The following is a 57,671-nucleotide window of genomic DNA, read 5'->3' on the forward strand; positions in this document are numbered from 1 at the left end:
CTCGCCGGCATCTACCTGCCGCCCCTGCAGACCCTGCTCGGCACCCAGCCGTTGGCGATCACCGACCTGCTCATCGTCACCGCCGTCGCCGGACTCGGCTACGCCGCGATCCGCCTCGACCGCCGACTACACACCACAAAACGACCGTCACCCACACCCTGACCCCGACCCGCACGGCCGACCCGGCCGTGTTCCCTGAACGAAGCACAGGAGGCAGCCATGGCCGGCCCACCGATCCTCGTCGGCGTCGACGGATCCGCACCCAGTCTCGACGCCGTCGACCTCGCGATCCGCGAAGCGGCCTTACGCGACCGGGCGGTCCGCCTCGTGTTCGGCGATACCTGGGCTGATCACCCCGCGTGGGCGGGCAACGACCCTGCCGCTGATCTCGCCGCCGGGCTCTTGTCCGAACCACAACAGGCCATCCGGGACGCCTCCGACCGGGCGGCCGCCGCACAGGTCCCGGTGACCGGGGAGATACTGGCCGGTGACCCCGCTACGGTCCTCATCCGCGAATCAGCCCACACCGACCTGCTCGTCCTCGGACACCGCGGCCGGGGAGGCTTCGCCGAACTGCTGCTGGGCTCCGTCGCGATCAAGGTCTCCGCGCACGCTGCCTGTCCCGTCATGATCACCAGAGGCGCGGCGCCGGACAACGGCGACGTTCTCGTCGGTGTGGACGGCTCTCCCTCCGACGACGCCCCACTCGGCTTCGCCTTCCACGAGGCAGCCCTACACGGCGCCGCCGTACGAGCGCTACACGCGTGGGACCGGCCCCATCTGAGTAACCCCGCGTTGCTGCTTCAGTACGAGACCGGGCCGGAGAGCGCCGCACACGCCCAGCTACTGACCGACGCCGTGCAGGGCTGGTCCCGTAAGTACCCCAACGTCACGCTGCACCGGGAACTGACCACCGGCCGCCCCGCCGACGCCCTCGTCGACGCCAGCCGGCACGCCCAACTCGTCGTCCTCGGCGCCCGCGGACACGCACAGCTGCCCGGCCGGCGCCTCGGATCGGTCAGCCACACCGTGCTGCACCACACCGCCTGCCCCGTCGCCATCGTCCGGTGATCCATCACCGACCCGCGATGTCGCATACCACCAGACGGGGCCGGCGGCCGACCTCGTGTACCACCACACCGATCAGGAGACCGACATGACAGACGAAAACATCGACCCCGCCCACCGCATCGTCGTCGGAGTCGACGGTTCGCCGGGTTCGAAGAAGGCACTGACGTGGGCCATGAACCAGGCCCACCTGACCGGCGCCACCATCGAAGCCATCACTGCCTGGCAAGACCCCGCCCAATTGGGAACGGCCTACGGATGGACGTCCGTCGCGTTCGAAGGTGACACCTACGCCACCACGATGGTCAAGGCCCTCGACGACACCATCGCCGAGGTCACCGCCCAGATGACGCATCCCGTCACGGTGCTCGCCCACGTCGTCGAAGGCCACCCCGCCGAAGCCCTGGTGCAAGCTGCCACGGGCGCAGAGCTACTCGTGGTCGGCAGCCGCGGACACGGCACCTTCGCCGGCCTCCTGCTCGGCTCGGTCAGCCACCGGTGCGTCCAGCACGCGCCGTGCCCGGTCATCGTCGTCCGGTAACCGCATCGAGCAGAGTCGCCGCCACACGTGCGGGTACGCCGCAGGTCACCGGCCGCCTGCCGGCGCGACCCGCCGAACCCTCCCCACCACAGCCACCTCGAAAGGTCAGCGATGAACACCGAAGCTGGAGCCGCGGTCGTCGTAGGCGCGGACGGATCCGCAAGCAGCCTTGCCGCCATCCGGGCGGCCGCAGTTGACGCCGTCGAACGGGGACGACCGCTGCGTATCGTGCACGCCTTCATCTGGGCAGAGCTCAGCGGCCCTGACGGCGGCATCGTCTACGGACCGCATGACACGCGCATGCGAGCCGACGCCGAACGCATCCTGGCCGCCTCCCTCGTCGAAGCCGAGAAGGCCGCACCCGGTGTTCACGCGACCACAGCTCTGGTCGACGGGAACCCGGCACCTGTGCTGCTGGGCGAGTCCCGCCACGCCGTGCTCCTGGTGATCGGCGACCGGGGACTGGACGGATTCCGCAGCCTGCTGCTGGGCTCCGTCGCTCTGCACCTCACGACCCACGCCGCCTGCCCCGTTCTGGTGGTCCGTGGCCGGGACAACGCCACCGGGCCCATCGTCGTCGGTGTCGACGGTTCAGCAGGATCCGCATCCGCCGTCGGATTCGCCATCGAGCAAGCGGCACGGCGGAAAACAGGCCTTACCGCTGTTCGAGCGTGGGACGCCTTGGACGTCTGGGGCCAGAGGGACACCATGCCTCTCGTATCCGATCCGGGCGACCTCGAGGCTGAGGAGCACCGCGTCCTGAGCGAATCGCTGGCCGGCTGGGGGCAGCGATATCCCGAGGTAACCATTCAGCAGGAGATTGTTCGCGGCCGGCCCGCGGCGGTTCTGATCGAACAATCACAGCATGCTCAACTCCTGGTGACCGGCGACCGAGGGCGGGGCGGCTTCGCCGGACTGCTCCTGGGATCCGTCACCCAGGCTGTGCTGCACCATGCCGACTGCCCCGTAGCCGTCGTGCGGTCGTCTCGGGCCACCGTTTGACGTCGGTCTACGTCTGCGGGAGCACCGTCGTGGTCATGACCTGGTGGAACAGGTCGGGCCGTTCGAACAGACTCCGGTGACCGGCCGTGTCGAACACGATCATCTGCTTACTCGGCGCCTTGAGCTGCTGGAACCATTGCTCGGCGAGGCTCGCCCGGCCGGGTTGTTCATGTCGTCCCTGCACCAGATAGACCGGCACGTCCAACACCGGGACCTGGGTACGGAAATCGATGTCCTGCAGGTGGGGATACAGCACCGCGAACACGTCCAGCCATGCCGGCAGGTTGTGGACCTGCTCCATCAGGCTGTACTCCGGGACGAACAGGTTCTCGGCGAAGCCGCCGGCGCCTTCGGCGTTGGGTGTGTGGTCGTAGGGGTGCACGGCGTCGATGCGGGTGAGGGCGGGCTCGTAGTCGAGGATGTCGGCGTACGGCGGGGGTCCGCTGGCGGTCAACGTCTCGGCGAGGGTGGTGTCACCGGTGCGGCGGGCCCAGGCCAGGGTGTCGGCGTAGAACAGTCGGTCGGTCTCGCGAGGATCGACCATCTGCCCGGTGCCGACGAACGCGCGGTACAGCTCAGGATGGCGCTGCACGGCCAGGACTCCGAGGATCGTGCCCCACGAGTTACCGACCACGTAGATCTTGTCCTGGCCGAAACGCTGTCGCAGATATTTGGTGACCTCGATCGCGTCGCTGACCGCCCGGTCCAGGGTCAGCGTCGCGGTGGGTTCGAGGTTGTCGGCGGACTTACCGGCGCCACGCTGGTCGAAGGTCGCGACAGTGAAATCCTCTTCCAGTAGTTGCCCGTGGCGGCGCATCGCTCCGATGTCGGACCCACCCGGACCACCGGCCAGATACAGCAGCACCGGGTTCCCTATGTCGGCGCCGCGGATCATCATCGCCAGGTCGTGGCCGCCGACCGGGACCCGGATCAGCTCCGCGACGCTGCTGCCACGGGGCTTGCCGTCAGGGCCCAGGATCTGTTCGGTGCCTGCCGGCCGAAGGATCGCAACGGTCAGACCCAGCAGCCCCACGACGAGCAACGCAGTGACAACGCGGCGCGTCCAGAGTCCGGATTTGGACCAGCCGCCCCGGACCAGGGCATCCCCGGCGAGGCGACGGGCTGCGGCGGCACCGAGGACCCCGCCCAGCAGCATGGGCACCAGCGCCAGGACGGCGTGCAGACCCCGGCCGAGCACCAACGCGACAAGGCCGTACGTGCTGCCGGGATGGATCCCGTCCACCATCGGACCGACAGTGCCCATTCTGGCGACCTCGAAGACCACCATGAATGCGACCGGGCCCAGCAGCATCGCCCACCGCGACCGCAGCACCACCCCCGCGACAGCGCCGACCAGCACACCGGCGACGATCGCCGCCACTGCCTGCGAATTGGTCACGGGACCACGTGGGGTCCACCAGGCAGCCAGCAGGCCGTACCCGCCGGCCGCCAGCACGGCGACGGCGACGGCGATGCGCCGGTCTCGCCATGCCGGTCTCACCACGGCCCGCAGGCGGCCGGCGCCTGTCGCCTGCGCACGGATCCCGGTGTGTGGGTGGTGAGCCGGCTGGGCTGCGGCCGAGGCGGGCGGGGTTGCGCCGCGGTCAGCAGTGGCGTCGTTCTTCACGCGGGGCGCCATGGCATTCACGTTCCTCAGCAGGTCGTGGAGCATGTTTCACGGCTGAAACGCCCGCGAACTGACATCGGTCGGCGCCGTCGGATTTCAGGCCGGCGGGTGGCTGACGGTCACGCGGCTGGTCACCGTTTGGCCACCGTGAGCAGGACGGCGCTGTCCTCGAGCGCCTCGAGGGCGTGCCGGGCGTCCGGGATGATCAGCAGGTCGCCGGCCTCCCCTTCCTCCGCAGCGTCGCCGGCGGTGAGGCGGACCCGGCCGTGCAGGACGTGCAGGGTCGCCTCACCCGGGCTCTCGTGATCGTCGAGTCGCCGGCCACCGGTAATCGCGATGAGGGTTTGCCGGAGAGTGCGGGCATGCCCTCCGTACACGGTGTGGGCGCTGCGGCCACTGGCAGCGTCCCGGGCCATTGAGAGCTGTTGCTGGATCAGTACGGTCAACGACGTGCGGTCCATGAGTGAGGGCCTTCCGGTAGGTCAGCGACGATCCGGCGGCCGCGTATCGAACACACCGGTTCAATGCCTTCAGCTGCGGTCGTTCGACCCTTCGGGTATGGCTCCACCGGTGCTGGGGCACGGTATATGCCCCGGTCCTCGATGGCGTTTCCCCGGGCGACGCAGCGCCCACAACCACATTGAGCCCCATGTTGGACAGATGCCAGCCAGTAGCCGCGTCGTGGTTGTCGCAGCAGATCAGGAAGCACGGAGCGTCGCCCCGACACAGTGAAGACATCGACGGCGACGGGCTGACAGCCACCGGGGTCCAGAGCGACAACCTCACCGTACGCGCATTTCGCCGGGGCCGGCACTTCGGTCGCGTGACGATGAGGTGACCACGCGACGCGCTGCCGGCGTCGTCGGGCAGGCGTAGGCTCGGGGTGTCCCCCTGGACCCCGGCGACGGGCATTCTGCCGCTGTGGGTACCTCGACGCCGCAGCAAACCGGACCCCGATGCGGCGACTCACCGAGGCCGCGACCAGCACCGAACCTCCGTCGCGCCGCGGCAGACACCAGGACCGACACCGAGAGGACGCCTCTCATGGACATCGACGCGCTGACCCACCCCACCGACCCGCAACTCGCCACCCACGCACTGACCGAAGCGGCAGCCGCCGCCGGGTATGCACCATCGATCCACAACACTCAACCGTGGTGGTGGCGGCTCACCGGCAACACTCTGGAGCTACGGCTCTCACCGACCCGGATCCTGCAGGTCACCGACCCCGACGGACGCCTGGCGACCATCAGCTGCGGCGTCGCCCTGCACCACGCCCGCATCGCCCTCAGCGCCCAAGGCTGGCACGCGACCGTGACCCGCATGCCCGACCGCACCGACTCTGAGCTGCTCGCCCGGCTCCACCTCGACGGCCGGGCACCGGTCGACCCCGCCTCCGTAGTCCATCTGCGGACCATCCCGTTGCGGCACACCGACCGCCGCCCGGTCACCAGCACACCCGTCGACCCGGCCGGCCTCGCCGCCATCACCGCCGCCGTCGAGACACAGGACACACACCTGCACACGCTGCGACCCGACCAGGTCCTCGAACTGGCCGCCGCCACCGAACACGCGCAGCGCAGCGAGGCCGCGGACCCCGCCTGGCAGGCCGAACTCGCCTACTGGACCGGCCCCGCCCGCCCGGCCGGCACCGGGATCCCCGACGCCGCCATCCCCCAGCGCGCCACCCGCACCACCGTGCCGAGCCGCGACTTCGGCCACCACGGTGACCTGCCGGTCAGCGCCGGACACGACAGGATGGCCGTGTTCGTCATGCTCTACGGCACCGCCGACGAACCCCTTGCCTGGTTACGGGCCGGTGAAACGCTGTCCGCCGGCTGGCTCACCGCCACCGAACACGACATCTCCGTGGTACCGCACAGCGCCCCGATCGAAGTGATCGCCACCCGCCAGGCGATGCGCGCGATGATCGCCAGCATCGGCTACCCCTACCTGGTCCTGCGCCTCGGCAGCACCGACCCGGCCGACACCGGCGCGGCGCACACCACCCGGCTCCCCACCGAACAGATCATCGACCACGCCTGAAACCCACCGACATCATGGCTGTCCCGAAGGTGGGCGGACGTCGACCGTTGCCTCCGGGATCAGCCGCGAGGCCTCGTCCAGCAGCGGCGACGTCCGGCCACGCAACACCTGGTCGAAGAACGCCACCGTGTACGCGTTGACGACCGCGAACCCACGCCGGCCACCGATCGGCCCGGTCAGGCCGAGCTGTTCCGACGCGGGCAGCCAGTACGGCAGGTCGGTGAAGTTGACGTGGAACAGATCCGGTATCTCCACGTAGTACCCGCCACCGGACAGCTTCGCGTACGCGGCGCGCATGGTGTCGAGCGTCGTCGCGATGTCATGCTCGGTCCAGCCGCCGGACTTCCGGCGCTCCAGCCGCATGGTCTCCGCATCCCGCGTGAGGAACATCGTCGGTTGACGCAGGCCCGCCGCGACGACGTCGGACGGCACGGGATCGTCCATCACCAGGCACGCCTTGAGCCGGGCGTCACGCAGGCACGACTCGGCCGCGACCCGGCCACCGAGCGACACGCCGAACACCCCGGCCCGGCCGAGATCCAGGCGACCCGTGAGGATGCCGTACGGATCGCGTGTGTCAACGCGGGTGAGCTCGTCGAGGGCGAGTCGCACGTCCTCGACGAAGTACGGGACGAGGCCGTCGGGCTGTGGCACACCGTTGAGGGCCGGCGTGGCCGGCTGGGGCTCGATGCTCTGGTCGACGAGCGGGCCGATCTCGTCGATCGGTAGGTTCTCGATCCGCCGGCCGTCCGGGAGCCGGACCGTCGCGACGACGCCCGGCTGGTCGAGCCCGACCACCACGTACCCGTGCGAGACCAGTTCCTCGATCTGGAACGTGCTCACCGACCGGAACCCGTACAAGCCGGAAAGGAACACGAGCACCGGGTATCTGTCCTCGTCCGCGGCGACCGGCGCGGCGGCGACGGCGTTCGTGGTGACGTACCGGAAGTGGCTGAACAGGAACGGTGGCAGATCGGCCAGTCGTGCGGCCGCGGAGGTCACCGCGCCGGCGTCCGCGATGTACGGGGCGCGCTCGGCCCCTGGCGCCGGCGTCGCCGGGTACCAGACCTGCGCCATCACCTCGCGACGGTCGGCCGGATCAGCGGTGAGCAACTCCGGCCGGCTCCGGTCCACCCAGTGGTACGTCACGGTGCCGATGCCGTAGCGGCCGGTCGGGGCCGGGAAGTGAAACACCGGCACGACCACCGGCAACGCCACCGACGGGACCAGGACGATCACGCACCCCGCCAAGCCGGCGATCCTCGCAGTGCGGGCGATCCACCCGCGTAGGTGCAACCGCCCCGCCGTCGCCCGACGCAGGAGCCAGGCTCCCGGTAACGCCAGTGCCAGCGCGTACCCGGGGACCACCTGCCACCGGAACCCCTCGGCGAGGACCTGCACCACGGCGACGATGGCCGGAACAGCCAGCAGGTAACCCGTCTGCCGGCGTCGGCGCATCCTCGGCAGGGCAGTCACGAGGAATCCGATCAGATTCGCCGCCGCCAGCATCGCTTCGACCGGTCGCATGAGCTCACCCCCTCTACCGGCCCTGCTCGCCGACCCCGGGTCCGGCCCCTCGTGCGGCTAACCAACCGGAGGGTCCGCGTGCGGCTCAGTGCTCGCGGTCAGACGGTCAGCTTGTTCGGATCGGCGAGCATGTCCTGGGCGGCATCGGTCAGCTTGCGGTTGGTGCGCCGAGCGAACCCGCGCAGCACGATGAACGCCTCGTCGACCGACAGCCCGCGGGCCTGCGCAATCGCCCCCTTGGCCTGCTCGATGACAATCCGGCTGTTGAGGGCGCCTTGCAACTGCTCGGTAAGCACCTCGCCACGCCGGATCGCCCGCTCCTGCAACAGCCCGATCGCGGCCACATCGGTGAGCGCCTGCACGACCTGCACATCGGCTTCCTCGAAAGTGCCGCCGGCAGTGTCGCCGAAGACGTTCAACGCACCGATGACCTCACGGCGCACCCGCATCGGAAACGCATGCACCGAGCCGAAACCGGCAGCGAGGGCGTGCCGGGTGAAGTCGGGCCAACGCTCCCCCGCACCCTGCAGATCTTCGTTGACGACCGGCGCTCCGGTACTGAACGCGTCGAAGCAGGGCCCTTCTCTGCCCTGTACCTGGAAGATCTCCAGAATCCGGGCCCGCTCGTCGGAGGCCGCCATGAACTGCAACCGGCCGCGCTGGTCGGCCAGCAACAGACCGACCGCGGACGCGCCGACCAGGTCCGCGGTGCGCACCGTGAGCATGTGCAAAAAGTCCAGGAGGTCGAAGTCATCCACCAACGTGTCGGCGACCTCGACGAAAATCTTCGAAAGCCGTTCGGCGGATACCGTGCTCATTGGTGCCTCCCAGGCATTCGACATCTAGTTACGCTATTCACTCAGTCCTGGTCCAATCGCACGTTACGCTCGATGGCGTCACGATCGACATCGATCAGACGGCGATCTTCCGTGTACGCGTACGCACGGATCCGGGCCATCGCCTCAGCAAGCGTCCCGCCGATCTGGATCATCACCATGCCCTGCGCGTGGAACAGCTCGACCGGCCCAGCCATCGACTCCCCGGGTGATGGCCCGCCACCGCCCCGCTCCTGACCGTCGAGCAGGATAGAGACGGCCTCGTCGGGCGAGCCCGAACGCACGGCTCAACTCAGCGGCGGACAGCGGGCCCGGCTCGGCCCGGAACCCCGACCCAACCGGCTGACAACCGGATCAGCCGGCCGCGGAACCATCGACACCCAGATCACCGCCGGGCAGCAGACCGGCATCCGGGACACACCCGAGGTAGCCCACGGCGCCACTCATGGCCGCACCCTCCACCAGAAGGAGGCTGCCGGGGTCCGGGGCAGCGGAACACGTCAACGTGCCGCTGACCCGCAAACCGTACCGCAGAACATCTGGAGCTACCTCGCCAGAATCAGGCGACCAATCGAGTGCACGGGCGCCGGCCCGGGTTCGCCATCACCTCCACCAGCGTGATGGCGACCGCCGACGCGCACGCGGCTTCGTCGATGCAGGCCCCGGTCGCCAGCGGCAGCGCGGCCGGTGCCGCAGCGAAGACATTCGGGCTTCCGTGCCTCGCCGGCACACCCCGACTGTTGTAGTAAGAGGTACTTATGAGCAGCGAGCCCGGTCGTGTCGACAAGTTCCAGCGTAAACATGCCTGGGCAAGCTTCCCGCTTGCGGTGTTGTACAAATTCTTCGACGACGAAGGCAACTACCTCGCCGCTCTGATCGCCTATTACGCGTTCGTGTCGATGTTCCCCTTGCTGCTGATCTCCACGACGATCCTGGGTTACGTCCTGTCCGGCAACCCGGACCTGCAGCACCGCATCCTCACCTCCGCGTTGAGTGAGTTCCCGATCGTGGGCAGTCAGTTGCAGGAGCCGTCCCGGATCGGCGGCGGTGCGACGGGTCTGGTGATCGGCGTTCTCGGAGCACTCTATGGCGGTCTCGGGGTGGCTCAAGCCGTGCAATACGCGATGAACACGACCTGGCGAATCCCACGCAACAACCGACCCAACCCGATCAAAGCCCGCGGTCGCAGCCTGCTTCTGCTGGGCACCGCCGGGCTGGCCGCCATCGGGACCACCACGCTTTCCGCCTTCGGCAGCGGCAGCGCTGGATCGCTCGGCGGCGTACTGAAGATCCTCCTGCTCGTAGCGGCGGTCCTCATCAACGCAATGGTTTTCGTCTTCGCGTTCCGGCTCGCGACCGCCCGGCACCTATCCGTGACGGACGTTGCACCCGGCGCGATCGGCGCGGCGATGGTCTGGCAGTTGCTGCAGACCTTCGGAGTGGCCTACGTCGAGCATGTGGTCAAGGGCGCCAGCGCCACCAACGGCGTTTTCGCATTGGTACTCGGCTTGCTCGCCTTCTTCTACATCAGCGCGGTCGCGGTAGTCCTATGCGCCGAGATCAACGTCGTCCGCGTCGAGCGGCTCTATCCCCGCGCACTGCTCACCCCGTTCACCGACAACGTCGAACTCACCAGCGGCGACACCCGCGCCTACACCGACCAAGCCGTCTCCCAACGCAGCAAAGGCTTCGAAAACATCGACGTCACCTTCACCAAGCCCACCCCCACCGTCGAGGACCAGGACATTTCGACCGCTGAAGATGAAGTAGCCATTGATATGTCGCCACCCATGGGCCGACCGGCCCGGCCCACCGAGCACCTACAGCCAGATCGACCGGCCGAGAAGTAGACCGACGCCTGGCTCCGGCTGCCTGTCGTGGTGAACTCGATGCACCGGCTGGTGCGGGTCCACCGAGGGCTGGCCGCAACGGCCCACGAGGCGGTCGGGGCCTTCCGCTCGCTGCCTGCCCTGCCGCCCACCGCGGGCATCTCAGCCGCCCGGTGGGACTACCGCGGACAACCGGGGACAACCGCAGCCAACTTCCGCGCCACGCCACCAACCGCAATCATGAATTCACCGGCCCCGGAAAATGGGCGGATTCCGGCGGTCGTCGCAACACTCCAGGTGAGCAACTACGAGGCTGAGCTTAGCGAGGCCGGTACAACGCCTTCAGCGGGCGGACCGCCGCTGGCCCGCAAGACGCGCGGATCGCGGCAGATCCGGATGTAGGAGCATTGGCTACCGTGCCGGAATGACCACCGACCCCCGCGAAGTAGCTCGAACGCTTGATGACGCACAACGGCAGCGTGCGCGCCTTCTCATCCAACGCCTCAAGGATCCGACGTTGCCAGATGAAGCCGGCGCTGAGCTTCTGGATGAGCTGAAGAAGATACTGCTGTATCCCAGAGTCAGCGATCTTCTGTTCTGGCGCACGCCCGAACTCACCGAGGACGAAGCCATCGACGAGGCGTTGCAGTATCAGCCCTTCGTCGGCTGACCAGCCGGTGAACCACCGGGCACCACGGCCACGCGCTCTTCGGTAGTTGAGTAAGTGTGATCATGCGGCCTCTGCGAGCAGGCGGGTGAACCGCTGAGCGGGGGTGTCCCAGTCGAGGATCTTGCGGGGGCGGTTGTTGAGCTCGGTGGCCACCGCGGTCAGGTCTTCGGCGGTGTGCATGCTGAGGTCGCTGCTCTTGGGGAAGTACTGGCGGAGCAGGCCGTTGGTGTTCTCGTTGGAGCCGCGTTGCCAGGGGCTGGCTGGATCGCAGAAGTAGACCGGTGTGCTGGTGGCTGCGGTGAACTCGGCATGCCGGCCCATCTCGACGCCCTGGTCCCAGGCGAGCGACTGTCGCAGTCCTGCTGGAAGGGCCGAGAACGTGGTGATGAGCCGGTCGCGGAAATGTGCGGCGTTGCGGCCCTGTGGCAGGTGGACGAGGAGGACGTAGCGGGTGGTGCGCTCGACCAGGGTGCCGATGGCGGTCCGGTTGTGTGCACCCATGATCAGGTCGCCCTCCCAATGACCGGGCAAGGCGCGGTCCTCGGCGGTGCCGGGCCGGTCGTGAATGCTCTGCGAGCGGTCGGTGAACCGCGGTGTCCGCTGCTCGCGGCTGCGACGACGCTTGCGATAGGTGCGACCCGTGCGCAGCAGCGGCAAGCGACTACGCGTCAGACCGCCGCGATCGGGCCGATACAACGCCTGGTAGATCGTTTCGGGCGTTAGCCGCAGCTCCGGCCGGTCAGGATACTGCGACGGCAGGGTCCGGCAGATCTGCTCCGGGCTCCACCGCTGATCCAGCAGTTCTTGGACCAGCTCACGCAACTCGGCGCTGGTTCGTAGCTTCGCCGGCTTGGGTCGTGGTCGGCGGGCCGCAGCACGCTGGTGGGCGGCGAAGGGGTGGTAGTCGCCGGTTTCCGGATCGCTGTTGCGATTGATCTCCCGACTGATCGTGGACGGCGCTCGGTCCAGCAGTGCGGCGATCGTCCGGCTCGAGCTGCCAGCCCGGTGCTCATCGGCGATGGTGATCCGCTCGGACTCGGACAGGTAGCGGGTCGAGACGGCCCGCTTCGGCGCAGCGATCGGCGCATAGATCCGTGACTCGCCGTCTGCGCTGGTGATAGTGCGGCCGTATCGCCACCGGGTGCCGGTACGCCGGTTGATCCCGACTTTCCGGCATGCTGCCGAGTTGTTCATGCCCTGCGCCATGAGGCGAAGGTAGTGATCACGTTTTGCTTGCTCCGGGCCGGCACCTGGTGGCTTACGCGGACGACGGGGCTTGGGCACGGCAACTCCTGAACGGGTCAGGTGTTGCGACGACCGTTAGAACCTAAGCCGCCCTGGTGGGGCCAAATACAACCGCCATAGCCATACCCGACCGCACATTTCAAAAGACTTTTGAGTGGGCGTCGCGCCATCCGATTCAAAGACTGTCGCCGTCGCGGTCTTCTGGCGCCAGTGGCGGAACGGTCAGCTGGTCGAGGATTCGTGCAACGACGGCGTCATGCTCTTGATAGACCGGAGGAATGACAGCGGTCCGGTCACTGCCGTGGATTCTGGTGTCGACCCGGGGCAGGGGCGGTGGGTATAGGCGTGCGTGAGCCACGGTCTCTTCGTCCATCGCGATCAGTTGGGCGCCGTAGGTGGCTGCGACCGCTGCGGCGATCTGGCGGCCGGCGGGATCGATGTCGCCTGCGTACCGGAGGGTCACGCCGTGCTTGGCGGCGAGTTGGAACAGCATGTGGTCGACGGCGCGGAGTTGACCGCTGGTGCAGGCGAGAGGTTGCCGGTTTCCGGTGGTGTAGGCGATCTCGATGATGGACGGGTTTTCCACAACGGTCAGGATCTGCGGAGCGAGCCGGGGCGGGTGTTCGACAAGGTCGAGGAGGGTGAGCGCTACCGGCGCCGGTGACTCGCGAAGTCGCCGATCAATGGGGCCGTCGCCGCTGACAGCAACATTGAACAGCAGGACGGTTGCCGAGAGCCGGTCGGCGATGACGCCGTTGGTAGCCAGAAGCGTGCGGATGAGGTCAGGTCGTGTTGGTTCGGGTAGCCCGGCACGTTCAGCAATTGCGGCGACTAGCCGGGCGCCATTGAGGGTGTCGAGGTCGAAGTAGTGCGGGTCGCCGGTGATGTCGTGGGCGAGTTTGGGCAGCGGGAGCGGTGGCCGGGCGGGGAGTCCCTGGAGTGCGGCGGCCAGGGCGGCGATGCTGTGGCGGACCGTGGTGTCGTCTTCGCCGACTCCTGTTGCCCGGATTCTGGCGAGTAGTTGCGGGAGTTCGGGAAGGTGTTCGGAGGCGTACTGCGACAGCTGGTCTCGTCGTGTGGCGGCGGCGAGGGTGGCTGCGCTGCGGTCGATGACCGGGGTGCCGACGGCTTGCTCCACCAGATCGGCCAGCTGTGTTGGTTCAAGTTGAAGTAGGCCGAGCAGTTCGCGTAACGGCACGGTGGCGGTGTCACCGGCGGTGGTGACGGCTGATGTGCCGCGTCGGCGACGGGTGGTCGTGTCGAGCCAACTGCGCAGTTGTGCGATTCCGGCGGGGTTGAGGCCGGTGACGCGGACGGCGTTAATCGTTTCGGGGCTGGTGCCGGCGCACAGGCGGCCGTGGATTGCGCGCCAGAGTGGGAGTAGGTCGGCGTCTTGTGTCAGGTAGGTCAGGTCGGCGGTCAACGGTCATCCGCCGTTGGTGGGAAGGGTCAGTGGGGCAGGCTCGCCGGTGCCGCGCCAGAGCCAGGGCACGGTGATCCGGTGGCGGCCGTCGGTGACTACTTCGTGGACGACGACGTGCTGTGCTTCGCGTTTGATGAGCGGGGCGATGGTTGGTGTAGTCGCCAGGACGTCGAAGTTCCATGTGCGTAGCAGCGCGAGGATTTGGCGTAGGTTCGGTTCGTCGAACGCGGCGTCGATCTCGTCGATGGACAGTAGCCGTGGTCCTTGGAAGGTGGGTCCGGAGTACATCGACCAGGCGGCGGCCAGCAGCGGCAGCATGGTCGCCAGCCGTGACTCGCCGGTCGACAGGCCTTTGAGGGGGTTGGAGCGGGCATTGACGGGTCGGAATTGGTCGGTGCCGAAGCTGCGGTGCGTGACGCTGATTTCCCACTGGTGCCAGGAGCGGTAGTCGAAGGTGTGTGCGACCCGGTCGGTCCAGGGTTCGTCGCCGGCGTTTTCCATTCGTTCTCGCAGGATCGCGTACATCTGGTCGAAGACTTCGTCGGATGGTGGTGCGGCGAGCAGTTTGACCATTTGCTGGGAGTTGTCGTCGTCGCGGACTTTCCAGTCGACCTGTACGCCGACTTGGGCGACGCCGGTGCGGACGTTCTTGAGTGTGGCGCGGATGTGCCGGACGAGGTCGTGGGCTGCTTCGCGGCGGGTTTGGATGTCGCGTCGTAGCTGGGTGAACATCGATGTCTTGAGGGTTGCTTTGATGTCCTGGCGTAGGTCTTTTTCGAGTCCTTCAGCGGTAACCCGGAGGGTGTCCGCGGCTTGGCGCAGGTCTTCGCCGACGGCGGCGTTGGGGGCGGCCAGGGTGATGCGTCGCCATTCGGTGCCTTCGAGGGTGGTGCTGTCGAGTTGCTGGTCGAATTCAGCGAGTGCCCGGTTGACCGAGCGCATGGTGGTTTCCAGCTGTCGTAAAGCGCGTTCCCGGCCCGCTTTAAGGGTTTCCAGGCGTGCGGTGGTTGCTGGTTTGTCGGCGAGGAGTTGCCGTGACCAGGTCAGGGCGGCGGTGATGTTCGCGGGCCGCCCTTGCTCGTCAGCCGTGAGGGTGCTGGGAAGGTCGGCGAATCCGTGTGTTACCAGGAGGCAGACACGCTGGTAGCAGGCGGTGCGGTGTGTGTCGGCGTCTTCACGGCGCGGTGCGATCCCGTCGAGGGTGGCCTGGGCGCTGGCCACAGCCCGGTCGTGGTCGCGGAATTCGGCTTCGAGCTGCTTGTCCTCGGTGTCTTTGGCTTCGAGTTCGTTGGTGAGTGCTTCTCGTTTGTCGCGTAGTTCGGCGTATTCGGCGCCGAACAGGTTGCGGGTCTCCTCGACGCGGGCAGCGAGTTGGTCGGCTTCGAGTTCGGTCTTGCTCGCGTCGTCGTTGGCTTTCTGTAGCCGGGTAGCGAGCCTGGCTGTTGTGCCGTAATCCCGCTGGGCGCTCTTGAGGAGTTCCAGGGTTCGTGAGCTGGCGCTCTGCCAGGCGTCGATTTGCTGCAGGAGGGTGCCGACGGCCGTACGGTGTCGTTGCAGGTTGTCGCGGTCGGTCGGCAGGATCGCCCCGTCCCGCAAGGTCGCCGCGGTGTTGAGGTCGCGTAGTGTCTGCCGGACGCGGTCGCCGGCGGCACGGTGCCGGACGCGGTGTTGGTCCACTTGGGCGCGCGCGCCGGCCTCGTCGCGGGCGGTGTCGTCTTCGTCTCGGCTGGTTCGGCGTAGTTCGTCCAGGTCGGGGAATCGGTTCTGTTCGGCGGTGCATTGCTGTTCGGCGGTTCGGGCGTCGTCGCGTCGTAGGACGGCTTCGGCCAGGTCCTCCCTGGCAGCGAGCAGGTTCGTGTTGGCGTCGTTTTCGGCTTCTTGCGCTCGACGCTGGTCGTCGTCGGCACTGATGGCGGTTTGGCGCGCCTGTTCAACCGTCTGGTCTATGGCCCGGTGAAGGTCCGCGACCCGAGCGAGGGCGCTGGTCAGGCTGGCTGCCGCAGCCGCCAATGCCTGGGTGGTCTGCTGGCGTGCCTCAGCCAGGCCGACCGTCATCGCGGCAACGTAGGCGCGAGCGCGAGAGACGGGTTCGGCCACGGGGAATCGGTCTCGTTCGTGGCCGGCTGCGGCGACGGCATCGTCGAGACCTTCACGATGCCGTTGGGTGGCGCTGAGTTCGTCGTGTGCCTGCGCGAGTCGCTGTTCGAGGTCGGCGACCAGAGCTAGCCGGGCCCGTTCGCGGGCCGTCGCGCCGATGAAAGTGGCCTGGTAGCCGCGGGGTGCGGTCGCGATCACCGCCCCTGTCCGTAGCCGGCCGATGCTCAGGTCGCTGCCGGCAAGGTCGATCGCGACGGCGCGCAGCACCCAGCCGACCAGCCGGGGATCGACATCGGAGTCAGCTTCGACGGTGAGCACGTCGGCCAGGCTGCGGCCTGGCGCCGGGCTGTCGCCGGTGAGCAGGAGGTCACCGTCATTGACCAGGCCCTCAGCGGTGATCAAGGCGTCGAGCAGGCCCGCAGTCAGCAGGGCACCTTCGATCAGGTTCGCTTCATCGGCTGTGACATGGTCGGCGAAGGCGACCGTAGCCCAGAGGGGTACCCCAGCGTGTAGGTCGCGCGGTGACCGCCACGGCGGAGCCTGTGGCACGGGCGGCTGGCGGCGGGCCGCAGCGACGTCGGTCTCGATGGCGGCGACACGGTCCTCGGCTTCGGTGACGGCCCGGTCGGCGTCGGCGATGGCACGGTGCAGGCCGCTGAGGGCAGCGGCATGGGCTCGTTCCAAGTCGACGAACGGCTGCCGCAGGTCGATGGCGTCTGGGTCGTCGGCCAGGATCACTGTCCGACCGGCGAGATGAACCAGTTCGGCTCGCCAGGCTTCGACTTCGCGGCCCCATTGTTGCGCGGCGTGGGTGGCTGCTACGTGGGCTGCATCGAGTGCCTGCTCGGCTGCTGTCGTGATCTGGCGTGCTGCTTCGTCGGCGGTGTCGTGGTCGATGTGGGCCTGCTGACCGTACGCGTCGGCTTCGGCTCGCTCTTGTTCAGCATGCTCGCGGGCGACAGTCAGGTTGTGGTCTGCCTGTTCGGCGGCCTGTTCGGCTTCTTCGCGTGCTGCCGTCGCCCGTTGCACGGCTGCGGCGGCTTTCTGTACCGCGTCGGTGTTGTGCAGGACGTCCTGTTCGCGTGCTGCCAGGGCGATACGGTCGCGGGTGCTGCTCGCCGCCCGGTGTAGCCAGTTCACCAGCAAGGCGGGGTCGATCCGATCCTCGGCGTCGACGCTGAGTTCGGTGGGTACCGCGGGCAGCTGCAGGCGCTGCTCGTCCCAGAGGTGCAGCTGCGTCAAGAAGGCCTGCTCGGCGGCACGCCGGTTGGCAGCGGCGTCGGCGGCGAGGTCAGCGATTCGGTCGTACTCGTTCTCCGCGGTCCGCAGGTGGCCGGCTTCGGTGCGCTGCTGCTCCTGCGCCAGATCATGCTCACGCAGCGTTGTGTCGATGCCGTCCAGACTGGTCAGCCGGGCCTCGATCCAGCCACGCGGTGTCTGTGTGAGCCGTTCCACATCGAGGTCCGGTACGAAGTTCTCCACCGTAGCCAGGGTTGTGACCTGTTCGGTGGCCTCGGCGAGCCGGTCGACGAAGGCTTGCGCGCCGACTTCGGCGGCTGTTGTCCGTAGCAGCGAGTTGATGCCAGTCAGCTGCTGCTGGCCGCTGTGGACCTTGCCCGCCGACTCCAGCGCCCGTTCTGCGGCTTCCTGCGCCTCGGTCTCCAGGTCGTCGCGGGCCTGTTCCTGCTGGGTGTGCCGCAGCCGCAGGTCGTGCAGGCGCTGCTCCAGGTGTGGCAGTTCCGCGCCGGCATGCTCACGCAGGGCGTCGTCGGCGGCTTGCAGCCTGCCCCGCACGTCGGCGGTCTCGGTCCGCAGCTGCTGGCGGCGCTTGCTCACCCGGTCGGCTTCGGCTGCGGCGGTGTCTCGTTGCTGTTCGGCCTGGCGAGCCTGACGGGCGTGGTCGTCGAAGACGGTCTGGGCGTGCGCCAGCTGCCCAGCTTCCTCGGCGATGACTGCGTCGATGTAGCGCTGGTAGTGCTGCTCCGACTGCTCCAGTTGCCGGATTTCGGCTCGAGCGCGTTTGAGTTGCTCTTCCAGATCGGCGATGCGTTCCATGGTGTCGGCGATGAACTGCAAGGCTCGCGGGTCCAACGCCGGAAGGGCATCGGTCAGCACGGCCCGCATCTGGTTCGGAGAGATGGCCTCCGCGGTGCGGACACTTCGCAGGCTGCGCAGCACGCCGACGAGGGCGTCGAACTGAACCGGGTCCAGCGGCGCGAACAGAGTGGTCCGGATTGCGTCCCGGTACTGGTTCTCGTCCGCGACATTGCCGTAGTCGCGGATCTTGGACATGAGCCGTTCGTGGGAGGTGAACACCCGGCCGCCGGCGGCCGCGATCTGCTCGGATAGCCCGTCAATCCCGACCGGTTCTCGCTGGCGTTGCAACTGCAGGTCGGTGCCGACCCGGCCCGGTGACAGGAAGAACGCTTTCTGCAGGCCGCTGCTCTGCGACCGCAGCCACAGCCCGGTGCTCAGATAACGGACCTCGCCGGTCTCCGGGTCGCGGTAGCCGTATTCCAGCCACCATGCCCCGGTTCGGTCTTCCTTGGCGTTGCGGTCGGTGTGCCGGTCGATGAGGGTTCCGGCGGCCTCGCCGGACACCGACAGGGCCTTCTGCGACACCTCGCCGTCGAGTAGGACGGTGACCAGCATCGAGGCGGTCAGCGACTTGCCGGATCCGTTCGGGCCGGCCAGGGCCAGCCAGCCGTCGGCGAACACAAACGTTTCATCGGTCCAGGCCCATGAGTTCACGGCGCCGGCGCGGGTCGGTTGCCATCTGCCGGCCGTGATCGGCCCGTCGGTGCCGTCGGTGACCTGCTCGTCGTCGTCGGCTGTCCAGCGGCCGGGATAGGCGATCAGGCTCATGGCTGGTTCTCCTGTCCGCCGGTAGCGGGGTTGTCGTCGCCGGAGGTGGCGCGGTGCCGTCCTTCCGGCCCGGCTTGGCCCTGGCGGACCCGGATCCGCCACAGGTGTACGCCGGGAAGGATCTGCCATCGGTCCTCGCCGGTCTGGCGCAGTAGTCCGACGGTCACCAGTTCCGTGGCTGCGGCGCGCACCAGCGCGGGTAGCCGCTCGGCGTATCCGGCGGCCCATCGCGGCATGTCCTGGCGGACCTCGTCGAACAGCGTCAGGATCTCGTCGGCGCTGATCTCGATGGCATCGTGATACGGCAGGTGTGACAACAACGCGAGCGCGCCCTGTCGTTCAGTTTTGCGGCCTTGTGGGAAGTCGGCGTCTGATGCTGTCCCGGTCGGGTCGACGACCTCCCACCAGTCCCGGCGGACGGTTGTGACCAGTCCCAGCGACGAGGCGACGTTCAACGCGCGTTCCCGGCCGGTTGACGTGGCCAGGTAGCCGACGGGGTTCGGGTCGTCGCCCGGATCGGCCGCTGGGTCGTCGACGACCCGGCGCAGCGCGGTCAATCGGCGTCCTTCTACGCTGGCCTGCCGCTGCACGACGGCGTCTGGTTCGGTGTCTGGCAGCGACACCGCGGTCAGTGCGGCGACGTGCTGGTCGATCGGCCGGTTGCCGAGCGCCAGCAGGGTCGGCGACAGCGAGGCGAATTTGTTGGCCAGGCTGTCCCGGTCGGCGGTGATGAAAACTTCTGCGTTCTCGTCGGTGACAGCCCGGTCCAGGTCCGCGTCGACGCTGATCTCTCCGTCGGCCTGCAACAGTTTGATCGCGTCGACGATGTCTTCCCGCGCGGCTTGCGCCTGTCGTTTGCCGACGCCCTCGGCGGCGACGATCCGGAACGCCGGAAGCCGGCCGGTGCCGGCTTCCGCGGCGCACACCTGCGCGACCGATTGCAGCAGTTCCCGCAAGCTGATTCGTGGGCGCCGCCACAACTGCTCGCACACCAGTGCGGCCAGTACCAGAACCTGGGCTGGCGCCAGGTCGCCGCGGCCGGTGCGCCGCTGCAGCCGCGGCCCGCGGTCGCCGGGCACGTCGTCGCGGCGTTTGTGTAACCGCACCACCCCGGAGACGTCGTGGATGTGCAGACCCCAGCCCAGTTCCGCACGGAAGAAGTCGGTGAGTTCGCGTCGGCCGCGCAGCACAGCCCGGTACCGCAGCGGGTCCTGTGCCGAGGAGATCCGGCAGGTGAGCAGCAAGTGCCGGGCTGCGTCGGCCAGATCTGGGTCCAGCATGGGTCGTTCGGTCACGCCGCGCCTTCCTGCGACACCGTCACCGGTTCGTGCCCGGCCTCAGCCGGTGTCACCGTGACGAGCAGATCCGGTGCCACGAGAACACCTTCCGGGAATCGGATCGGTGTCCGTGTCCCGGGACGGCCCAGCCGGACACGGACCACGACGCTGGCGCCTTCGGCGTGTGCTTCGCCGTGTCCGGTCGTGGGATCAATGGCGTTGCGGGCGACTTCTACCGCGCCGAGCAGGATCACCAGCGCGCCGGTTTCCAATCCAGCGAAGTATGTCAAGGGCACCTCGCCGTCAGTGACTAGCAGCTCGGCGAACCGCCGCCGGTTATCGGCGGTCGCGGCAGCCTTCTGCAATGCGGCCGCGCGAGCGGCGCCGGAGTCCGGCACTTTGCGGGGACGGCCGCTGACCCGGCCGGCGCGTTCGTGTTCACGCAGTATGACTTCCACTTGATGCCGGCTCGTTCCGCCTCCAGCAACGGTGGCATGCGCGACGTCTTCTTCGGCGGTGCCGACGACCGCGTGGACTGCCGGCCAATGCCCGAACGCCGCCGCGTATACGCGGCGTGCCGCATCGTCGTCGGGCTGGGCGAACAGGCTGTAGGCGAGTTCCCGGAAGTCGGCGGCCAGATCCGAACCGCGCCGCAGCGCCGTGTAGCGGCGGTCGATCGCCACCAGCAGGGTGTGGACAGCGCCGGCCGCCGATGAGATGAGTCGTTGCACCGATCCCGCAGGCGCGAACCACGCAGCGAGGTCAGCCAGCCGTCGCACTCGTTCGTCGATCCAGTCCTGCTGGTCGCGGGCGTCGAGGAGCCCCGCGTGCCCGACGGCGGTCTCGACCAGGGTGCGGTGTCCGGACGACTCCAGATCGGCCAGTGCTGCCTCGACCCGGCGCAAGGCCCGCCCGTACTCGCGTGGGAACTGCCGTAGCGCTTCGATGACGCGATCACGGTTCTCGCCGAACAGCAGATCGTCGGTGACGTCGGACTGCACCATCTGCGCCAGCGCCGCGTAGAAGTCGGCGGTGACCCGCTGCATCTCTTCCAGGCGGGTCCGGACATCGTCCAGGTCCGTCGGCAGGAGCCCGGCATCGGAAGCGGCGTGTTCGGTCAGGTCACGAACGGTTCGTTCGACGCTGTCGAGTAGCCGGCTCGGTAACTGCAACGCCCGCCGCGAGTCAACGACCGCGGTTCGTACGGCTGCGACGACTGCCCGGCCGATCTTGGTCAGCGCCCACGCTTCCTGGCGGCGAACCACTGCGTCCAGGCCCGCGTTCAGGGCCGCATAGTCGCGGAACGGCTCGACCAGCAGAGCACCGGTCAGATAGTCGAGGACGGCGCGCAGCTCGAGGTCGCTGGACTGGTCACGGAAGCCGATCTCGCGCATCTGTGCGGTGATGTCGGCCAGTGTCGACATGGGTGCTCGGGTGGCCAACTCCTCTAGGGCCGCCAGAACCGCGGTGTTGCGTTCCCGTGCGAGGTCTTCGCTCTGGCCGAAGCAGCGCCATACGACCGGGTCGATGTCCTGCCACCACAGTCGTGGCGGGTTCGGCATGGGCTACCTCCCGACGATCTCGCCCACCGCACCATCTTCGCGGCACTATCCGTCGACACGCTCCGCCACTGTCCGAGATCAATCAGTGACGGACTCGGTAACCTTACGGCGGAGAGTCAGCCGCGCGCCACGAGGTAACAGAGATCATCTAGGTGGAGTGCGTCGCCGGACGACGGTCTAGAGCCAGCCGAACGGCTACCAATGTGAGCAACAGAACGCCGGTGTCATGCCGACAGTTCTCGGCAGCATCGAGTTCGAGCATGTTCACCCATTCGGGCGAAGCCGCGGGATTCGCACCTTCACAGCTCCGATGTCACCGGCCACAGCATCTCGAGCCTGACCACCAAAAGGACCAAGTCCTTTCCCTTGACATGGGTGAGCGGCGTTGCGGGTTCCATATGTTCAGCATCAGCCAATCGGCCACCGTGCACCCACGCTCTTGGCCTTCACTTTGATGCCTTGACGTTGCTAGCTTGACCGCATGCAGCGACCGCTTACTCACTCTATGCGATCATTTGTTCGAATGCGATGCCGGACGGTGTGGAGGAGTCAAGGGCGGCCTGGTGAGTGAGGAAGCGGCGGCGCCCGCAGCCCGTGCCGCCCCGGCGGTGGCCGGCTTGGTGCCTCGGCCGCGTTCCGGTGACGATCTGGCTCCCGTATGGATGGTGCCATCGGGGCTGCGCGGATCACCGAATCTCCTGCGGGTCACCTCGTCGCAGCTGAGCGCTTCAGGAAACAGTTGCCCGACGTGCCGAGCAGTCAAAGCCCGACCGGGGCTGCGGGCCATGAACTACATCGATGTGGACGAGCCGCCGATGGTGCTCAGTCTGATCATGGACGTACTCGACCGCGTTGAGTCCGGCGAGCCACTCGACGTTGCGCTCGGCCTTATGGACACAGCTTTTCCGTCGCCGGTGGACGCCGATCCCCGCCGCTATGTCGCCCATGCCGTCGACACCTACCTGACGGCTACCGCCGATCGGCCACCGCTGGTGTTGCATCGGCGGATGTGGGCCATCCAGCATGAGTCCGAGGTGGTCCGGGAACTCTGGTCGTGGGGCCGGCGGTATCAGTCCGCCGACGGCTCGCGGCGGGAACTGCGGTTGCTGCGGTTCAAGAGCGCCGACCCGACGCGACGCACCAAGGAGGAGGTCGCGGTAGCTAGCTACGTCACCGCCTTCGGGTCGACCGCCCGGCAGGGCGAGTACTGGAACGAACCGTTCGAGCTCTTCGACGGACCGAAGCCAGACCAGGTGACGGTTCTGGAAGTCGGGCTGTTCGACGGCTCCCGGGAGATCCTGTTCGACGGCACAGCGACCCAGGCGCGCGATAAGTACAACGCCGAGGGCCGTAAGGAAGTCTCAGTCCTGTTGAACGGCACCGGTGTACGGCCGGGCGGCGACTGCCCGAAGTGCCGACTCAAGGCCGCCTGCCCGGCTGTTGCTCGCACCGGTAATCTGCTCGGCGTCGTGGCCCACCCACGAACACGGCTGCGGAAGGTGTCGGTCAGCGATCTGCGCTATTACGAACGCTGCCCGGCCAGGTACCGACTGCAGTCAATGTCGTTGCCCCGCCTCAACGAGTACGACCGGTATGCGCGGCTGGGCAAGGCCGTCCACAACGTCCTGGAACAGCGACATGCCACCGGCACCCGTCCGTGCTCGGCGGCGGACCTGCCCGACGGCGACGAGTGGGTGAAGGGGTGGGACCTCGACGAGCGCGAGGTGCGGGCGGGCGTGAAAATGCTGGCCAACCATGCACTGGTCTGCCCTCTGCACACCGGTACCGGGCTACTCGTCGAACCCACCTTTGCCTTCCACGACACCTCGGCCCAGGCAATGGTCATCGCCACACCTGACCTGGTCTATCGGGACAGGGGCGCCTGGGTCTGGCGCGAGACCAAGACCACGCAGCGGCCGGCGAGCACCCGTCCGGTCCTGGAGCTGTACCCGCAGCTCGCGTTGGCGACCACCGTCCTTGCAGCCGGGCTGCTGGGCGGCGACGTCAGCCGTGCCCGGGTCGAACTCGAGGTACTGCGGCCGGGGTCCTCCGATCTGGTGCCGTTCGACCCGCATGAGCCTGCGAATCTGGCACAAGCGCGCGAGGTACTGCGTAAACTCGCCCAGCCCTGGCGCGACGACACGGACTTTCCGGCGCGGCCGGGCGAAAACTGTCGTACCTGTCCGGTACGTAGATGGTGTCCATCCACCCTCGCCCCGGAGTAGCCCTGGAGTCCCGTGTGCCCGCAGCCGCCACTGCACCGCCCGACCTGTCCGCGTTCTCCGGCGTGAAACTGTTGCGCCTGGTCGCGACCGCCGTGATCGACCTGTCCCGGCATGCGCGGACCCCGGAGCCGGTGTACTCGGACAACGTGCAGAAGGCCTATAACCACGTCGTGGTGCAGAGCCTGCTGCGCGGCACGGCACCGCCGGCGAGTGTCACCGAGCTGGCCGAGTGGGCCGCCACGAAGCCGCTGGGCCAGTGGCCACTGGAGCTTCCCGACGACGTCGAACCGGTCGAGGAGTACCTCGTCGATGCCGACACCCGAACCCCGACCCAGCTGTGTTACGAGTGGCACGTCCCCGCGCAGGACGCTGCGGCCGAGTTGTTCGAGAACGAGGTCATCCGGGACGTATTCATCCAGTGCGAGGCCGCCGGCGCACCGGCCGCCTACACGGCGTTCCGGCAGCTCCTAGTCGAACATCCGGTGCTCACCGGCGTGCAGATGGCCATACTGCTCGGCGAGGCGCCGGACCTGGGGCTGGTCATGGAGACCGTCAAGCGCTGCTACGAGCCCGCCCCCGCGGCCTTCAGGGCCGGTGATGGCACGTTCACGACCTGTGCCCGCTGCGGCTGCCTGCTCAAACCGTATGGAACCGGCTGGCGGTGCGAACTCGATCGATGCCGCCGCGAACAGCGGCCCACCCCCGGCGGGCAGATCAACCCGGCCGCGACCGGTGGGGTCCTGCAGCTGCGGGCGCCGCTGCGGATGTTCATCACCGGGCCGGGCCTCGCCGAGATCGATCTGCAGAAAGCGCTCGCCCGCCGCGGGCTCCCGGCCGAGATGTGGCCCGGGTGCGACGCCTACGACCTGCGGATCACCCTGCCGAACAAGGCGGTCTGGGCGATCGACGTCAAGGATCGGGCGAATCCCGCCCTGCTCGGGCACACCGCCACCGCGCTGCGCCATCAGCCCCGCTACGACGAGGCGTATCTCGTGGTTCCGGCGTATCGCTTCGCCGACCGGGAGGACTACGCGCGCGTGTTCAAGCACTACTGCCCGCCCGAGGTGGCCTCGCGGCTGCGGCTGATGAGCGACACCCAGTTCCTGCGGCACGTCTCGCGGACCCTGACCCGCCTCGACGGGCAGGCCGCTGATGCGTGACCGGAGCAGCTGGCACAAGGAGCTGATGGCCGAACTGTCCCCGGTGTGGCCGCGTACCAGTAGCGGCCTACAGCTGAGCGACCTGCTGGACGTCGAACTGGGCCTCTACCTGCTACACACTGTGATGCCGCACCGGGCCGCCGGTGACGCGTGGACACTGTTGAGCGGCTACCCCTACGGCGAAGCGTTCGGTGACGTGCGCAGCCCGCGGGATCGGCTGATGATCCGCCGTGCCCGGCACTACCTGTGGGACCGCGCCCGCCGCTACACCTGGCGCAACTCGCTCGCGCTCTACCGTGAGGTCGAGATCCGGCTACGTGGCTTCGACCTCGACGGCCTCGACTCCCCGCCCCGGCGGCAGCAGCCCTCTCGCGCCGCCAGCCGATTCGAGACGTTTCAGCGGCTGCTGAGCTCACCGCCGCCGCTGGAACGCCACCAGCTGAACATCGCCGGCGCGGGCGAGCACGTCTTCCAGGTCCGTGACCAGCGGTACTCCGCTCGGATCCCCGCCGTGCTGGTCGAGCAGAGCACGCCGCTGCGCCACGATCTCGACGCGCTGCCTCCGGGCAAAGGGGCGCCGATTACCGCCAGCTGGGAGCAGCTGAGGGCGGCCGCGGCGGTGATGGACGACATCGAAGAGCGGGGCAGCGGGAAAACCAACCAATGGGCCCGCCGTCTCGACCGGGTGGCGCTGTTCACCCGGGATGAGACCGCCCGGGAATACGTGGTCAGCAGTGACCTGCGTATCGAGCAGCTCATGCATATGGTCGGCATGGTCGGCGCCGGCAAGTCGACCATACGGGACATCCTCACCTACCACCTGGCTACCGACCCGGCCTGCCGGCGTCATGTCACCATCGTCGTCGGTGACGTCGCCGAGATGCTCACCATCACCGCCCAGTTCAACCGGCTCGGCGTGCCCGCCGCTCCCGTGCTCGGGCATTCCACCCTGGAACGCAATATCCAGCGCCTGCACCGCCGTGCCGAAGCCGGTGCGGAAACGATGTTGGCCCACCAGCATCCCGGTTTCGCCTACCTGTCCAGCGCCTGCCCGCTGGATGCGCTGCGCGGCTTCGAAGCCCGCCGCGCGCTGCGCATCGGGGAGGCACCGTGTGACCGCCTCTACGCCGACCCGGAGGCCGACGGCGCGGGTGCCAGCACGTCGGCGGGCGGCGGCAGGTCGCGAGGGCTGGCCCGGCAAGGGTGCCCGCTCTGGTATAGCTGCCCGCGCCACAACGGCGCTCGGGACCTGGTTACCGCCCGGGTGTGGGTCGCCACCCCGGCCTCGCTCGTGCACAGCCGGGTGCCCGCCCACCTGACCAGCAAGACCATCCGCTATGCCGAGCTCGCCTGCCGGCGCAGTGACCTGATCATCGTGGACGAGGCCGACCGGGTCCAGATGCAGCTGGATACCGCGTTCGCGCCGGCCGCGACCCTGGTCGCCCAGGGCAGCGAGTCTTGGCTGGACGAGGTCGGGAAACACAAACTCACCGAGCTGGCACGTCAGGCCCGGCTGCAGCTGTCGCGCTACGACATCGACGACTGGGGCAACGCGCTCAACACCGTCATCGCCGCCACCGATCGCATCTACTCGATGCTGATCACTAACGAGCCGCTGCGTCGCTGGATCACCCAGGACTACTTCTCCGCGATGACCCTTCACCAGTGGCTGCTCAACGAGTGGTTCCCCCAGCTGCGCCGCGACCAGAACAGCGATGAACCCGCCGACGATACCGACCTTGCCGGGCAACGGGCGGCGATGGCCCGCGTCGACCAGGTCCTCGACCGGTTCCGCGACAACCCGCTCTCCCCGGTGCAGCCGTCCGGCCCGGACGACACGGTCACCGTCCTGGTCAACTCGCTGGTCAACACCGCCACCGAGCTGCTGCACGCGCAACGCGGCGAAACCGGCCGCCGCTACCTGCGCGACCGTCTGCGCACCCTCATCGGTGAGCTCGTGCCCGGGGACAGCCCGGTGCTCGGCGCTGGGGAGGCCAACCTCGACCGGTTCGAATTCACCCTGGTGCTGGCCGTGCTGCACAACCGACTCAACTTCGTCACTACCCTGTGGCCGAGGGTCGAGGCCGCTCTGAACCTGGAAGCCACCTCGAACGTGCTCTCCCGGCGGCCGCCCAAGGACTACATGCCGATCGTGCCCGAGTCGCCGATGGGTAACGTGCTGGGCTTCCAGTTCCAGGCCGGGGAACGCAACGCCGACGGGGAGCAGAGCGGCGAGCTGCGGTTCTTCCGCTGCAACGGAGTCGGCCGAGAACTGCTGCTGGAACTGACCGGCATCCCCGCCATCGACGACCGGCCCGGCCCCAACGTGCTGCTCATGTCGGCCACCAGCTGGGCCGGCACCTCCAGCCGCTACCACCTGCACGCCACCGTCGATGCGATCCTGCGCCCGCACGACCACGAGATCGCCGCGATCAAGCAGAGCCGGTTCCGGACCGAATTCCTGTACCGGCCCGACAGCACCGAAGCGTTGCGGCTCTCCGGCGTCGACCCGCAACGACGCCCGCAGCAGCTCGAGCAGATGCTGCACGCCCTGGCTGTCCCCGACCGCACTCTCGCCGGCGCGACCTCCCTTTTGCATCAGGAACTCGACGCCATTCCCGACCCGCAACGACGCCGGATCCTGCTGCTGGTCGGCAGCTACGCCGAAGCCGCGCACGCCGGCACCTACCTCAACAGCCAGCCCGAGTGGGCCGGCAACGTCACTGTGCTGGTCGCTGACGACACCGACCTCGACCACTCCTGGAACACCCTGTCCGCCCAGCACGGGCGCCGCTACCTGCGCCGCGGCGAGATCACCACATTCCCCGACGCTGGCGGGCAACTGCTCATCGCGCCGCTGCTGTCGGTCGAACGCGGCCACAACATCGTCACCCCCGGCGGTAAAGCCGCCATCGGAAGCGTCTACTTCCTGGCCCGCCCGCACCACCGGCCCGACGACATCACACTGGCGACCCAAGCCATCAACGACTGGGCGGTTCGCCAATACCGCGGCGCTGGCCGCCCGTTCCAGCAACTCGTCCTCGCCCAGGGCACCCCGGACGCGGCCGGCGTCCGGTTTAGGCAGGAAGCCAGCCGCCGCTGGCATCGCTACCTGACCCGCCGCCTGTCCTGGACCAGCCTGCCCGCCGACGAGAAATCCTCATTCACCTGGGACCAACTGGTCGTTATCTGGCAGGTCATCGGCCGGCTCGTCCGCGGCGGCGTCGCCGCCCGCGTCTACTTCGTCGACGGCGCGTTCTCTCCCCGCGAGGCCGGTTTCAAAGGCGCCGACACCCCCGAAACCAGCCTGCTGCGCAGCATGATCCACGAGCTCGACCCGTATTTCGATCCGGCCAGCGCCGTCGACCCGCTCGACCGTTCCCTGGTGCGAGCCCTCTACCAGCCCCTTTACGACGCGCTGCGCGCCATGGGCTGACCAGCCTGGCACGCCCCCGAAAGGACCCCGCATGGTCTACGACCGTCAGCAACCCGCTGTGCTGCTTCCACGCCTGCCGATGACCACCACGTTCCAGACACTGGCCTTCCCGGACGAATGGCGTGAGCGCATCGCTGGCCTGCACGCGGCGAACTACCCGGACCGCATGCTGTCCCCGACCCGGCGGATCCCGATCCGCCGGCTCAACGCTCTGCTGCGCGTCGCCGCACCCGACCTGATCTCGGCGGCCACCTATACCAGCGTCCGCGACGGCGACCCCTGGCTGTACGCCAAGACGGCCTGCCCACCGCCGGTGCTGCGCTCCCTGCTCAACGCCTGGCTCTACGACCTGGCCCGCAAGGACATCGCCAGGCCGCTCGTGGTGCCTACGATCAAAGCGCTGGATGCTGCCGAACTCGAGTGGCGGCCAGAAAAGGTCGACCTGCTCGAATGCACCACCTCGGACGGCGGCACGGCCGTACCCAAGGCGCGGCTCTATACGCTGCTGCCCGACGCTATCGCCTGGCAGATCGCGCAGCACTCCGCCCGGCGCCCCTACACCCACGAGGGCGGGCAGCTGCGGTTCCGGCAGGTCGCGGCCAACCCGTCGGCCGACGGCGCCGAACTGGTGTCCTGGCCACCTTTGACCTATCAGACCAAAGGCAAGAATCCGAGTTCCTGGCTCTACAGCGCCTACCTGCGCATCGCCCTGCGAACCGTCCCGTTCGACCCGCGACCCCGCCTGCACGTCAACGTTGGTGTGCGCCGCTGGACCACGAATGCGGTCCGGCCGAAAGGCCGCAACGCGGCCTCTGTCTACCTGCTGTCGGCCAACCCGTTCGCGGCTGGCGCCAGCGTGCCCGACAAGTTCGCGGTAGCCCGCGTCCAATGGAACCCCAAGATCGACGCGCTGAGCTGGGTGAACTCCGGCCCCGAGCAGATGCTGTCGCGCCTCAACATCATCGCGGAGCTGCCCGACGCCGCGGAACTCGGCCGGCAGTCCGACCTGTGGCTTCCCGAACGTGACGGAGTCACCGCGGCGGTCGTCCATCACACCACCATGCGGGGATCTCACGAGGTCGGCACCGGGATCATGCCGGCCGAACGGCGACGGCTGCTGGCCTGGGTCGAGGGCGTCGTCGCGCCTCAGTTCGAACTGGCGGGCCCGCTGCACAAGGTGCCGGGCATCAAGCGGGCCGGCAACACCTTCACCAAGCTGACGAGCATCCCGCGCAGCAACAGCGCCAAGCTGCCGGAAGCCGACTACGAGGCGAAGCTCGCCCAGGCGCGCGTCACCCGTCGGGCCGAGACTGCGGCCAACGCCCGGCTGCGCCGGCAGCGGCTCGCCGAGGTTACCGGCGCGCAAGGGTTGACCGTGGCCCTGCTCGATCAGCCGTCCCGGACCATGCGGAACCTGCTTCTCGACACGGTCGAAGAATTACTCGACTTGCCGCCGCGCACCGCCGCCGACGCGGACACGTGGACGTGGAACGTCGATGGGTTCACTCTTACCGTCCGCGCCCGTTTGTTGTCCGACCTGGGTGGCCCGCTCGGCGGCGGCGGCACGCCCCGCAAAGGTGCCCAGCACGACGCCGCCGTCACGGCCCGGCGCAGCGGAGTCGCGGCTGCTCTGACCGCCTGGGGACGTGAGCAGGGTGGCGCGGCCGATGCGGCACTGGTCGTCCTGGATGGGCGCGACGCGTTCTGGCGACGCACCACCGATCCGAAGTTCGCCATCCGCCTGGGCTGCGCCGACGCCGGCGCGGTCAGCCAGTTCATCAGCCCCGAAAAGGACGCCGAGGACGCCACCGTCGGGCACCGGGCCGAAGCCGCCTGGCTGGACCTGTTCCGGCAGGTCGGCATGCGGTTCGTGCCCGAAGCCCGTGGCCTCGACATCCCCGATGGCCTTAACCAGATCGCGTTCTGGATCGTCAAACGCCGCAAGGACGACACCAATACCCGCAAACTGTTCATCCCCGTCGCCGTGCTGATCCGCCCTGGCAATCCCTGCGTCATGGGCCGCGCTAAAGGCATGACGGGCTGGGTGCCGTATCCGCAGCTGCTCAAGCATCTCGCCGGCTACCACGATCTGGACATGCCCCGGACCGAACAGGAGCAGACCGTTGCCGTCGCGGCCTTCGTCCGTAGCACGCTCAGCGCGCTGCGCCCCGACGAGACCCTGGTCGTGGTCGATGCCCAGAACATCCGCAACCGGCTGCCCTCGCTACAGAACACCCACCTCGAGGCCGAACGCATTCAGTTCGCCGACGGGGTGAGCCAGCCCGTGGCGACGTTCGGCGAACGCATGCGGCTGGTCCGGGTCAGCGGGAACGATCGCATGGAAACACCGCAGGCGTGGGCGGCCCAGCCAGACAGCACCGGCATCTCCGCCGGGCTCTGGTACGACGCCCAGCACCTCGACCTCGAGAACACCCGCGTCTTCTACAGCACCGTCGAGAAGCCGGTCACCCACAACAAGATCGGTGTCGAGCTGGCCAAGCTGACCCCGCACCACACCAAGACTGAACCCAAGCCGGACGCATCAGACGAGCAAGAGGTGAAAGAACGAGATCACTTCAACCCCGGCTCTGCGGCCTGGAACCCGGAACTGGTGCAGTTCACTGTCGTCGCCAAACCCGACGACGAGACCAGCCTGCTCTGGGCGGCCTTCTTGCACCAACAGCGGTCCTGTTCCGACGACTACACCTCGGCGCTCGGCGTACCGCTCATCCTGCATCTGGCCACACTCACCACCCGCTACGCCCTGCCCACCGAAGACGACGAGGCCGAGGACGGCCCGCAGGCCCCCGAGGACGCGGACGTGGCGGCTGAGGCCGACGACGAAGACGACCTCGGCCTCGAGCTGTAGACGGCGGACCGCGCGCCACCCCGGCCGCATGATTTCCTTCGCGGCCGGACGGTGGATTCAGCCGAGCTTGAATCCACCGTCGCAGAACCAGTCCGACTCGCTCAACGCGACATACATAGCCGTCTGCCAGCTGTTCAGGCGCGCATGTCGGCAGCTGTCGGCGTTCTCCTGCAAGAAGTCGCGCACCCCGTCGGCTCCGCCGGCGGCGGCGAGCCGGCCTAGGCGGTACTCCAGATTCGCCAGTTCCTGGGCGGCCTGCGCCGTGTACAACGCGCCGAGCCCGAACCCGTCGAAGTGATGCCGGGCACGGGCCTGATCGGCGGCTGCCCAGTGCTGCGGTGCCTCGACGAAGTACCGCACGGCCGGCGGCCGGTCCTGCTCGACGGCCGCGTGTAGCCACCGGTCGGTGTCGAAGCTGTCGTAGTACGGATGCACCGCAGCCGTCTCGGCCGACGCGGCGACCTGGTTGCCTTTCCTCTTGTTGCACTCGTGGCAGGCTGGCACCAGGTTGAGCGGCGTCACGGCCAGCGCGGGGAACTTCGTCTTCGGCAGGACATGATCCAGGGTCCGCGCGTCCCGGTGCCCGCACGACGGGCAGCGGTCGTACGGCGCTCTGGCCCGGATCGCGTTATAGATGTGCCGGGCGGGTCCCTTCGGGTGGGCCATCCGGTCGTCGTATAGCGTGATCATCTGTTTGCGGGTGACGGCGCCGGCCTCGAAGTGCTCCCCGAGCAGTGCGTGCGCCAGGCCCTGCTCGGCCGCGGCCGCGTAGTTCGCAGCGGCAGCGGTGACCGTGCCGGTCGCCGAGCGGTACACGGCATGCAGGTCCTTGTCGCGCATCCGGCTGATGGCGGCCTCGTAGGTTTCCTGAGCGGTGTGCTGGGGTTTCGGAAGGCTCCACATCACAGCACCCCGCCGGACTCCCGGACGGCGATCAGCCCGCGGACCAGAGCTCGGGCCTCCCCGCCGAGCCGGCCGTCGAACCGATCGAGGATCACCCCGTACGACTCGCCCTGCGCGACCGCATCCCGCAGCACCTTATGGAAACCCGACCGGGTGACTTCCAGACCGAAAACCTCTCTGGTCAGCACCCCGACGTTCTCGCCGAACGTTTCGATCTCGGGCCGCTCAGCGACCAGCACGTCACCGGCTCGCCGCAGCTTCCACGCACACACCCGTGGTACCTCCTGCAACACCACCGGCGAATGGGTCGCGATGATGGCCACCCCGTTGCGGTTGATCAGCAGATCCGACAGCGCACGAACGAACGCGGCCAACAGCGGCGGATGCAAGTGCGCCTCCGGCTCGTCGAGAAGAACCAGCGAACGCTCCTCGACGGTCTCGACCAGACGCGTCATCGTCAGCAGCACGATCTTGTGACCGGAGCTCAGGTCACGGAAAAGGTCACGTGCCGTATCGCCCACGTCGTCACTTGTCGCCAGATCAGCGAGCTCGATCACTCCGGCATCCGCGAAGATCGGGTCACCGGCCAGCAACTGCAACGCGCGTTGCCACCGTTCCCGCCGTGCTGGCTGACGGCAGGCTTGAACACTCCTGCCGAACTCGCCGGCCAGCGTCCGGTGGTCCTTTGGCGGGAGCGGTTTCCCGCTCTTCTTGTCCCGCCGCACCCGTTTGAGACCGATGTAGGCGTACCGGGGATTACTTCCACCGATCGGCTCGAACCTGTCGAAGGCGCTGAAGCTCACCGATATCGCGTTCGTGAAGTTGTCCGCTTGATCGCCGTCGGCGTCGAAGGTGAAGGTGCCCGGCTCGCCGTCAGCGACCGGTGCCAGCTCACCCGCGACGACATGGCTCAGATGGTGCAGCAGGTGGGTCTTGCCGACACCGTTCGATCCGATGAGAACGTGAATGTTCGTCGGCGGCTCGGACTCGGGGACCACGTCGAACTCCAGTACGGCACCCAGATCCGGAAGATCTGCAGGCGGCGGCGTGCGATAGGTGAACCGGAAGCGGGTCAGATGCAGGCCGCCGCGGGCCTGGCGCCGGAACTGGCCCACGACACTCGTATGGGTCACTGCGCGCAGCAGCGAGACGGTCGTGACTTCTTCCGCCAGCGCCCGAGGATATAGATCATCGTCGGCCGCTAAGTCGTGCAACGCAGTCAGGACCTCGGACCGGACGTGCTCCCCGAGCCGGTTCAGCTGCTCGTAGTAGGCGCCGTCCTGGCCCACCGAGAAGAAGCTCTCGTCGAGCTGGTCGAAGGAGTCAGGCAGCGCTGGCGATTTCTGGTCCTGCCCCATACCGAACTGGCCGATCTTGACCTGGCCCACGTCGGTCAGCTGGCCGGCTTCATCACGCACCACCAGCTGGTACAGCGTCTCGAAGCGGAACCAGTCGTCCCAGTTGTCGTGCAGCAGGAACGCCGCAGAGCCAGCACCGTCCTCGGGGACCGCATGCCCGGCCGCGACCACGACGAAAAGCACGAGACGATCTCTTCCTGATCCGCAGACGGCCGGCTGATGTCCGGGTAATGCACGGTAATGCATCGGCGCTGCGATCGACCCGCCTGGCCGTCGCGCCGGGGAGCCAGCCGGCCTGGGGCCCCGGTCACTTACGCACCCGTGCTTCGGCGAAGCAGCCCGCCGACGCCGTCTGGGGTACATACGAGCTATACAGCCGGTTCCCGCCGCAGTCTCGTCCCGGCTCGACCTCAAGCAAGCCGCCCGCCAGAAAGCCGGCACCACCGAAGCGTTGATGCCGACGACGCCGGGCACGGTCCAGCTTGAGCTGAACGCCGCACCGTTCGCATCGTGGCTCTCTGGAACGTTCCGTCCTTCCAGGAGATCGGAAGGGTGCCGATCGAAGGGCTGCATGCGGAATGGCTCAACACCCGGCAAGAACTGGTTCGACGTCTCTGCGGACGCGAAAGTCTAGGGCTGTTGCCGCCACATCCACCCCGGGTCCATTTCACCTACCTCGATCCGGATCACCTCGCCGCCGGCCGGAGGCGCCACGACTCGGTGACCATCGGTGACACCGCGTCGCCGATGTACCTGCCGCAAATCGTGGTGATCTCCGAGAACAAAGACACCGCGATCCATTTCCCGCCGCTGACCTCCGCCATCGGTGTGGAAGGCATGGGGCGCGGCGCCGGCGCGATCGCCGCGCTCCCGTGGCTCGCCGCCGCTCAGCATGTCTTCTACTGGGGTGACATGGATGCGGACGGCCTGGAGATCTTGAACGAGTTCCGTGCGGCCGGAGTTCCTGCCACGTCGCTGTTCATGGACATGGCTGCGTTCGAACGTTGGGGACACCTCGGAACGAACGAAGACAGGTTCGGGAAGCCGCTGAGCGCCCGAGAACAGCGGCCTGTCCCATTTCTCACGACAGATGAATCAGCGCTGTACGCAGGCCTGACGTCGCGGTCATGGGAACACCATCGTCGCGTGGAACAGGAACGGATACCCCTGGCGGTGGCTCTATCGCAGGTCGAAACCCTCACGGCGAGAGCGCCCTACGGACTCGGCGATGCATATCCGCTGGCAGGCCGGTTCTCGGCACCAAACGATCCAGTGGTGACAAACGCCTTGGATGACTGGCCGCCCGCGGACCATGCTGAACGCTGATATCGAAGTGTTTCATTCAGGCTAAGTCTCGCATTGAGTGGCCTAGGTTGAATTGCGTACCGCGCACATCTGGGCTAGATGCGACGGCGGCGGCGCGATGAGGGTAGGAGGCGGAATCCGGTGACAGTTCCGTCTCCTGCGCGGAGGAAGACCTCGTCGCCGGTGCCGTCGATCTCGGGTTTCCCGGCGCGGGTACGGGACACGTATTCGCCAGCACCGTGCTCGTTCAAGGAGGTGAGGAGCGCAACGTCGATGCCGTTGAAAACTTCGAGGCGTCGTCCGCCTGTCCAGCGCACTGTGGTGGAGGTTCCCCTGGCGATGCCTATGCCGGTGTTGCGGTGGTGGAGCTCGGGTAGGTCGGGTTCGCGGTTTCCGAATGTCCGCTGGCGTTGGCGTTCGCTGATGAGGCGCTGCGCGCGGGTTTGGTCACCGGCGAAGAGTAGGGAGGCCGCTGCCGCCGTACGGCTCAGCACGCGAGCGAACCAGCCTTTCTGTTCGGCGGGAATTGGATAGACCTCCGCGAGCGAGGCGGTTCCAGCAGGCTCGGGGAAAACCTGCAGTGCCGGGCCGAGGCCAGGAAAGAGATCGAGTTGTTCCGGGAGCGCTTCGTTGTCGACTGGGTTCTCGGGCGAGGGTGTCCGGCTCAAATTGAGCTGGTCTGTTTCGTCGCTGAGTTCGGCCGGGTCGCCTTGCCACAGTTCGTCGTCGCCGTCAGGGTCGAGGATGTGTACGGTGATGCGCTCGGCTTCCAGGACGGTGGAGATCATGAGCCCTGGTGGCGTTGCCCCGCCGACGTGGACAGACTGGAGTTGGAACGCCGCCTTACTGAGTTGTTCGAGGACGTTCTTCTGGTAGTGGGTGCCCTTGCATTCCAGGACCACGAGGCGAGTCCTCGACAGCAGGCCGTCGGATTTGTGCCCGAAAAGGAAGTAGTCGGGGCGTAGTTTCGTGTCCTTACGGCTGTACGGGCGCAGTCGCCCCTCCGGGATGTCGAAGCCGGCGTCCAGGACCATCTCGGCATCCACTGGGATCCAGGTCCAGCTTGGGTCGCCGTGGCTCAGGACGTGTCGGGCGAGGATGATCGCGAAGCCGATGCCCAGAGTTTCGGATTGCACGTTGGCATGGTGGAAGCGTTTCGCCAGCGCGTCCTCGGACATCCGCAATAGGTGCCGACCACGCGGCAGTTTTACCTTTCCGTAGCTGAAGGCGTCGCAGTACCGCAGTTGAGCCCAGATCCGCTGGATGTCGCGTAGCGCTGCACGCTCCTGGAAGACGGTCGCTCGCCCGACTTCGTGCAGAAGCTCGATCGGGGTGACATCGACCAAGACTTGGTGCATTGCGCTGATGGGTTTCAGCGGTTTCGGCGGACCGTAGTGCGGCCGGTCAATCCCAAGGTTCTTCGCAGCGATCTGCACCCTCTCTGCGAGCCGGTGGTCCGACTCAATCACCACACTTCCCGGACGAACCAGCTGCTGTAGTGCAGGGCTGAGATCCACACACACCTCCAGCAACCTAGAGTCACAACTCGACCACTCCAGGTTGCAGGAGTTCAGGCCACACGAACAGATACACCGGCATGAATGAATGTCTCAGGGCCGGATCGCGGTCGAACTTGCGGTGATGCTCCTGACGGCGGCGATACCACGCGGTCGTCAGCGTCCTGGAGACGTGCGCTCCAAGACGCCTGCACCCTCACCCATCAAGGCTTCGAAATGTCGGACCAGGCGTTGGGTCACCATCGGGTCCTTGATAACTACGCCAACCTCTAGGTTCGTGGACAGGGCTTGGTCGGTGAGATTCGCACTGCTGATCAAGGCGATGGCAGTATCCGCGGCGATGATCTTCGCGTGGAGCGCTGACCTTGACTTGGCCGCTGCGGCACGGCGGTGTGCGGGCCAGTGCCAAAAGGTAGCGCTATCGGTTAGCTGCGAGAAAGCGGCCGAAGCACCGGCAGGGCCGCGAAGGGTGCCCCCATTACCAACGGATCCCTCAAGGACAAGGTCGACCCGTACGCCGCGGGCGGCGGCGGCACCGAGCTCCGCGATAACCTCGGCGACGCCGTAGGCGGCGAAACTGACGATGAGTAGAGAGTTCCTCGCCGCGCGGATAACTTCGATCACCACCGAGCTGGTGAGGCGTACTGAGACAGACGGACTGATCGGCCCGCTGATGACGAGGTCGGTGCGCCGGGACGCCGCCTGCTCCTGTATTAGTGCGGCACTGCGCAACGCCACCGCGATTGCTGTGCCCGGCAGCTTGTGGGCCGTGGCGTCCCAGGCCTGCACAAGGCTCCGGGCGTGCGTGCTCGTGGAGAAACCTGGACGGGCATTTATCAGCGCGGCCTCGACAGCAGCGCTTGGCTTGTCTACAGACATCAATACGGCCGCCCACGCGGAGATGTGCGCAGGCGGCAGGTCTGCCGCGATGCCGGCGATGGTGTCAACAAGGATCTCGTGATTCATCAGGCGAAGAACCCGAAGCCGCTGTCGACGAGGGTGTCCACGAGCAGAGCGCGGTCGAGGTAGTGGTTGCCGCGCTCGCACGAGGTTTCCGAGGCGAAAAGGCAGGCATGGCAGGCGGCTCCTGAAAGCCGACCGTGCATCGTGGGGTCATGCTCTGCGCAGAGCGGGTCGGAGCTGCACAGCCGGGCCGCTTCCAATGCCCGTTCGATAAGGGGACCAAGCCTATCGGCCCGGCCGAGTGAAACTAGACCGCCGAGCGTGCCTTCGCTGTCGGGAGCGGCGGTGTAGAGCAACACTCCCGCGGTGAAGGGCTCACCGTGCCGGGCGTAGACCCGTTCGCCGATGCCAGCGGCGCTGTAGCCGCATTCCAGGGCAACCTCGCGAATCAGTACGTGGGAGAAAGTGTGCAATAGCAGGTAGCGGAGGCCGGGCCATCCTCCGGGTGGTAGCTGGCGTTGTGCCCGCCACAGCTCGTGTGCCCTGATCAGGGTTTGCTCGCGTTGTTTGACTTCGGGTTGGTTTTCCCACGCGGCGACGCGGTCTTCGTCGAAACGCAGGAAGATGCCTTCGCCGCGCATCTCGGCGCACGGTACCCAGGTCGGGTCATTGATCGACAGTTGCGCCCGGCGGAGGTCGGACGTTTCGAGGACGTCCCACTCGGGCGCGTCGATTCGGGTGAATCCGTAGAGCGCGCCGACTTCCCGCAGCCGGGGTGCGAGGACGACCTGCTTGAGCCAATCGCGATGGACGGGCGGCACTCGTTCGGGACGGGTAGTGAAATCGGGCAGCTCGGTTCCGGTGCCAGCCGTGAAGGCCAGCCATTCGGGCTTGAGAAGGTCGAGGTCGTCGCTGTCGTCTTCGGCTTCGGGGTCGGCTTTGGCCCGGTCGCCGATCGCCTTCCACACTCGGTCGACGCCGTACGGTTCGAGTTCGGGCCAGCAGGTTTGGGTAGGCATGAGCATCTTTGCGGTGGCGGCATCGAGGCCGGCGAGGAGCTGCAAGGTTTGCCAGAACTCGGCGACGACCTGGTCGACGGGATGGTCCGCACGTGGAAGGCTGAATACCCGAAGCTGCATGGCGAACCAGCTGTTAGTGGCACCGAGTGCCAGGGTGCGGGTGGGGACGTCACAAGGATCGTAGGTGCCTAGGTGCGGATGGCGCCCACGACAGGCAGGGAGGTTCTGCTCCGCAAGGACTCCCAGGGAGTCGGACATCGGCCGGGACGCACCGCATTCGTCGCAAGAGACGAAGATGTTGGCTGCTTCACCCGTGCTGCCGCGTTCCGACATCTTTAAGGAATGTCCGGCACCGGGATCGACGCCGCGATGGGCGAAGTAGGACCATGGGAAGTCGTCCAGGTGGCCGTTACCGCAGGCGAGTACGAATCGAGCCGGAACGGCGGTGGGACGCCGGCCCCCGTTGCCTCGGCAGGAGTGTACGTAACGGACTTTGTCCGGCAGATAGGCGTGGGGCAGTAGTTCGAAGAAGCCGGCGTCCGCACGGGCGAGCCGGTTGCAGCGGGTATCGGAGCAGCGCAGCCAGGTGGGGAAGAGCGCCACAGGTACTCCGACGCGGGCCCATTCACCGAACGGGTCGGTTGTCTCGGGCAGGTGAGGAGGCAACCGCAGCGCTTGTACCTGGCGGCCGAGTTTCACTCGGATAGCGGCCAGTAGCCGGTCTTCTGTCACCAGGTCCGAGCGGGCGAGTTCCCAGTGCTCCAGGCCGAGCGTCATGACCGACAGGCTCGGTAGATCGGCGACGGAGCCGATGCCGTAGGTGTGCAGCAACTGGTTGGGGCGCAGTGCCCCTACGCGCTGGTTGTTGCGTTGAGGCTCGGTCACTGAGTCACCCCTGTCGTGCCTCCGTTACGGGGGACGAATGGTGGCGGATTCTCGTCGACTACGCCGCCCGCCAAAAGCTGAAGTTGGATGCCAGGCTCGACGTCGCGGAGCGACGTGGGGCACGTGGTCTGCCGCCATCGCCCCTCCTCGGGCCGGTGCAACAGTCCGGCGATGTCATCGCTACGGAACGGCTTGTCATAGGCCAGGCGCCGGGCGGGCACGGCGCGTTCTCGCGCCCAAAGGTCGAGACGTGCTTCCAAGTCGTCCTCGACTCGCTGCCGGATCCTGTTATCGCCGGCCACGTCACTGCGTCGTTTGAGGAACCGCACGACGTGATCGGCAAGTTTGCTGTGCCGGTCGAAATCCTGCGCGCGTAGATTGCCGTTGTAGGTGCGCTCGAGGTCGCGTACGAGTGCCACCAGGACGCCCGTGAGGCCGCGATCGATGGCTCTTTCCGCGAAGGGGGTGACGGACAGAGCTTCGACATGCCGGTAGACGTGGGCATGGAAGTGTTCGAACTGTTCGTAGTGCGATAGATCGCGGGGCCGGGCCCAGTTGTAGACGGTGAAAACGATGCCAGGCGAGGCACGTCCGACGCGGCTGGTGGCCTGGATGTATTCGGCGGTCGACTTCGGTTGGTTGGCGACCACCATGACGCCGAGGCGGGCGACGTCGACGCCGACCGCGATCATGCTGGTGGCCAGGAGCACGTCAATGGGTGGTGGGCTGCCTTTGGGCCGGGTGCCGGTGAATCGGACGGCGAGTTGGTCGAGTAGTGGCCGGATGGCATCCGACGACATCCGGGAGGTAAGTTCTTTCAGCAGCGGGTCGTAGCGGCGGGCCAGCCCGCGTTCGTCTGCACGGATGAGCCGGGTAGACACATCGTCCTCGACCAGTCGGCGCATGCCACCGAGATCGCGCAGGCTGTTGAAGTAGCCGACCAAGGTCATGTACGGATCGGTTACGGGGTTGCGGCCGTACGTCTCGTGCAGTTTCTGAGCCGCGCCGAGCACCGATACGTACACCCGGATCAGGGTCGACTTGATCCGATTGCCGTGCGCACAGATCCCGATGTATCGCCGGCCGGGCCGGTCCTCAGCGGTCCGTTGCCGGGCGAAGAAGCTGTCACCGGCGTCCAGGCCGGATGGCGGGAACACCTCGGTGTGCCGGTTGAACAGATCGCTGATCTGTCGTTGAGCCCTGCGAACCGTCGCGGTGGACGCGATCACCTTCGGCCTCGACCAGTGGCCCGGCTCGGGTTCCCAACTGGCCAGCCGGTCCACGGCGGTCTCGTAGAGACCCACAAGGGATCCGAGTGGCCCGGAGATCAAATGGAGTTCGTCCTGGATGATCAAGTCTGGCGGGCGGAGACGTTCGCAGTCGACGATCCGAGCGGGCGGTGCGCCGCCCTTCATCCGGTGGCTGGGTGCCTCCCACTCAAGGCGTTCGAGATCTTCTGTCAGATAGCCGTGCCGTTCGCACCGTTTGGCGACCCGGCCGAACAGCGCCGCAGTCTCACCCTTCCAGGGGAGTTGGGCGAACTTGTCAACGGTGGCGATCATCAGCGCCGGCGGGTGTCGGTAGATCTCCTCATCCACAAGGAGCACCGGCAGGCCCTTCTCATCGGCTGGTAGCAGGAACCCGCCGGTTTCGCTGAATGGGCACTCGATCTGCGGGCAGATCACCAACGTGCGCCGGTAGACGGGTTCGACAGAGATGTCGCGACCAGCCTCAATGCCGGTGCCGCACCACGGGCAGGTTGTCAGCTGGTGAGGAGACCCTTGGCCCCGGGTCGCCATCCCGCGTCCACGTCGCTGCTGCGCAAGCCACTCCTCGGCATCATCGGTGCGGTTGGGGGTGACACGTCCGCCGACCCACAGGCCGATCCGCATCGGCGTCGCGCCCCAGGTGGCAACATCCTCGCGGCGAAGCATCTCCGCCGCGCAGATCAGCGTCGCCGCCCGCTCGAACTGTTGGATCGTCAGCAGCCGCAACGTATAGCGCATCAGAACGGCCAAGCCGTTCGCTGCATCTAGACCGCCATGCGCCGGCTGAAGACGGCGGACGGCGATGGTGAAGGCGGTAAGGCCTAGGTACGCCTCCGTCTTACCGCCGCCGGTGGGGAACCAGAGCAGGTCAGCCACTGCCTTGCTGGGATCCTCGGTTCGCTCAGCGTGCCGAGGATCGGCCAGCGCCGGAAGGTTGAGCAGAACGAAGGCGAGCTGGAACGGTCGCCAGCGATGGTTGTCAGGCCGGTCGGCGACCGCCAACGCTGCCTCAAGCGTGGTGGTCGGGTGCTCGCGCCGGCCGGCGGCTAGGACGCTGTGTACACGCTGCAGATACATGGCCCGGTTCGCAAAGCCGAACGAGCGGCGTGCCACTGGATCGGTCGCCAGAACATCGATCCCCGCGGCGATCCGGTCGGCAGCCCGCTGGGCGTCTTGCACTGCATTCTTGGCCGCAGACCGGTACTCCCCCAGCCTGCGCTCGGGGTCGTCAATGCTGTCCTCATTGCGGCCGATCCATGCGCGGTAGCCGTCAACCAGCGGTTGTAGCGCCGCGGTTAGTTTCTCGACCGGACCACCAGCCAGCTCGGCTAGCCGTTTCATGTCGAGCTCTACGTCGGCGAGCTCCGGCAGGTCACGGTCGTCCTTGGCGTTGGGGACGTCGGTGAAGGGCGCCTCGTGATCCGGGACCGTTCGCGTGCTGATCGTATGTGCGCGCATCGGATCGGCAGCTTGGTCCGCCTGGACCGCAGCGCCGTGACCGACGGCGAACTCGGGGCAGAATCGATACGCCATCGCGAGCCGGCGCCGTTCGGCCTGGTCCGAGGCATCACCACCGGACACCTGCTCCGGACGAGGCAGGAACGCTGGATGGTCGTCGACGCCTGTTGCCGACAGTTCGGCTTGAAAGATCCATGGCCCGGTATCGCGCCTGGCTGGGGCTGGTTGCCGGTTCTCCAGGAACAGAGAAACCAGCCATGTTCCGTTCACAAGGCGGGCGCGTCCGCGGATCACCACGTCAGGCTGCGCGGCATCGACGGCCTTCGCGTCCAGCAACCCTTCGGCGAGCGGCACGACGATCGTCCCGCCGTGTTGCTGACGCCGCCACACCGGTCGCCCCGCGTGTTCCTCGTGTTGCGATTTGGTCCGCTCGTAGCGGCCCCACTTCGCGCTCACCCGAAGGGCAGTGACATCTCCCCCAACGCAGGCGGTGAAACCGAGAGCCGACGGGGTAAGGCTGGGAACGTTGGGTGCGCTGGGCTCCGCGTCGCCTTCCAGCATGTCGGGCGCCGCAGCATCTGACAGCTCATCTTGCGTGTCGGGATCAACCGGAACGCCATTGGGCGCCAGTCGACCGAGGATGTACCGGTCGAGAGGGTTTTCCCGGGTCGGAAACTCCTCGTCCGGCCCACCCAGCGGGCCGAGGAGATCAGCGAGCACCAATCGCTGCAACTCGTCGCGGATCGTCTGCCCATCCGGTATCGCCAGCACGGTGTCCACAGCCATGATGGTCACCGTAGCGCTTGGGTCCGACACCTTTGGTCCATTACTGGCGTGCGGGTGTCGGCGGCTCCGGGGTACGCCATCGGAGCGTACGGTGTCGGTCCATGCGCAATGGCGCCGCCGAGGTTTCTCGCTCCGCGAAGGAAGGACGCTGATGGCCGAGACGCTCTACAAGGACACCACCTACACCGTCTCCCTGCTGGTCCAGTCGATCGGTCTCGGCAAGGTCGCCTTGCCGGACATTCAGCGGCCCTTCGTCTGGCAAGCCGCGAAAGTCCGAGCGCTGTTCGACTCAATGTACAAAGGCTTCCCGGTCGGCTACCTGCTGTTCTGGGAGACCGGCGCCGACGCGGGCGCACGGCAGATCGGCGTCGACACCAAGGCCACCGTTCCCAACCACCTGATCGTGGACGGTCAACAGCGGCTGACCTCACTGTTCGCGGTGATGACCGGCGCGACCGTCCTCCGCGACGACTACTCACAGACCCGCATCCGCATCGCATTCCGGCCGTCGGACGCCACGTTCGCCGTCACCGACGCCGCGATCGAGAAGGACCCCGAGTTCATCGCCGACATCAGCGCGCTGTGGCAGCAAGGTGGCAAACGAGCGACCACCAAGGCGTACCTGAAGGCGATCTCCTCCCGCAGACAGGTCGACGAGGCGGAAGAGGAGCAGCTCGAAGATGCCATCGACCGTCTTTACGACCTGCAGTACTACCCGTTCAAGGTCGTCGAGCTGGCCGCGACCGCGGACCAGGAGCAGGTCGCCGAGATCTTCGTACGGATCAACAGTGAGGGCGTCACGCTGATCCAGGCGGACTTCATCCTCACCCTGATGTCGGTCTTCTGGGAGAAGGGGCGGCGTGACCTGGAAGAGTTCTGCCGGGCCTGCCGCCTGCCCACGCTCACCGGTGCGTCCCCATTCAACTGGTACATCCAGCCGCAGCCGCCGCAACTGCTGCGGGCTACCGTCGCAGTGGCGTTCCGCCGCGCGGTCCTCAAGCACATGTACACGCTGCTACGCGGCCGAGACCTGGACACTGGCAAGCCGTCTCCGGAGCAGCGCGACGCCCAGTTCGCACGGCTGGCAAAGGCGCAGGACCACGTCCTCGACCTGACGAACTGGCACGAATTCCTACTGTGCCTAGAACGAGCCGGATTCCGCGGCAAGAAGATGATCTCCAGTGAGAACGCAATCGTCTTCTCGTACGCGCTGTGGTTGATCGGCCGGGTCGACTACGCCGTGCCTGTTGCCCGGCTCCGCGAGGTCATCGCACGCTGGTTCTTCATGGCACACACGACATCGCGGTACTCCGGATCTTTCGAGACCCAGGTAGAGCGTGATCTCTCCGGCCTCGTCAACGTGGTCCACGGTGATGCCGACGGTTTCGTCGCCGTGCTCAGCAAGATCGTCGATGACACCCTCACCACGGACTTCTGGGAGATCACCCTGCCCAACGAGTTGTCCAGCTCCGCGTCGAAGTCGCCCGCCCTGCTCGCCTACATCGCGGCATTGAACATCGTCGACGCGGACGCGTTGCTGTCGACCGGCAAGGTGCGGGCCCGCCTCGACCCAGCGGTCACCGCGAAGAAGGGCATCGAGCGGCACCACCTGTTCCCCCGCGCCTACCTGCGTAAGCAGAAAGTCGCCGGCACGAAGCAGATCAACCAGATCGCGAACATGGCCCTCGTCGAGTGGCACGACAACATCGCCATCTCCGACCAGCCGCCATCGGTGTATTGGCCCGACCAAATCGCCAAGAAGGGGGTACGCAACGCCGACCTGGCCACCCAGGTCCGGTGGCACGCTCTGCCCGACGATTGGACCGAGCTGCCCTACGACGAGTTCCTCGCACAACGCCGCAAGTTGATGGCAGACGTGGTCCGCACGGCCTTCGGGCGATTGTCCGACCAGCAGTACGCGCCGGTCTATCCGGCCGCCGGAGCCCCGACGGTCACCGCGGTCCCGGCCCGAAAGCAGTACGCGGTAGGTGTGAGCGATCTGCTCGATGCCGGGTCGCTCATTGCCGGTGCGGTTCTGATCAACCCGACTGACGACGTCGAAGCAATGGTCCTGACCGACGGCCGTATCGCCTTTGACGGCACCTTCTACGACTCGTTGTCCGGGGCCAGCGACGCCGCGCACGGCGGCAGCACCAACGGCTGGTCCTACTGGCTCGCCGACACGGCTACCGGCCTGCGAACCCTGGCCTCGCTGCGCGACGATCTCCTGGCATCCGGCTGAGCAGCAAAGCGCGCGGCAAACTCAAGGCCGGTCGGCTTGGCTCGTGTCGGGCCGATTACTGTTAACGGTCTAACGAAAATCCGACCATCGGGGTTCTCGACATTCTTCTTCTGATCGTAGTTCACGCGCTTCATCAGGGATCTTTCGAGGCGCCCCGGGGCGCGGAGGCGCGGATGTAGTCCTCGCTCTGTTTCGCGCATGTCGAGTGCGCACTTGGCGAGACTGGAGCGAACCGGCTAGCTTCCTGGTGTCGAGATCGGACGACAGGTGACCCGGGGAGTGCTACATGGACAGTCAGGACAGCATTGACGATCAGCTAGTCACCCGCTCCGAGATTGCCGGATTGGTCGGTCTCCGGCGACCCGCGATCACCAACTGGGAGAGCCGGCATCACGACTTTCCGAAACCGGTTCGCGCGGGAGGGGAGGTGTACTTCCGGCGGGGCGAGATCCTTGCCTGGTTGGACAGCCGGCCGATTCCGCCCGGCACACTGAACCGAGATGAAGAGCCGGGCACGACGTACGCAGACCGCGCTCGTGGGAAGTTGTCCACGACCGACACTTCGACCGACCGCATAGGCGCGGCAGACGGAGACCTCCTCGCCGGATCGCATCGTCCCGAGGATCTCCATGAGTTGCTGGGGCCCCTAGCTGGCAGAGTCCGCGGGACAGGGACATCGGCAGACTATCTGCAACTACTGGCGTCATTGATGTTCCTTAAGGCCGCCGATCCCGACACCTGGTGGCGACTGGTGCACCGGATGCCAGGCAGCGGCGACGCCGACCGCGCCGCGCTGCTGTTGACCGCGATCGGCGAGACGGTCGACAAACGGCTGCGTGACTTCGGTCTGCTGCCAGGTATGAAGGCTGTGTTCGGTGGGCTGCAGCCTGCCTCGATCGAGGACCTGACGCGGGTCGTATACCTGTGTGGCCGACTGGGCCGCGCGGCTTTCCCGCTGCTGCTCGAGCGCTACGAAGCCGAGAGCAAATTGGGCAGCAACGAATTCTTCACCCCCGACGACGTCGCACAGGTCATGGCCGAGATCCTAATGACCGGTGCCGGTCCGGATCGGCGACTGTACGACCCGTACGCCCGCGGCGGTGAACTGCTCGTCGCTGTCGCCGGCCGGGCCGGGACTCTCGCCGAGGTGCAGGGCGACAGCCCGCACGCGCACACACTTCGGCTCGCCGGGATGAGCCTGGTTGTGCACGGGCAGCGGGCCAAACTTCACCTGGTCACCGGCTCGCCCTGGCACACGCGGACCTGGCCGCGGCAGGCCGCCGACCTGATTATCACGAATCCCCCCTTCAACGGGACGAGCACCCCGGGTGTGCAGAGAGTCGAGGAGGACTGGCCGTTCGGCCCGCCACCACCGGGAAACGACAACTTCGCTTGGCTCCAGCATGTCTTCGCATCGCTGGACGTGGGCGGCCGGGCCGCCCTCGTCATGCCCAACACCGCCGGCACGTCGGCGCATCAGCGGGAACGTGACATCCGCCAGGCGCTGGTGGCGCAGGGGGCCGTCGAATGCGTCATCGCGCTCCCACCGAAGCTGTTCACCGGTACGCCCATCGCAGTGTCGGTGTGGATTCTGCGGAAGACGCCGAACCCCGATGACCAAGTCCTGCTGGTCAACGCGCATCGGTTGGGCACCATGGCCAAGGGGCGGCGCACCCTCTCAGCGGCCGACCGCGTCGCCATCACTCAGGCGTATGTGCGATTTCGTGAAGACCTCGAAGACGGCCAGCCGCATGCGGGAATCGACGGGCTCAGCATCGCTGTCGATGCCGCCCAGATCGACGGACCCGACTACTCCCTCAATCCGTTGGATCACCAGATCGCCCGAGACCGCCGCGCGACGGCGAGCTCTGCTATGGCCCTCGCCTCGGCGTCCATCGAGAACCTCGTCGACCGGGAAGGCGCTGCGCGAGCCGCCGAGACACAGGTGGAACAGATGGTGACACGCTTGCTCGCACCCGGACCTGCGGGCAACGACCTCCCGTCCGGCTGGCGGCTGGTACGTCTGCGGGAGCTGTGCGACATCACGGCGGGGCCGTCCCACTCGCGGCTGCCACAAGAGCACCGTACGGACCAGGACGGTGTGGTCCTCGTGTTGCCGAAACACCTTGTTCACGGCGGAATCGATGCCGCCGGGGACATCAGGATCACCCATGAGCTGGCCCGCAGCCTGGACAGGTTCCGAGTGGAGCCAGGCGACATCCTCTGCGCGCGTTCCGGGTCGACCGGGTCGTCGGCGCTGGTGACGTGGTCACAGGCCGGTTGGGTGTTCAGCACCAACCTGCTGCGGTTGCGTCAGCTCGAAGCCGGCTCGATCGATTCGCTCTACCTACGCGGCTACCTGTCTCTGCCCGACGTGCAGGAGTGGATCAAGGGCCGCTCGGAGGCCACCGCGATCGCGTCCATCAGTGCCAGTTCCTTCGGCCAGCTGGAGGTTGTGCTGCCGCCATTGCCGACGCAGCGGCGCATCGGCCAGGCACTCCAGGCACTCGACGAGCAAGTCTCGGCCTATCGGGCGCTCGTGGCCGCCGCCGTCAACACCCGCGCCGTGCTGGCGGAGCACCTGTTGAGCGGGGCCTTGGACCTGCAGCCAGACTTGGGCACCATTTTCGCCGAAATTCTTCAGGAAAGGCGCTTGCCGTGAACAACCGCACTACCCCTCCGCCGAATCTCCCTTGGCTGCTCGCGGCGTTCCTGCTGGCCGTCGTCGTCGCGCTGGTGGCGAGCATCCTCAAGGCCAGCACGGGAGTCGGACCCGCCGACGCCGCGTTAACCGGCGGCGCCGCGTTCGCGACGACGATCGGCCTATGCCTGACGGCGCTCGTCGCCCGGAAACTCTTGTGAATCGCAGCCACGGCGAATGAGTCAGAAGAGGGCATCAGGCATGGGGAAGAGGCCGTCGTCGAAGACTGTCGTTGTGGTGGGCGCGCTCTTAGCCGACGGGTTACGGCGGACAGGCGGAGAATTCTTCGGCTTGACGGCCCGTACGGCGGTACGTCCGGCGGCCAATTCCTCGGCATGCCGCTGGTGGTTAAGTTCGAGCAGCCGGTCGAGGACCTCCACCTGCACCGCCGGATCGATGGTGAATCTGCGCCCCTGCCGCGTGTCGTGAAACCCATGTCCGAGAACCAGATCGCTCCAGCCATACGCCTCGGTCACTGCTTCGTCTATCTCGCCGTGGATCTCCCGAAGACGCCGCACGTCGGCCGATGTCGTGCCCTCATCGTGCACTAGGTTGTAGAGCTTCGTCAGCCCCAAATCTCGCCCCAACATTACGGACCGCCGATATGTGTCCAGTTCTCGTCCAACAGTATTCATCCGAGGGGTCAAATCCGGCTGCGCGAACGTCTCGAACCCATCTGACGGCGTGTACCGGGCATCTGTTCGTAAACTGGACTCGCCCTTCGTTGTCCACCAGATGAAGTGCATATTGCTTGACAGCAACGCAAGGTCGGCGGTGTCATTTTTAGCGAATACTACGAGCGCCTCACTAAGCACTTGATCAGCAGGAACGAGCAGTGGAAGGCCAACCCTGCTGTGTCGGGCAATCGCAATTACCCGGTCCATCCCGCTGATTGCTTTCAATAAGTCGCTTCTGCGGCGCCAATAAATCCACCACCTATCCATCAGCCCGGCGTAGCTTTGCGGGTTCTTTTGTTGACAATCAGGCTTCACTCTTTCTTCAGCAATCGCAAATACGTCGCTATACGTCCTTGCTTTTTCAATTGGCCAGTCATGGAAATTGATTATCCAGCGACTTCCATATCCGTCGCGCCTGGAGTTCAAATCGTCGGCGTTGATATAAGGATAGAGCACATCCCCATTCCGGGAATCCTTGGCAATGAGCGCCGATGCCTCCTCTTCGCTCACCACATAGCCCATTGACCCAGGCTCGACTCCTTTAAATGATAGCTTGAAATTTTCTTTTAGACGCTTGGGATTTCCAGCCACTCTTGAGCGGGGCAGTAACGATGGCGTGATCTCAAAAACGTCCTGGCCGTCGAGATTTGACCTTTCGCCGCGATCTTTGTGTCCAATCCAGATTAGGGAGACTTCTAAAGACGCCTTTCCTGGCCAGCGCTGTGATTTGGTGGCTCTATAGACTTGCCACCCTAAAGCGGCCGCTCGATCCAGGCCAACCTCTTTGGTATCCCCCTGAGCAATCGTATTTGTGGCAATCATTCCTACGCGGCCGCTACTAACGGCGAGATTACGGAGAAGAAAGTAAGCGCATAGGTCAGCACGTCCACCGGCCGTGCGACCCTCTGCGATGACTTGTTGTATGTAAGTCAGCAAGTCTTTTCCAAGGCGCCCACTGATCATGGTGCCTCCTGAGAAGGGTGGGTTTCCCACGATGGCGTCGAAGCCGCCGCGGTTGACGACCTCGGGGAACTCCAGCGGCCAGTGCAAAGGGCGGATCGACTCCGGTCGGCCCCCACGCAGCCACTCATTGACGGTGGCACGCACTCGCTGCTCCAGCGCAGGGTCGGCGGCGTCGGAAAGGACCGTGTAGACGTCGTCGCCAATCCTGGTCAGTCGGTCTTCAAGATTTTCTCCATGGTCCTCTGGGCCCCGAGGGCGGTGCTGGCCGCCTACTGATACGGAAAGGGCCGCACCAACGACAGCATCGGCGGCGAGACGCAGGCCGCGGCCGATGGTTTGGGCTTGGGCCAGCCGGTTGGCCTTATCAGCGGCATCGCGGGCGTCCTCGACGACAGAGGATTCGATGGACTCGCGCAATTCGGTGATTTCACCGAGGAGTTCATGGAGACGTTCGCTGACCGGGGCGAATGCCCGGTTGTTGAGCCACCTGCCTTGCATCGGGTCGAGGTGGAAGGCAGCGAGTTGCTCGGCGGAGGTGAGGCCAACCAGGGAGTCGCCGCAGCGTAGGGCGTGGTCAAGGAAGCCGAACGGCTTGTCCTTCGCCAGGGTGATCAGCCACAACGACAACTTTGCGAGTTCGACGGCCATGTCGTCGCGGTCCACGCCATAAAGGCAGCGGGCGGCCACCATCCGCTGGGCGGCGAGCAGCAGGTCGTCGCGATTGCCTTCGGCGCCGGCGAGCGCGGCGGCTTCGACGGGGATGCCGTCGCGTTCCCAGGCGCGGACCAGCACGTCTGCGAGGTATCGGCAGGCGGAAACGAGGAACGCCCCGGAACCCATCGCCGGATCGAGCACCTTGAGTTTGAGGATCTCCGCAGCGGACTTGGCCCGGCTCACCCCAGCGGCTTCCCTGGCGAAAAGGAGCGGAGCGAGGGTGTGCTGCACGACTTCCTCGGCCAGTGCTTTGGGGGTGTAGTGGGTACCGGTCGCCCGCCGGTCGCCGACTTGGGTGAACAGCACCGAGCCAGCCGGAAAGACGGTAGGTGCGTCGCGCAGGTCGGTGCGAAGCAGGCCCCAATGCGGGCGGATCCGCGCGCTCAGGTCGGCGTCGTTGTCGCAGGCTGCGTGCAGCGCGGCGAGTTGAGGCTGGCTGGGTGTGGCGGCGAGCGCTTTGCTGAGTTGGCGCGCGGTCAGCCCACAGCGCTCGATCAGCCAGGCCCGGAAGGCGTCGTCGCCTCGCCCCGCCGCGCTTTCGAGGTCATTCAGTGAGACCTCGGGTTCCTTGTTGCCAATCAAGCCGACGTGCGGGGCGTCCACCTTGATACAGGAGAATTCCAGCAAGCCTTCGTAGACGTGGCCGATCTGCTCGACGTCGAGGCTGGAATAGCTGAGCCTCTCGGCCGCCCGGCCCCGGTGGCGCAGGATCAGCAGGGCATCGAGGATCTGGTAGACCACCCTGTCAGTGACCGCGGCGTCCGTCAGCCAGGGGAAGCGACCGGGATTCAGCAGGGAGCCTCCATAGGCGGGGATCCACAGGTCGGGGTGTTCGCAGCCGCCGTGCACAGCAGCGAAAAGTGCCAGCAGACGAGGCCAGGCGGCGGTGCGTCGGTCGGTGACTTCGTCGCCGTGCAGGGCGCGTACCGCGCCGAGCTCGTCGTAGAGAGTGGAGGCGGCGTACGCCTGGGCGTAGAGCGGGTCGGCAACCGGGAGGAGTTTCTGCTCCTCGGCGTACAGCAGGAAGACCAGGCGCATCAGTACGGTGAGTGAGCCGCGGTAGATTTCCCGCTCGCTGACGTCGCGCAGCAGCGCCCCGCCGGCCTCACGGTCAAGGCGGGCCAGCTCTGCGACGAAGAGTTCGACGGCCTGGCGGACCTGTGCGCCAAGGGTGTTGGTGACCTGGGTGAGGGCGTCGGCGCTCCGGGCGAAGAGCCCGGCCAGGCTGGTCGAGGGCCGGTCGTCGACGCCGACCGGGGGTGCCAGCACGCGCGGGGCTGCGAGCAGGGTGGCGAAAGCGCGCAGCAGCGACTGCTCTTCGAGCCACAGGTCGGCGTCGAAGGTGGCGTAGCCGGGGGCGTCGCCGCTTGCATGAACCAGCACCCATAGCCGACCGTCGGTGAGCAGGGCAAGCGGCGTACCGGCGTCGCGGCACAGTGCGGCAGCTTGTTCGGACAGCGCTGGTTGGTTGCCGCGGGCGCTGGTCAGCGGGGTGCCGAGGTTGCGACGGTAAACGTGCATCCTGGCTGCTCGACCGCCGCCTGGTTCTGGGCCGTACAGAATGTGGTCTGGACGGAATGTTCCGGCCAGTTCAGGAGGAAGGGTGGACCCGTCGGTCCGCGCTCGAAGGAAAGCGCAGCAGTTCGCCCAGGACCAATTCGAACCAACCGGGGCCGAGCAGGTCTGGGGCATCCTGCAGCTCGGCCCAGGCACGCCTGATCCGGTCCCGGACGGTATCGGGCACGGTGTCGAGCCCATGTGGTAGTGCTTCGGTGAGCGCCGGCAGGGTGAGGAACGGCCCTTCCGGGCGCAGCAGCCCAAGCCATTCGGCGTGTTGCTCGGCAGCGCTCGGGGTGTACGGCCGTGGCGGCCGCTTGGTGGTGGTCATCGAACGCCTCCCGCAAGGGACGCTGGGACCAGGAAGGTGACCGCTGCTGGAAACCAGCGAGCGGTCGGTTCGGCGTAGCGGCGTTGCAGGGCGGCGACTTCGCGCTCGCGCTGGGCAGGGATGTCGGCCAGCCGGGCTCGCAGTGCATCGTGGTCGGTGCGCAGTTGCTCGCGTTCCATGGCAAACAAGGTGGGTTGCTCCCAGCGGGGCTGGTCGTCAAGCGCGCCTCTGATCGAACGGTCCAGCTCAGCCAGCACGTCGGCGATGGCGTTGACTTCCTCGTCACAGCGGCGCGCGAGGAGCCCATGCAGGCTGCGGGACCGCTGGTCGGCTCTGGTCGACAACGCGCGGGCGAGTGGAGAGGCGAGTTGCGGCCACAGCGCCGTCAACTGGTCGCGGAGTTGCTCGATGGGCAGTTGTTCACTCGCGGCGGCCAGCCACTGCTCCAGGTCGTCTTGCCGGGCGCGGGCAAGCTTGCCGGCCTCGATGGTTCCGCCGGCGACGACAATCTCCTCGTGTAGTCGAGTTCCTTCCGATCCGGTGACAACAACCCTGCCATGGGCAACAACCGCAGGGGTGCGCAGCAGATCGCCGGGGACGATGCGGGCAGTCACCCGGCTGAGTTTCGCCGCACCAGTCGGACCTGTGGTTTGTGATCCGCGGGCCTGCGCCCAGAGTTCGGCGCGCAGCAGCCGCAGGCACATCTGGACCAGGCGGTGTCCGAGGTGTAGCAGCACGACGTCGGTGCGGTCACGGGCAGCGTCCGCGTCGAAGGTGACTGGTCGCTCCCGACCAGTCACCGGATGCAACAAGCCGTCGTTGCGCGCAGCGGCCCACGCTCCGGGCAGTTCGGGCAGCCGGAACCAAGCGCCGGTGGCGCCCTGCGGGGTCGCCGTGTCCTGTAGGTCGCGGCGGTGCGCCAGACGCAAGCCGGTACGCACCACGCGTTCCACGGTGGCGGGGGTGAGGTTAAGTTCAGTGCGGCTTCCCCGGAGCGCTTCGGTGAGTCGTTCCAAGTCCCGGGCGAGGTCGCGCTCCACCCGCAACCGGGAGCGGCTGGCCCGACGGTCGATCTCCGCGTCGGTGACCTGCCAGTCGGTGCGTTTGCCGGTCATCTTCTGTTCGACCTGGGCGGCGATGACCTCTCCGGCGCTGCCAAGGTCGGCGCGAATGGCCTCGACCTTCTCCACGGCGAGGCGCAGGAACGCCAACTCGTCCTCCAGCGAGCCGCTGGCGAAATCGGTGTTCTGCCATCCAGCGGGCACGAAGTGCAGCACGTTGACCTCGGCGGCGTGCTGGCCGTGCCGGTCTACACGGCCGTTGCGTTGTTCGAGCCGGTTCGGGTTCCACGGGATTTCCCAGTGCAGCAGCCGGTGGCAGTGCCGTTGCAGGTTGATGCCCTCGCTGGCGGCGTCGGTGGCCAGCAGGATCCGTACCGGGTCGAGGTCGGGGTGCTCGGTGAAGACGTTCTTGACGTGGTCGCGTTCGTCGGGGTCCTGACCGCCGTAGAGCAGGGCGATGCGTTCTTTGGGGTATCCGGCGGTGAGGAGGCGTTCGTGCAGCCAGCGCTGGGTGTCGCGGTACTCGGTGAAGATAATGACGCGCTCGGCCGACCACTGGTCGTCGGGTCGGACGATCGGGTCGAGCCAGGTGCGCATCGCGGCGAACTTAGCGTCCGGTCGGTCCTGGGCGGTACGCGCCCAGGTACGCAGTTCGTCGAGCAGGGCGCGTTCGCTCGCCGACAGCGGGGCGGTGAAGGAACGGACTGCGGCGAGGGCATCGGCCTCGGTGTCGGCGTACGCGGTGTCGTCCTCCGCGGTCTCGTCCAGTCGTTCGATCATCGGCCGCAGCACGCGTTCGGCACCGGCATCGGCGGTCGGCGCCGACGCGTTATCGCGGGCGTTCATGGTGGCCAGGTGCGTATCGATGGTCTCGGCAAACGCCTTCGGGCACGAGAAGAGGCGGCGTTTGAGTAGCGTGGTGACGAAGTCCGCAGCGATCTGTCCGCCCTTGCCTGACGCGCCCTCGCGGCGACTGACGGCGTACTGGGACAGCAACTCGTGGGCGTGCTGCTCGGCTGTGGAGTAGTCGACTTCCAGGAACGCTAGGCGGCGGGCCGGGAATCTTGGGCTGCCGTCCCACTTCGGTGGTAGCTCGCTCTTGAGGCGGCGCACCATCACCCGGGCGAGTTGCTCCTCGTTCGGCTTCACACCGCGGGCGAATCGCTGGTCGTCGAGCATCTCCAGGAGGGCGGTGAAAGACTCGGTGTATCCGTTGTGCGGGGTCGCGGACAGGAACAGTCGATGTTCGCAATGCGGCGCGAGCACCCGGATGGCCCGTGTGCGTTGTGAATCGACCGCGTATTTGCCTCGTCCTGATGGGGCGCAGGTGTGCACCTCGTCGACGACCAGCATGTCGAACGTACGTGGGTAGCGCGGCGCGGCGGGCAGGACCTCGCGCAGCAGGCGCAGGGGACGGTCGCGTTTGAGCCAGTCGACGCTGACGATCAGTCGGGGGTAGTGCGTCCATGGGTTGGCGTACAGACCTCGGGAGCGGCGCAGCTCCTTCAGCAAGTTGGTGTCAACGATGCGAAAGTCCAGGCCGAACTTGTCGCGCATCTCGTCGCGCCACTGCCGGGTCAGGCCCGCCGGGCAGACGATCATCATCGTCCGGGCGCGGTGACGCAGCATCAGCTCCTGCATGACGAGCCCGGCTTCGATGGTCTTGCCCAGGCCGACATCGTCGGCGATCAGAAGGTTGGTCCGCGGCATGGACAGCGCACGGACGACCGGATCGAGCTGGTAGTCCTCAATCTCGATGCCGGAGCGGAATGGCGCCTGAAGGGCGGTTTTGTCCGCTGATGCAGTCGCGCCCCAACGCACGGCGTCGAGGAAGGCGTCGAGCTGCGCCGGATCGTCGTAGCCATTGGCCGGATCAGGGAGGCTGGCGCTGTCGTGCACGATCCGGCCGGGCTCCAGCTCCCAGATCACGCGCAGCTCTTCGTCTCGGGCGTCGTCCTCGATACTGACCAGGGTCACCCGGTGCGGCGCTCGGCCGGTCAGCACGTGCGGGTCACCGCTGGCGACTTCTCCGCGCACGACGTCGGACGCCACCCACCGCCGGTTACGTACCGTGACCAGTTGCCCGGGTGCCGGCGCGTCAGGATTATCCGGCGTCGCGGTATCAGTGGTCGATGCTGTATCTGTGGTCATATGGTGGCTGACCTCGTCCGCGTCATCAGTGCCTGTTCTGTCCGCGCGTGCCGTCCAGATCCATCGCTAGACCTCGGCTGTAGAGCCTAATATGGGTTCTCACGGAACGCGGCAGTAGGGTAACTCCCCGATGGAGGAATCGATCATATGGCGCGGCTTGGCATCGCCAAAGACTTCCTGGCCGACTATGCCAAACTGCAGAAACCCGTTCAAAAAGCAGTCGACGCCGCAATCGAGAAGTTCTCCCAGCACACGCACGCCGGCCTGCACCTGGAGAAACTCGCAAAGTCGAAAGACTCGCGTATCCGCACCATTCGTGTGACCGATTTCTACCGAGGTGTCGTCCTCGCGCCCGACACGGGCGACGAGTTCCTGCTGCTGACTGTGCTACCGCACGACGACGCCAACGCCTACGCGGTCAGCCGGCGGTTCACCGTCAACCACGCACTCGGGGTGCTGGAAGTCCGTAACCAGCAGGCACTCGACAGCATCGAGCCGGCACTACGCCAGGCCGCCGCGAACACTCCGCAGCTCCTGTTCGCCTCGGTCAATGATGCTGACCTGATCCGGTTGGGCATCGACGCCGATGTTCTCCCGATCGTACGGGTGATGGCGACCGAGGCTCACCTCCAGGCGTTAGCCAATCTGCTTCCCGCTCCACAGTTCGACGCGCTGACCGGGCTCGCAGCGGGCCTGACTCCGGAGGAGGTCTGGCAGGAAGTCAGCCAGCAGCTCGTCGACGTACCACCGGCAGATGTCGACCCCGACGACATCAGTGCCGCCGCCGCACGTACTCCGGATCGATTCGTGATGGTCTCCGGACCCAACGAGCTTGCGCAGATTCTGGCCCACCCGTTCGACGCGTGGCGCAACTTCCTGCATCCAATGCAGCGCCATGTCGCTTACCGTCCTAGCTACGCTGGCCCCGCGCTCGTCACAGGTAGCGCCGGGACCGGAAAGACCGTCACTGCGCTGCACCGAGCCGTCTTCCTTGCACAGCAGGTGCCGGACGCTTCGATCCTGTTGACCACGTTCACCCGTAACCTCGCTGACGCCCTCGACCGGCAGGTGGGCCTACTCACCGACGACCCCCAGGTCCGCGAACGGATCGAAGTGCTCAACGTGGACAGGCTTGCGTATCGCATCGTCGCCGAGTCCCTCGGCCAGCAGCCCACGATCGTCGACCAACGTGCCCTACGTAACCTCTGGGGACAGGCAGCCTCATCTACGGACGGGCTCAGCGCGGTCTTCCTAGAACGTGAATGGGAGCAGGTCGTCCTGGCACAGTCGTTGACCGACTCCGCCGGCTACCTCGCCGCCCGGCGGCACGGCCGTGGCACTCCCCTCAAACGGGAGCAACGCCTTCAGGTCTGGGACGCCATCCAGCAGGTGACCAGTGCCCTGCGTGCGGACAACAGTTTCACGCATCTGCAGCTTGCCGATGAGGCTGCCCGCATCGTCGCCGCCCGTCCGGACCCGCTCTATCGGCATGTCATCGTCGACGAGGGACAAGACCTGCACCCTGCGCAGTGGCGGTTGCTGCGCGCGGCGGTCACGGCCGGACCGAATGATCTGTTCATCGTGGCCGATCCTCACCAGCGGATCTACGACAATCACGTCTCACTCGGCAGCCTCGGCGTCGGCATCCGCGGACGCAGCCGGAAACTGACGGTCAACTACCGCACTACGCAGGAGATCCTTGCCTGGGCGGTGCGCCTGCTCACCGGTATCGCCCCTACCGGACTTGACGATCAGCCCGACAGCCTAGACGGCTATAGATCGCCCATCCACGGCAGGCGGCCTGTCGTCGCCGCGTACCCGGACCGGGACACTGAATACACCCGGCTCGCTGAGCAGATCCGCACGTGGCTCGACGCCGGGGTGGAACCCCATGCCATTGCTGTGGCCGCTCGCAACAGTCACCTGGTTCATGGCGCCCGAGATGCGCTCACGGTGGCCGGCATCCCGGTCAGCTCGACCACGGCGTCCAAGAGCAACGCGGTACGCGTCGGCACTATGCACGCAATGAAGGGTCTGGAGTTTCGCTGTCTGGCCGCGATCGGAGTTGACGCCGGCTCGGTACCCGCCAAGGCCGCGGTAACCGCCGCTGATGAAGATCCAGTCTCCCACGAACATGATCTTCAACGTGAGCGCTGCCTCCTCTTTGTCGCATGTACCCGCTCCCGTGACTTCCTGTATGTATCCCACACCGGTCAGCCCAGCCCATTCCTGCAAACAAGGTGAAGCTTGACATCTAGACACGCTCGCCGATACCGAGGCGTGCTTGGGTGTTGCGGGCTCGTTCGGCGGCGGCGCTGGCTCCGTATCGGCGTGCTGTCTCCTCGGATGTCCAGCCGAGGATGAGCATCAGGTCGCCGGTATCGCCGCCGGCCAGCTTCCACTCGTGGGCGTAGCTGTGTCGCCATCGGTGGGCAAAGAGGTTGGTGATGCCGGCCTTCTCTCCCAGCCGCTTGAGGCGGATCTTGATGCCGGCTGCCCGCAGCCGACGAGCCCCTTTCAACGCGATCCACAGCTGAGGCACATCGTCGATGCCGGTGCGTCGGTTC

Annotated in this window: 35 protein-coding genes (1 of these 35 running past the window's edge); 15 read left to right on the plus strand and 20 right to left on the minus strand. The window is 66.9% G+C overall.

Annotation, left to right across the window (positions count from 1 at the left end; translation table 11 throughout):
* Positions 1 to 219: 219 nt before the first annotated feature.
* From BC793_RS42855 to BC793_RS42865, 3 genes are all read left to right on the plus strand, one after another.
* Positions 220 to 1,071, plus strand: a complete 852-nt coding sequence (locus tag BC793_RS42855; RefSeq protein ID WP_109602382.1) for a universal stress protein — start codon at positions 220 to 222, stop codon at positions 1,069 to 1,071.
* A gap of 55 nt (positions 1,072 to 1,126) precedes the next feature.
* Entirely contained in the window at positions 1,127 to 1,609 is a 483-nt protein-coding gene (locus BC793_RS42860) for a universal stress protein (protein WP_203896597.1), read from the plus strand.
* 111 nt (positions 1,610 to 1,720) lie between these two features.
* Positions 1,721 to 2,611, plus strand: a complete 891-nt coding sequence (locus BC793_RS42865; protein WP_109602383.1) for a universal stress protein — start codon at positions 1,721 to 1,723, stop codon at positions 2,609 to 2,611.
* Positions 2,612 to 2,618: 7 nt separating this feature from the next.
* On the opposite strand, the gene BC793_RS42870 is transcribed toward BC793_RS42865, so the two are convergent.
* Together BC793_RS42870 and BC793_RS42875 are read right to left on the minus strand one after the other, a co-directional pair.
* A complete protein-coding gene (locus tag BC793_RS42870; protein ID WP_158319546.1) occupies positions 2,619 to 4,115 on the minus strand; it encodes an alpha/beta fold hydrolase in 1,497 nt (498 codons plus the stop codon).
* 254 nt (positions 4,116 to 4,369) lie between these two features.
* Entirely contained in the window at positions 4,370 to 4,684 is a 315-nt protein-coding gene (locus BC793_RS42875) for a cupin domain-containing protein (protein ID WP_249037417.1), read from the minus strand.
* A 598-nt stretch (positions 4,685 to 5,282) separates the two neighbouring features.
* Here BC793_RS42875 and BC793_RS42880 point away from each other — a divergent pair.
* Positions 5,283 to 6,284, plus strand: a complete 1,002-nt coding sequence (locus tag BC793_RS42880) for an Acg family FMN-binding oxidoreductase (protein ID WP_109602386.1) — start codon at positions 5,283 to 5,285, stop codon at positions 6,282 to 6,284.
* Positions 6,285 to 6,296: 12 nt separating this feature from the next.
* On the opposite strand, the gene BC793_RS42885 is transcribed toward BC793_RS42880, so the two are convergent.
* The 3 genes from BC793_RS42885 to BC793_RS42895 all read right to left on the minus strand — a co-directional run bounded on the left by BC793_RS42885 (position 6,297) and on the right by BC793_RS42895 (position 8,931).
* Positions 6,297 to 7,811, minus strand: a complete 1,515-nt coding sequence (locus BC793_RS42885) for an alpha/beta hydrolase family protein (protein ID WP_109602387.1) — start codon at positions 7,809 to 7,811, stop codon at positions 6,297 to 6,299.
* Positions 7,812 to 7,909: 98 nt separating this feature from the next.
* On the minus strand, positions 7,910 to 8,653 hold the full coding sequence (locus BC793_RS42890; protein ID WP_239170642.1) for a GAF and ANTAR domain-containing protein: 744 nt from the start codon (positions 8,651 to 8,653) through the stop codon (positions 7,910 to 7,912).
* 17 nt (positions 8,654 to 8,670) lie between these two features.
* Positions 8,671 to 8,931, minus strand: coding sequence for a hypothetical protein (locus BC793_RS42895; RefSeq protein ID WP_109602389.1), 261 nt, complete (start codon positions 8,929 to 8,931; stop codon positions 8,671 to 8,673).
* Between the two features lie 474 nt (positions 8,932 to 9,405).
* On the opposite strand from BC793_RS42895, the gene BC793_RS42900 reads away from it, so the two are divergent.
* Both BC793_RS42900 and BC793_RS42905 read left to right on the plus strand, forming a co-directional pair.
* Positions 9,406 to 10,497 (plus strand): YihY/virulence factor BrkB family protein, encoded by a 1,092-nt coding sequence (locus BC793_RS42900; protein ID WP_109602390.1) that lies wholly within the window; start codon positions 9,406 to 9,408, stop codon positions 10,495 to 10,497.
* A gap of 403 nt (positions 10,498 to 10,900) precedes the next feature.
* Positions 10,901 to 11,146: a hypothetical protein gene (locus tag BC793_RS42905; RefSeq protein WP_109602391.1), complete on the plus strand. Its 246-nt coding sequence runs from the start codon at positions 10,901 to 10,903 to the stop codon at positions 11,144 to 11,146.
* A gap of 60 nt (positions 11,147 to 11,206) precedes the next feature.
* Here BC793_RS42905 and BC793_RS42910 read toward each other — a convergent pair whose 3' ends face one another.
* From BC793_RS42910 to BC793_RS42930, 5 genes are all read right to left on the minus strand, one after another.
* Complete coding sequence (locus BC793_RS42910) at positions 11,207 to 12,340, minus strand: IS30 family transposase (RefSeq protein WP_203896600.1); 1,134 nt, start codon at positions 12,338 to 12,340, stop codon at positions 11,207 to 11,209.
* Between the two features lie 226 nt (positions 12,341 to 12,566).
* Positions 12,567 to 13,814, minus strand: a complete 1,248-nt coding sequence (locus tag BC793_RS42915) for a TIGR02679 domain-containing protein (protein WP_109602392.1) — start codon at positions 13,812 to 13,814, stop codon at positions 12,567 to 12,569.
* Between the two features lie 3 nt (positions 13,815 to 13,817).
* Positions 13,818 to 18,776, minus strand: a complete 4,959-nt coding sequence (locus tag BC793_RS42920; protein WP_109602393.1) for an SbcC/MukB-like Walker B domain-containing protein — start codon at positions 18,774 to 18,776, stop codon at positions 13,818 to 13,820.
* Positions 18,773 to 20,071 (minus strand): DUF2398 family protein, encoded by a 1,299-nt coding sequence (locus BC793_RS42925; protein WP_109602394.1) that lies wholly within the window; start codon positions 20,069 to 20,071, stop codon positions 18,773 to 18,775. The genes BC793_RS42920 and BC793_RS42925 overlap by 4 nt, the downstream gene beginning before the upstream one ends.
* Entirely contained in the window at positions 20,068 to 21,615 is a 1,548-nt protein-coding gene (locus BC793_RS42930) for a DUF2397 family protein (protein WP_109602395.1), read from the minus strand. Before BC793_RS42930 ends, BC793_RS42925 begins: the two co-directional genes overlap by 4 nt.
* Positions 21,616 to 22,400: 785 nt before the next feature.
* Between BC793_RS42930 and BC793_RS42935 the strand changes: the two genes are divergently transcribed.
* Genes BC793_RS42935 through BC793_RS42950 form a run of 4 tightly spaced genes read left to right on the plus strand, consistent with a single transcriptional unit; the run spans position 22,401 to position 31,305 of the window.
* Positions 22,401 to 23,840, plus strand: coding sequence for a PD-(D/E)XK nuclease family protein (locus BC793_RS42935; RefSeq protein ID WP_158319547.1), 1,440 nt, complete (start codon positions 22,401 to 22,403; stop codon positions 23,838 to 23,840).
* Positions 23,841 to 23,854: 14 nt separating this feature from the next.
* Positions 23,855 to 25,000, plus strand: coding sequence for a pPIWI_RE_Y domain-containing protein (locus tag BC793_RS42940; RefSeq protein WP_109602397.1), 1,146 nt, complete (start codon positions 23,855 to 23,857; stop codon positions 24,998 to 25,000).
* Positions 24,993 to 28,436: a pPIWI_RE_Z domain-containing protein gene (locus tag BC793_RS42945; protein ID WP_109602398.1), complete on the plus strand. Its 3,444-nt coding sequence runs from the start codon at positions 24,993 to 24,995 to the stop codon at positions 28,434 to 28,436. Before BC793_RS42940 ends, BC793_RS42945 begins: the two co-directional genes overlap by 8 nt.
* Positions 28,437 to 28,467: 31 nt before the next feature.
* Positions 28,468 to 31,305 (plus strand): pPIWI_RE module domain-containing protein, encoded by a 2,838-nt coding sequence (locus tag BC793_RS42950; RefSeq protein ID WP_109602399.1) that lies wholly within the window; start codon positions 28,468 to 28,470, stop codon positions 31,303 to 31,305.
* A 57-nt stretch (positions 31,306 to 31,362) separates the two neighbouring features.
* On the opposite strand, the gene BC793_RS42955 is transcribed toward BC793_RS42950, so the two are convergent.
* A complete protein-coding gene (locus BC793_RS42955; protein ID WP_109602400.1) occupies positions 31,363 to 32,208 on the minus strand; it encodes an HNH endonuclease in 846 nt (281 codons plus the stop codon).
* The gene (locus tag BC793_RS42960) at positions 32,208 to 34,040 is read right to left on the minus strand and encodes an AAA family ATPase (protein ID WP_203896598.1); all 1,833 of its coding nucleotides are present in this window, start codon (positions 34,038 to 34,040) and stop codon (positions 32,208 to 32,210) included. The genes BC793_RS42955 and BC793_RS42960 overlap by 1 nt, the downstream gene beginning before the upstream one ends.
* 36 nt (positions 34,041 to 34,076) lie before the next feature.
* Here BC793_RS42960 and BC793_RS42965 point away from each other — a divergent pair, with 36 nt between their 5' ends.
* Positions 34,077 to 34,892, plus strand: a complete 816-nt coding sequence (locus tag BC793_RS42965; RefSeq protein ID WP_158319549.1) for a DUF2220 domain-containing protein — start codon at positions 34,077 to 34,079, stop codon at positions 34,890 to 34,892.
* 74 nt (positions 34,893 to 34,966) lie between these two features.
* On the opposite strand, the gene BC793_RS42970 is transcribed toward BC793_RS42965, so the two are convergent.
* The 4 genes from BC793_RS42970 to drmA form a co-directional block, all read right to left on the minus strand.
* Positions 34,967 to 36,388 carry a hypothetical protein gene (locus BC793_RS42970; protein WP_146246726.1) on the minus strand — a complete coding sequence of 474 codons (1,422 nt, stop codon included), beginning with the start codon at positions 36,386 to 36,388 and terminating at the stop codon, positions 34,967 to 34,969.
* A 156-nt stretch (positions 36,389 to 36,544) separates the two neighbouring features.
* Positions 36,545 to 37,354, minus strand: coding sequence for a DISARM system phospholipase D-like protein DrmC (gene drmC / locus BC793_RS42975; RefSeq protein ID WP_109602404.1), 810 nt, complete (start codon positions 37,352 to 37,354; stop codon positions 36,545 to 36,547).
* Positions 37,354 to 39,195, minus strand: a complete 1,842-nt coding sequence (drmB, locus tag BC793_RS42980) for a DUF1998 domain-containing protein (RefSeq protein WP_203896599.1) — start codon at positions 39,193 to 39,195, stop codon at positions 37,354 to 37,356. Before drmB ends, drmC begins: the two co-directional genes overlap by 1 nt.
* On the minus strand, positions 39,192 to 42,707 hold the full coding sequence (gene drmA / locus BC793_RS42985; protein ID WP_146246727.1) for a DISARM system helicase DrmA: 3,516 nt from the start codon (positions 42,705 to 42,707) through the stop codon (positions 39,192 to 39,194). The genes drmB and drmA overlap by 4 nt, the downstream gene beginning before the upstream one ends.
* 151 nt (positions 42,708 to 42,858) lie before the next feature.
* Here drmA and BC793_RS42990 point away from each other — a divergent pair, with 151 nt between their 5' ends.
* From BC793_RS42990 to BC793_RS43000, 3 genes are all read left to right on the plus strand, one after another.
* Positions 42,859 to 44,949 (plus strand): GmrSD restriction endonuclease domain-containing protein, encoded by a 2,091-nt coding sequence (locus BC793_RS42990; RefSeq protein WP_109602406.1) that lies wholly within the window; start codon positions 42,859 to 42,861, stop codon positions 44,947 to 44,949.
* A 286-nt stretch (positions 44,950 to 45,235) separates the two neighbouring features.
* Positions 45,236 to 47,611, plus strand: coding sequence for an N-6 DNA methylase (locus BC793_RS42995; protein ID WP_109602407.1), 2,376 nt, complete (start codon positions 45,236 to 45,238; stop codon positions 47,609 to 47,611).
* Entirely contained in the window at positions 47,608 to 47,811 is a 204-nt protein-coding gene (locus BC793_RS43000; RefSeq protein ID WP_109602408.1) for a hypothetical protein, read from the plus strand. Before BC793_RS42995 ends, BC793_RS43000 begins: the two co-directional genes overlap by 4 nt.
* 21 nt (positions 47,812 to 47,832) lie before the next feature.
* Here the strand turns inward: BC793_RS43000 and BC793_RS43005 are convergent, their stop codons facing one another.
* The 3 genes from BC793_RS43005 to drmD form a co-directional block, all read right to left on the minus strand.
* Positions 47,833 to 51,525, minus strand: a complete 3,693-nt coding sequence (locus tag BC793_RS43005; RefSeq protein WP_146246728.1) for an Eco57I restriction-modification methylase domain-containing protein — start codon at positions 51,523 to 51,525, stop codon at positions 47,833 to 47,835.
* A gap of 70 nt (positions 51,526 to 51,595) precedes the next feature.
* On the minus strand, positions 51,596 to 51,892 hold the full coding sequence (locus BC793_RS49270; RefSeq protein WP_146246729.1) for a hypothetical protein: 297 nt from the start codon (positions 51,890 to 51,892) through the stop codon (positions 51,596 to 51,598).
* The gene (drmD, locus tag BC793_RS43010; protein ID WP_109602410.1) at positions 51,889 to 55,104 is read right to left on the minus strand and encodes a DISARM system SNF2-like helicase DrmD; all 3,216 of its coding nucleotides are present in this window, start codon (positions 55,102 to 55,104) and stop codon (positions 51,889 to 51,891) included. Before drmD ends, BC793_RS49270 begins: the two co-directional genes overlap by 4 nt.
* Before the next feature lie 147 nt (positions 55,105 to 55,251).
* On the opposite strand from drmD, the gene BC793_RS43015 reads away from it, so the two are divergent.
* Positions 55,252 to 57,348 carry a UvrD-helicase domain-containing protein gene (locus BC793_RS43015; RefSeq protein WP_109602411.1) on the plus strand — a complete coding sequence of 699 codons (2,097 nt, stop codon included), beginning with the start codon at positions 55,252 to 55,254 and terminating at the stop codon, positions 57,346 to 57,348.
* A gap of 10 nt (positions 57,349 to 57,358) precedes the next feature.
* On the opposite strand, the gene BC793_RS43020 is transcribed toward BC793_RS43015, so the two are convergent.
* Positions 57,359 to 57,671 carry the final stretch of a tyrosine-type recombinase/integrase gene (locus BC793_RS43020; RefSeq protein ID WP_109602412.1) on the minus strand. The gene runs 632 nt beyond the window's last position, so only the last 313 of its 945 coding nucleotides appear in the window; the start codon falls outside the window, past its right edge — the gene reads right to left on this strand; the stop codon is at positions 57,359 to 57,361.

Origin of the sequence: Actinoplanes xinjiangensis (genome assembly GCF_003148685.1) — a bacterium.
Lineage (GTDB): Bacteria > Actinomycetota > Actinomycetes > Mycobacteriales > Micromonosporaceae > Actinoplanes > Actinoplanes xinjiangensis.

Excerpts from the sequence above, each read along its gene's own strand:
- BC793_RS42855 (WP_109602382.1), top strand. The coding sequence starts at position 220 with ATGGCCGGCCCACCGATCCTCGTCGGCGTCGACGGATCCGCACCCAGT.
- BC793_RS42865 (WP_109602383.1), top strand. The coding sequence starts at position 1,721 with ATGAACACCGAAGCTGGAGCCGCGGTCGTCGTAGGCGCGGACGGATCC.
- BC793_RS42880 (WP_109602386.1), top strand. The coding sequence starts at position 5,283 with ATGGACATCGACGCGCTGACCCACCCCACCGACCCGCAACTCGCCACC.
- BC793_RS42885 (WP_109602387.1), bottom strand. The coding sequence starts at position 7,811 with ATGCGACCGGTCGAAGCGATGCTGGCGGCGGCGAATCTGATCGGATTC.
- BC793_RS42890 (WP_239170642.1), bottom strand. The coding sequence starts at position 8,653 with ATGTCGAATGCCTGGGAGGCACCAATGAGCACGGTATCCGCCGAACGG.
- BC793_RS42900 (WP_109602390.1), top strand. The coding sequence starts at position 9,406 with ATGAGCAGCGAGCCCGGTCGTGTCGACAAGTTCCAGCGTAAACATGCC.
- BC793_RS42905 (WP_109602391.1), top strand. The coding sequence starts at position 10,901 with ATGACCACCGACCCCCGCGAAGTAGCTCGAACGCTTGATGACGCACAA.
- BC793_RS42910 (WP_203896600.1), bottom strand. The coding sequence starts at position 12,340 with ATGAACAACTCGGCAGCATGCCGGAAAGTCGGGATCAACCGGCGTACC.
- BC793_RS42920 (WP_109602393.1), bottom strand. The coding sequence starts at position 18,776 with ATGAGCCTGATCGCCTATCCCGGCCGCTGGACAGCCGACGACGACGAG.
- BC793_RS42930 (WP_109602395.1), bottom strand. The coding sequence starts at position 21,615 with ATGCCGAACCCGCCACGACTGTGGTGGCAGGACATCGACCCGGTCGTA.
- BC793_RS42935 (WP_158319547.1), top strand. The coding sequence starts at position 22,401 with ATGAACTACATCGATGTGGACGAGCCGCCGATGGTGCTCAGTCTGATC.
- BC793_RS42945 (WP_109602398.1), top strand. The coding sequence starts at position 24,993 with ATGCGTGACCGGAGCAGCTGGCACAAGGAGCTGATGGCCGAACTGTCC.
- BC793_RS42950 (WP_109602399.1), top strand. The coding sequence starts at position 28,468 with ATGGTCTACGACCGTCAGCAACCCGCTGTGCTGCTTCCACGCCTGCCG.
- BC793_RS42955 (WP_109602400.1), bottom strand. The coding sequence starts at position 32,208 with ATGTGGAGCCTTCCGAAACCCCAGCACACCGCTCAGGAAACCTACGAG.
- drmC (WP_109602404.1), bottom strand. The coding sequence starts at position 37,354 with ATGAATCACGAGATCCTTGTTGACACCATCGCCGGCATCGCGGCAGAC.
- drmA (WP_146246727.1), bottom strand. The coding sequence starts at position 42,707 with ATGGCTGTGGACACCGTGCTGGCGATACCGGATGGGCAGACGATCCGC.
- BC793_RS42990 (WP_109602406.1), top strand. The coding sequence starts at position 42,859 with ATGGCCGAGACGCTCTACAAGGACACCACCTACACCGTCTCCCTGCTG.
- BC793_RS42995 (WP_109602407.1), top strand. The coding sequence starts at position 45,236 with ATGGACAGTCAGGACAGCATTGACGATCAGCTAGTCACCCGCTCCGAG.
- BC793_RS43005 (WP_146246728.1), bottom strand. The coding sequence starts at position 51,525 with ATGCACGTTTACCGTCGCAACCTCGGCACCCCGCTGACCAGCGCCCGC.
- BC793_RS49270 (WP_146246729.1), bottom strand. The coding sequence starts at position 51,892 with ATGACCACCACCAAGCGGCCGCCACGGCCGTACACCCCGAGCGCTGCC.
- drmD (WP_109602410.1), bottom strand. The coding sequence starts at position 55,104 with ATGACCACAGATACAGCATCGACCACTGATACCGCGACGCCGGATAAT.
- BC793_RS43015 (WP_109602411.1), top strand. The coding sequence starts at position 55,252 with ATGGCGCGGCTTGGCATCGCCAAAGACTTCCTGGCCGACTATGCCAAA.